The following is a 54818-nucleotide window of genomic DNA, read 5'->3' as shown; positions in this document are numbered from 1 at the left end:
TGCTCAAACGCGTTGGGCTGGGGCATCGCCTCAATCACAAGCCGGCCGAGCTGTCTGGCGGTGAGCGTCAGCGGGTGGCCATTGCGCGTGCGCTGGTCAACCGCCCGGGCCTTGTGATGCTGGACGAACCCACCGGGAACCTCGATCACCACACTGCCCAAGGCATCCAGGAATTGATGCAGGAACTGTCCAGTGCTTCGCGCACGGCGTTCCTGGTGGTGACCCACGACCTGAGCCTTGCGCGTCAGATGGACCGTGTACTGAAACTCGACAATGGCCACCTGGTGGCGATCTGACCGACCGAGCGGGATGACCCTTTCATCCCGCGACCTGTTTTGATTGGGTGTATTCGCACATGTTCAGACCCCTGCCCATCTTCATCGGCGCGCGCTATACCCGGGCCAAGCGTCGCAACCATTTCATCTCGTTCATCTCCATGACCTCGATGATCGGCCTGTCCCTGGGCGTGCTGGCCATGATCGTGGTGCTGTCGGTGATGAACGGCTTCCAGCGCGAAATGAGCTCGCGCATCCTGGGCTTGGTCCCCCACGCGGCCATTCTGGGCCAGCAGCCGCTGGACAACTGGCAGCAGGTGGCCGATGCGGCCATGAAAAACCCTGCCGTGGTTGCCGCGGCCCCGATCACCGAGATGGAAGGCATGTTGTCCTATAAGGGCGCCATGCAACCCATTCAGGTGGGCGGTATCGATCCGGCCGAGGAAAACAAGGTTTCGATCGTAGGGCGGCACATCGTTCAGGGCCGCTTGCAGGACTTGCAGCCCGGCGAGTTCGGCGTGGTGATTGGCGAGCTGACGGCCCGCCGTTTTCGCCTGAATACCGGGGACAAACTGACCTTGATCGTGCCAGAGATCAGCAGCGAGCCTGGCGGGATCACCCCACGCATGCAGCGCTTGACCGTGGTGGGCATTTTCAAGGTGGGCGCCGAGCTCGATGGCTCCCAGGCCTACATTCACATGGCCGATGCCGCGACCATGCAGCGTTGGGCACCCGGCCAGGTTCAAGGTGTGCGGCTGAAACTGCATGACCTGTATGCCGCCCCGCAAGTGTCCAAGGCCATCGCAGCGCAGCTAGGCGAAGGCTACCGGGCAGATGACTGGTCCCACACCCAAGGCAGCCTGTTCAGCGCCATGAAGATGGAAAAGACCATGATCGGCCTGTTGTTGCTGATGATCATCGCCGTGGCCGCGTTCAACATCATCGCCACCTTGGTCATGGTGGTGAACGACAAAGGGCCGGATATCGCCATCCTGCGCACCCTGGGGGCTACGCCTGCGCAGATCATGGGGACATTCATGGTCCAGGGCAGCTTGATCGGCGTCGTCGGCACGCTGATCGGTGGGGTGCTCGGGGTCATCGCCGCGCTCAACGTGAGCCAGATCGTGGGCTGGCTGGAGCGCATCAGCGGTCAGCATATCTTCACCTCCGACGTGTACTTCATCAGCAGCCTGCCCTCGGAGCTGCAAAGCGGAGATGTGGTGATGATCTGCGCGGCAGGGCTGGTGATGAGCTTCCTGGCTACCCTCTACCCAGCCTACCGGGCTTCCCAGGTACAACCGGCCATTGGCCTGGCGGTTTGACCAAGCCTTTACCGGCCTGAGAAATCGAGCGTGAAGCGGGTCCACCCCGCCTCGCACGCCACCTGAATCCGCCCGCCATGGGCCTGCACGATCGACCGCGTGATCGCCAGGCCCAGCCCGGCATGTTCGCCCCCGCCTTCATGCCTGGACGGGTCCACCCGGTAGAAACGATCGAACAGCCTAGGCAATGCCGTCGCCTCGATGGCGCTGCCGGTATTGCTCACGGTGATGCGCGGTCCTGTCGCCAGCGTGATCCGCACCTGTCCCCCCGTCGGCGTGAAACGCAGGGCGTTGTCGAGCAAGTTGGAGAGCGCCCGGCGCAGCATGGTCCTGTCGCCGGGCAGCCACGCCTGTCCCTCGCGTGTCAGCTGCACGGCCGCTTCTTCAGCAGCCAGGGCGTAAAACTCCAATAGAGAATCCACTTCATCATGCAGGGCAAGTGGGGTGTCACCTGGTGTCAGTAGTCCCTGGTCAGCCTTGGCGAGAAAGAGCATGTCATTGATCATCTGCGCCATCGCCTGCAATTCTTCGAGGTTGTCGTGCAAGGCCTCTCGGTAGGTGTCGAGGCTGCGTGGGCGAGTCAGGGTGACCTGGGTGTGGGTCAGCAGGTTGGACAGCGGCGTGCGCAGCTCATGGGCGATGTCGGCCGAAAACGCCGACAGGCGCTGAAACGCATCGTCCAGGCGCTGCAGCATGGCATTGAGGCTGTCAGCCAATTGAGCCAGTTCGGCGGGCATTTGCTCCACGGGTAGCCGGGTGGTGAGCGAACGGGCAGAGACGCGTGCGGTGATGCGGCCCATCTGCCTCAAGGGCCGCAGGCCGCTGCGCGCCGCCCAGGCGCCCAGCAGGGCGGTGACCAGCGCCGACAGTCCGACTGTCAGCCAGATCAGGCGCTGCATGCCTTGCAGAAAATGCTGGTGATGGGTGATGTCAAGGTATAACACAAGGTACGGTGAGTTCGCGCTATCGGGCATCAGCGCCACAGCAAGGCTGCGGTAGTCAGTGCCCTGCGCATGCAGCGTCTTCAACCCCGTGGAGGAGGGCGCCGGGGGGAGGCCGGCCTGGCTCTCGAACCAAGTGACGCCCCCGCCCGAGGTGACCCGCACGGACAGGTCGGCCTGATGGCTCAGCTCCTCGCGCAGGGCCGGCAGGCGGGTTTGCAGGTCGGCCTGCGTGCCGACGTCCGTCAGGTGACGGCGCAACAACGACAAGCGCGAGGCCAGCAACTGCTGGTCAAGTTCGATGAAATGCTGCTCGCTGGCCTGATTGAACACCAGGCCCGCCCCGAGCGAAACCGCAGCGGTGCAGGCAGCGAACAGCAGCGCCAGGCGACTGGTCAGCGAAATGCGGCGCCTCACGATGGGCGCACTTCCAGCACATAACCCATGCCGCGTACCGTATGGATCAGCTTGTCCTCGTAGGCATCGTCCACCTTGGCCCGCAGTCGGCGGATGGCCACTTCGATCACGTTGGTGTCGCTGGCAAAGTTCATGTCCCAAACCTGGGACGCAATGAGCGCCTTGGACAGCACCTCGCCCTGACGGCGCAGCAGCAGTTCGAGCAAACCGAACTCCTTGGCGGTCAGGTCGATGCGCTGGCCGCCGCGCTCGACACGTCGACGAATCAGGTCAAGGCGCAGGTCTGCTACCGTCAGCAAGGTATCGGCACTGGGCGTGGAGCCGCGCCTGAGCAGGCTGCGCACGCGCGCTAGCAGCTCCGAGAAGGCGAATGGCTTGATCAGGTAATCATCAGCGCCCAGTTCCAAGCCATGTACCCGGTCCTCGACGGCATCGCGGGCGGTCAGGAACAGCACGGGCGTATCGATACCGGCTTGCCGCACGGCCTTGAGGATCTGCCAGCCGTCGCGCCCTGGCAGCATCACATCCAGGATCAGCAGGTCATGATCGCCCGTCAGGGCCAGAAACTGGCCTGTTTCGCCGTCGGTGGCCAGCTCCACCGTGAAGCCGGCCTCGCTCAGGCCCTGATGCAGGTACTGGCCAGTACGGGCCTGGTCTTCGACGATCAACAGTTTCATTGAGGCAAGCTCCGGCGGTTGATGCGGCGCGCCGCAGTGAGGTCCAGCCGGCGCGTGGGTGCCAGGATCATACGTGACCTGTGCGGCATTGAACCAAACTGACACGCTTGTAATGCAGCGGTCAGCTTGATGGCAGTCGCGTGGGCTTAATCTGGCGCCGTTCAATCCAACGCATGGGAGCCTCGATGTCTCGCTTTATCATTGCCTGCGCACTGACGCTGGCCAGTAGTTTTGCCCAGGCAGGCACCGCACACCCGCTAGCTTTCGGTGAGCCTGCACCAGCCGAGGAGGCCACCCGTACGGTTGAAGTGCGGCTCAAGGATATCGCCTTCGAGCCCGCCAGCCTCACTGTCAAGGCAGGTGAGACGGTACGCTTCGTGTTGATCAACGAGGGGCAGTTGCCCCACGAGTTCAACCTGGGTGACAAAGCCATGCATGCCGAACATCAAAAACAGATGGTTGCCATGCAAGCCAAGCTGTTCAATGCAGCCGCAGATGAGCAGGGCATGGGGCATGGCGACATGAGCGGGCACGATCACGGTGCAGGTCATGGGCATGGCGGCGGTAACACGGTGCTGGTGATGCCTGGCCAGCGCGCTGAGTTGACCTGGACCTTCAAGGCCTCTGCACCCATCGAATTCGCCTGCAATGTGCCAGGCCATTACCAAGCGGGCATGGTTGGGCCGCTGACCATCGAGTGAGGGGCGCTGCAAGGCGGCAAGCAACAGGGTAGACTGGGCGCCCTACGCGTCATCCTGTACACGACAGGGTTACCCCAGCAATGGGGGCGCGCACCGTACGAACGCTAGCGTCCACTCCACACTTTCAGGTCAGTTCCAATGCACCCTGCCGCCGAACACTCCCCGCTGGGCAAGTCCAGTGAATACGTCGCCACCTATTCCCCGGAGCTGCTGTTCCCGATCCCACGCACCGCCAAATGGGCGGAGCTGGGTGTCACCGCGCAGACGCTGCCCTGGCAAGGTGTGGATTACTGGAACTGTTTCGAGCTGTCCTGGCTGCTGCCCTCGGGCAAGCCCGTGGTAGCCATAGGCGAGTTCGCCATCCCCGCCGATTCGCCCAACATCATCGAATCGAAGTCATTCAAGCTGTACCTGAACTCCTTGAACCAGACCGTTTTCGCAGGCATCGAGCCCTTGCAGGCGTGCCTTGAGAAAGACCTTTCGGCGGCCGCCGGCAAGGCGGTAGGGGTGAAGGTGAGGACGCTGGAAGAGGTCGAGGCCCAAGGCGTGGTCGCTTTGCCAGGCACCTGTATCGATGGGCTGGATGTGGCTATTTCCAACTATGCGCAGCCGCAACCGGAGCTGTTGCAATGCGACGCTCATCAGGTGGTCGAAGAGACGCTGCACAGTCACCTGCTCAAATCCAACTGCCCGGTTACCGGTCAGCCGGACTGGGGAAGCGTGGTAGTGACCTATAAGGGCAGGGCGCTCGATCACGCCAGCCTGCTGACCTATCTCATCAGCTTCCGCCAGCATGCGGATTTCCATGAACAATGCGTCGAGCGCATTTACCTGGACCTGAAGAATCTCTTGCAGCCTGAGCACTTGACCGTTTATGCCCGGTATGTGCGCCGGGGTGGCCTGGATATCAACCCCTACCGCAGCATGGGGGAAATCGTCGTGAGCAATGGGCGCCTGGCCAGGCAGTGACCGCCGCCGGGGTGCGCCTGCGTTGAACCGCACCCGACCCTGACAACAGGCCGCGTGCTGTTCGACCCTGGACGCAGTGCGGGTCATGGCAGGCCACTGCGCTGCGCTGTGTGCGCAGCAGCCCGAGCCGTATGCCTCAGATACCCATGCTGTGCAGCGAGTTGGCAATGCTGCGCAGGGTGGCCGTCAGGTCAGGGTGGTCGGCTTCAAATCGCTCCACGGCAAGGTTCACACCGTCGGCCAGGTTGTTGTCAGGCGTGGCGTTTTCCAGCTTCAGCTGCGCTTCGATTTGACGCGCTTCTTCATGGAGCGCAGCCAGCTCTTCGTCCGAAAGCGGCACGTTGCGATCCAGTTGCTCGCGCAGGCTGTTGAGGCGCTCTTGCAATTCGCGGGCAGGCATTGGCACTTCTCCATCATAGGTTTGGCAAGCCATGGACCTCAGCGAGGCGGCAAAGGTTCTGGCCTGTATTGAGCGTAAACCTTTCGCGTGGGATTTGCATGGCTGGCAGCCGCTGAGCTGTGTCCGTATTTTTCGCGCATTCGCTGGGAAGCGGTTCGTTTCATCCATGAGGTCGGCGAGCAACAGGTTCTCGTTAAATCTTGCTGCCATTGCGTAGCACCACTGACGTAACACTTGGTCACATTAAACTTCATGAATGCCGAAAGCTGTCTATCGGCCTGCAAAACTCTATACTGCCGCACTACAGCAGCGCGACCGTTGCGCTTGCGGCCGATAATCCTGATGGAGAAACACTATGCGTAGGATCGGTGCCAGTGTGATCGAACGAGTCACCCAGGCCTGTGTATGCGCCAGCATGCTGCTGGCGCCCGTGGCGGCTACTCAGGCCGCTACTGAAGAAGATCCCTGGGAAGCGGTCAATCGCCCGATCTTCCGCTTCAACGATACGCTCGATACCTACGCGCTCAAGCCGCTCGCCAAGGGTTACGACGCCGTGACGCCGCAGTTTCTCGAAGACGGCATCCACAATATGTTCCGCAACCTGGGCGATGTGACCAACCTGGCCAACAACGTCCTGCAGCTCAAGCCCCATGCGGCAGGGGTGGATACGGCGCGCTTGATCGTCAACACCACCTTCGGCGTGGCCGGGTTCTTCGATGTCGGCACCAAGATGGGGCTGCAGCGCAGCGATGAAGACTTCGGTCAGACCCTGGGCTACTGGGGTGTGCCCAGCGGCCCGTATGTGGTCATTCCGTTGCTGGGCCCAAGCACTGTGCGCGATGGCGTAGCCAAGTACCCGGACACGTTCACCCGGCCTTATCGCTACGTGGACCATGTGCCTACCCGCAATTCGGCCTTCGCCCTGGACGTGGTGGACACCCGTGCAAGCCTGCTGCCGGCCGAGAAGCTGATTCAGGGTGACAAGTACATCTTCATTCGCAACGCTTACCTGCAGAACCGCGAGTTCAAGGTGCGCGATGGCGAAGTCGAGGACGATTTCTAAGGCTACCGCATGGCCAGGATGCGCAGCCCGAACGTGTGCTGCCCATCCGCCTGGGCCGCGATCCACACGACTTCCGCCGTGGCGTGCAAGCCTTCGAGCGAAGGGTGATCCGACTCCAGGCGCACCTGCAGCCGATCCCCGACCTGGAACGGCTGAGGCGCCTGTACTTGCATCCCGCTGCTGGACAGGTCGAGACACACCGCAGCGATGACCTTACCCTCGTGCACCAGGGTAACCGGCGTGTCGATGCGCATGCGGATGAAATCGCGTTTCTCGCTGTGGCTGGTGGCGTTATCGGGCATGCTGCATCCTTCCTGTGAGGTTACATCGTGAGGGTTTCTTATAACTCTCGGTCATTTGCCCTGTAAAGCCGCTCAAGCGTACCGTTCGATGCTTGAAACCCCTGGCGGATGGGAGTACCGTCTGCGCCTTACACCGCATATCTCGCAGTTGCCGGGTAGGCTTTCTTGCCCTACAACTCGCAGAACGTGCGACCTGTTCAGAATTCCCGCAGCTGTTGGTCTGCCTTGCCGGCTCGCTGCACAAACCCCAATCGGCGCCGTTCGCCCACATGCAGAAAACCAGTGCAACGCTGCTGATCATCGATGACGACGACGTGGTCCGTGCAAGCCTCGCCGCGTATCTTGAAGACAGTGGCTTCAGCGTTCTCCAGGCTGGCAACGGCCAGCAGGGGCTTCAGGTCTTCGAAGAGCACCAGCCTGATCTTGTGATCTGCGATTTGCGCATGCCGCAAATGGGCGGACTTGAACTGATTCGTCAGATCAGCGCCCGTGCACCGCAGATACCCGTGATCGTGGTGTCGGGTGCCGGGGTCATGGCCGATGCGGTGGATGCATTGCGACTGGGCGCTGCGGATTACCTGATCAAGCCACTTGAAGACCTGGCGGTGCTGGAGCACTCGGTGCGCCGTGCGTTGGATCGAGCGCACCTTGTGCTGGAAAACCAGCGCTACCGCGAGAAGCTCGAGGCTGCCAACCGCGAACTGGAGGCCAGCCTGCACCTGTTGCAGGAAGACCAGACCGCTGGTCGGCAAGTGCAGATGAACATGTTGCCCCAAAGCCCTTGGCACGCCGGTGATTTTGCCTTCGAGCACCAGATCATCCCGTCGCTGTACCTGTCGGGTGATTTCGCCGACTACTTCCGTGTGGACGAGCGGCGTATCGCTTTCTACCTGGCCGACGTGTCCGGGCACGGTGCTTCTTCGGCTTTCGTCACCGTGCTGCTGAAGTTCATGACCACCCGCCTTCTGTTCGAATTCAAGCGTGGCGGCAACATGCGCGAGTTCCAGCCTTCTGAAGTGCTCAGCCACATCAACCGTGGGTTGATCAACTGCAAGCTGGGCAAGCATGTGACCATGGTGGGCGGGGTGATCGATGAAGACACCGGGTTGCTGACCTATGCCGTAGGCGGGCACCTGCCGCTGCCGGTGCTGCATACACCCGAGCACACCCGCTACCTCGAAGGCCGCGGTTTGCCCGTGGGGCTGTTCGAGGAGGCCCGCTACCAGGACCTGGTGGTTGAACTGCCACCACGTTTCAGCCTGAGCCTGATGTCCGATGGCATCCTGGACCTTTTGCCAGGTGATACGCTCAAAGATAAAGAAGCTGCGCTGCCTGAAATCGTCAGGGCGGCAGAGGGTAGCCTGGATGGGCTGCGTCAACGTTTTGGATTGGCTACGCTAGGGGAGATGCCGGATGATATCGCCCTATTGGTGTTGAGCAGGAACCTTCAATGAGTACCGGTAGAATCCAGTTCGCCGAGCAGGACGGTACCTTCGTACTGAAATTCGTCGGTGAAGTGCGCCTGACCTTGTGTTCGGCGCTCGATGCAACGATCGAGCGAATATTCACCGCGCTGAATTTCTCGACCATCGTGATCGACCTGACCGAAACCGAAAGCATCGACAGCACCACCCTTGGCTTGCTCGCCAAGCTGTCGATCCTGTCGCGACAGAAAGTGGGCCTGCTGCCTACCGTCGTGACCACCAACCCGGATATTTCCCGGCTGTTGCAATCGATGGGGTTCGATCAGGTATTCAACATCGTCGACCGCCCCATCCCGTGCCCCGAATGCCTGTCTGACCTGCCATCTCAGGACCAGAACGAGGAGGTGGTGCGTTCCAAGGTGCTGGAAGCACACCGGATTCTGATGGGCTTGAATGAGTCCAATCGCGAAGCCTTTCATGACTTGGTGAGTGCGCTGGAGCGCAGTTGATCGAGTCACCAGGTTCTGGGGTCAAGAGCAGCCTGCCTCCTTCCTGGTAGGCTTTCTGAGGCCTATGCTGCCCGGGCGAGCTGTATGAACCTGTCCGTCGGTGGGGCGCCAGCTGCCTCCAGAGGGTCATGCCTTCGGGATCGGGTTGTCTTGCCAAGCCATGCAAAGCTTTTGTGACTATGGACTTGGCGCATCTGAGACAGCATGCAGGCCGCACGACGGCACCACCTGTAAAAACAACACGGGCGGGAAATGTCGAACACTTCCCGCCCGCGAGACAACCTGAATTGGATCAGCCTTCTTCACCCATGACCTTCTCAAGCTTCTCCTGATCGCGCGCAAACTGGCGGATGCCCTCGGCCAGCTTCTCGGTAGCCATGGCGTCTTCGTTCATGTCCCAGCGGAACTCGCTCTCACTCAGATGACGCTTGGGCTCACCGGCATTGCCTGGCTTCAATACCTGCGGCAGGTCGCCTTGGTCTTCGCTCAACTGCTGCAGCAATTCCGGGCTGATGGTCAGGCGATCACAACCGGCGAGCTGTTCGATCTGGTTGGTATTGCGGAAGCTGGCGCCCATGACCACGGTGTCGTAGCCATTAGCCTTGTAGTAGTTGTAGATCCGCGTGACGGACTGTACGCCTGGATCATCGGCACCGGTGTACTCCTTGCCCGTGCTTTTCTTGTGCCAATCGTAAATCCGGCCCACGAACGGCGAAATCAGGAACACACCAGCGTCGGCGCAGGCCTGGGCTTGGGCGAAGGAGAACAGCAAGGTCAGGTTGGTCTGGATGCCTTCCTTCTCCAGCTTCTCGGCGGCGCGGATACCTTCCCAGGTGGACGCCAGCTTGATCAGCACACGGTCCCGGCCAACACCGGCCTTGTCGTACAGCTCGATCAGCGAGCGAGCCTTGGCCAGCAGGGCAGGTTCATCGAACGACAGCCGCGCATCCACTTCGGTCGAGATACGCCCGGGGATGGCTTTGAGAATGCCGGAACCCACCGCCACCGCGAACATGTCGCAGGCCTGGTCCAGATCACCGTTGGCCTCGCCCTTCACGCGCGTGAGCAACTCGGCATAGGCCGGGATGGCGGCAGCCTTGAGCAGCAGCGACGGGTTGGTGGTGGCGTCTACCGGTTTCAGGCGCGTGATGGCGTCCAGGTCACCGGTGTCGGCGACCACGGTAGTGAACTGCTTGAGTTGTTCCAGCTTGGAAGTCATGGGCGTGCTCTGTCCTGTGCAATGACTCGACATTACCCCAGCCCCCACGGTCGCTCAAGGGCCCGGCTGTACGAGAGGTGAATGTTCGAGTACCCACCGTCCCTCAGGTTCCCTTCAGGCCGGGCCTTGCATCGTGTCGCGCAACCGGCAGGCGCCTGCGTGACACGCCAGCGCCTCAACGCCCCTGCAACAGCTCAACGGCCTGGTCGAACACGGCCAGCGGCTCGGCTGCCTTGTGAATGTCTGCCGAAAGCAGCTGACGGAACCGACGAGCGCCCTTGAAGCCCTGGGCAAGGCCGAGAATATGCCGGGTCACGTGATGCATCGCGCCCCCTGCCTGCATATGGGCCACGATGTAAGGCCGTAACTGCGCCAGCACTTCGGTGCGGGTGACCACCGGTGCCGTGCTGCCGAACAGCTGTTGATCCACCTCGGCCAGCAGGTAAGGGTTGTGATAGGCCTCGCGGCCCAGCATCACGCCGTCGAAGGTCTGAAGGTGGGTATGGCAGTCGGCCAAGGTTTTGATGCCACCGTTGAGCACGATCTCAAGGTCCGGGAAATCAGCTTTCAGTTGCGCGGCCACGTCATAGCGCAGCGGCGGCACTTCGCGGTTTTCCTTGGGCGACAGCCCTTCGAGAATGGCGATGCGTGCGTGCACGGTGAAACTGCGGCAACCCGCCTCGCGCACTTGCCCGACGAAGTCACACAGTTCTGCATAGCTGTCGCGGCCATTGATGCCAATGCGGTGCTTGACTGTCACCGGTGTCGAGACAGCGTCGCGCATCGCCTTCACGCAATCGGCCACCAACGCCGGGTGCGCCATCAGGCAGGCGCCGATCATGTTGTTCTGCACCCGGTCACTGGGGCAGCCGACATTGAGGTTGACCTCATCATAGCCATCGGCCTCGGCCAGCCGCGCACACGCCGCCAGGTCCGCCGGCACGCTGCCGCCCAGTTGCAGGGCCAGCGGGTGCTCGGAGGCATCGTGGCGCAGGAAACGCTGGGCGTCGTTGTGCAGCAGGGCACCGGTGGTGACCATTTCGGTGTAGAGCAGGGTGTGTCTGGAGAGCAGGCGCAGGAAGAACCGGCAGTGGCGGTCGGTCCAGTCCATCATGGGGGCAACGCTGAAGCGGCGTGACGGCTCAGGGCGCGTGGTTTGTGGCTTGGAGCCTGATGTTGCAGTCATTTCGTTCAACGTGTTTTGTACCGATTTTCGGGGTTTTGGGGCGTTTTTATCAAGCGCTTGGTACAATGTACCAATCGACAGACGACGTGTACCAATCTCAGATGGCAACGATCAGAACGCGTAAAAAGGCCGATGGCAGCACTAGCTACCTCGTCCAGATCCGCATTAATCGCGACAAGGTGACAGTCTACCAAGAGAGCCAAACGTTCGCCCGCAAACAGGCTGCAGTGGCCTGGGCGAAGCGACGGGAAACTGAGTTGTCTGAGCCTGGTGCTATCGAGCGCGCCAACCGGGTAGGGCACACGGTCAAACAGATGATTGACCGTTACCTTGTAGAGGCAGAGAAAGCTCGGCCTCTGGGCGAGAGCAAGCGACGTACTTTAAACGCCATCAAGAACAGCTACCTGGGTGAGATGGTCGACTCCGACATCAGCCAGCAGGTGCTGGTGGACTATGCCCTATGGCGTATGAGCCCCGCAGGCGGTGGTATCAAACCGCAGACAGCCGGCAATGATCTGGCTCACCTGGGTTCAGTGTTGTCGCTTGCCAGGGCGGCGTGGGAGTACGAGATCAACCCCCAAGCTATGCCCGACGCACGCCTTGTCCTGAAACGCCTCGGCTACAACATGAAGAGCCGGGAGCGGGATCGCCGGCCAACGCTTGAAGAACTCGACAAGGTGCTTGAGCATTTCTTCGAGATGCTTGCACGGCGTCCGACAGTCATTCACATGCCGAAGGTGGTTGCGTTTGCCATCTTTTCCACGCGCCGTATGGACGAGATCGCTCGCATCATGTGGGAGGATCTGGATGAGCACCGCCAGGCGGTGAAAGTGCGGGACATGAAGAACCCCGGGCAGAAGATCGGTAACGATGTGTGGTGCCATCTGCCGGATGAGGCGTGGGCGATTGTGCAAAGCATGCCGCGTCAGTGCGCTGAGATCTTCCCTTACAACACCGACTCAATCGGCACGGCCTGGTCCAGAGCGTGCAAGATGGTTGGCGTGGAGGACCTGCATTTTCACGATCTGCGCCATGAAGGTGTGAGCCGGTTGTTCGAAATGGATTGGGATATCCCGAGGGTGTCGAGTGTTTCCGGTCATCGGGACTGGAACTCGCTGCGGCGTTACACCCATCTGAGGGGGCGTGGTGATCGATATATGGAGTGGAGTTGGTTAGAGCGGATTATCCAGGCCCCAGTCGCCCTAGGCGCCCGGGTTGAGTAGTTTGTTGGGGTACACGGAACGGCGGTGATTAGCCCTGCGCGTAGCAGCGCTTTGAGTCGATCCGGCTGGCAGGAGTGGCCGCTTTCGACCCATAGCGGCCACTCACAGCGGCCAGCATTGCCTCATTCTTTGCGGACAATACATTTGGCGCTTATGGAGCTTTGTGCGAAAGGCGCAGGGCGAGAGAATCTCCACTCCTCCAGCGCGGCAACAGGTTCGTTTCCAGCAAAAATAAAAGTGATCGGCACCTGTGCCCCCGAGACGGCCATTACCTGCCAGACTCAATGCTCTTTGTCTGATGCGATCTTAGCGCCGCAGAGGACGAGGATCAGTAACGCTGAGGTGAAGAGCAAAGAGAAGCTTAGGGACGTCGCATGAGCGATCAATCCAATCGCAGCCGGCCCCATCAGTATGCCTAGGTAGCCGATCGCATTGACTATCGCCAGCGCTTGAGCCACGGGCATTACAGTCTGATGCCCGGCCGTGGAGCAAAATATCGGAACGAGATTCGAGATTCCTAATCCGACGAGCACGAACCCCCAAACCGAAACAATCCAGTGGTCGATACCCACCGCCAACGCCATGCCGCCCATAGCCAACAAACTTCCTATCAGTAGCACTGTTCGCGACCCTACCCTGCTGACGATCCAATCACCTGACAGCCTCCCTACTGCCATGGTCACCGAAAAAGCGGCATACCCGATGCCCGCAATATCAGAATCCACGTCCCGGTTTGAAGTCAAATAGACAGCACTCCAGTCGAGCATAGAACCTTCAACCAGAAAAGCGATGAAGCACAGCCCCGCCAGTAACAACACTAGCCTGGTTGGCTTCATCTTAGCCGGCGCTCCCTCTAGCTCCGCGAACGGGAGCATGTGACGACCAAGAGATAAGAGCACCACGCCTAATCCAAGAGCTAATGTAAGTATTGACTGTACAGGATTGAGGCCTAACCAGAGCAGGAGGCTTACCGTACCGGCGCCGAAAATGTTGCCGACGCTGGCCAGGCCATGAAAGCCAGACATCATCTGCTTGCCGTGGTGACGCTCGACAAGCGAGCCTTGAAGATTCATGTTTACATCGGCTGTACCGATGGCGGCCCCAAAAATAAACAAAAAAGACAAGAGTGCCCAATATGAAGTGGCAGTTGCCAGACCAACAAGGGCAACAGCGGTAACAGCGCTTGCAAGATAGACAGTTGTCCTGCAGCCAATTCGATTCGCTAAACTGGCCACAAACGGCATCATGCACATTGATCCGGTACCAAGGCCCAAGAGGAGCAGACCTAGTGCCGCCTCACCTATCTGCGCCCTTTCCTTAGCAAATGGAACCAAAGGTGCCCATGCGCCCATACAAGATCCCGCTAGGAAGAAAGCATATCTGGAGGCGGAAAGCGTATTAGAGGTAAAAAAAGTTCGTTCCGTACTATTCATCTAATAAAGCCTGTAGTTGGCAAGCGGACACTAAGCCCGTAACTTATGGTTCAGACCGGTAATAAAATTTTTGCTGGCGCGTGCGACCTAGAAAGCTAGAGCCTTTCCCATGTAGAGCTAGCTAGTAAGGACACCAGGTGAATAGCCGAATTTTTCGCCGACATCTTAGCCCATACCGTTCAGCGCGCAGCCATAAAAAATAGCATTGATGAGTTGTGATCAGAGAAGGTCTTCATAGGGCGTTGTGGCGTTGAACTGACTGTAAAGTGTCTTCGTCTACTTCCTCAAGCCAATAATCGATTCGTCGAACTTCTCGTCATACAAACACTCATCAATAACACTGGTCAATGTGTTCATCCAAAAAATTTCCTGACCCACTAGCTATTTGTTTCGGGCTCTTGCCCAGCGCAAGAAACCGTACAGGTGTACGATTTCTATCCTACTGCGAGCGCTGATCGAGGTCAATGAAATCGTACGGTTGTACGGTTTCTTGCCCTATGCTAATGTCAGCTGGCAGAGATAGGAGCATGCATGACGAACGAGAAACGGAAGACTTGGCAGCAAGACCCTCATCGTAGGGAGAATATCCTCAAGGCAACCCTAGACTGCATCGAACTGCACGGGGTTGTATGCACAACGTACCGAAAGATTTCCGAACTGTCGGGCGTGCCTCTCGGTTCACTTACACACTACTTCCCGAGCATGCAGGAGCTGCTGCTGGAGGCATTCCAGCTGTTGGCTCAATGCGTATCTACTCGATTTGCAGCAGCAATTCGAAAAGCAAAGACTAAAGAAGACGCTTGCAATGCGATCGTGGATGTTATCTTTGAAAGATTCACATTCGGCACTAGAACGATCCAGCTGACTTGCGAGCTCTATATTTTCGCGGGTCGTAACTCTGTGATGAAGAATGTTATGAAAGACTGGATGCTTGAAATCAGAGGATCACTCGAACTCTTTTTCTCCCCCTTGTCAGCAGTCGCGCTAGATGCTCTGATTGAAGGGGTCATTCTTCATCGGTCAGTAATCCCCATTGCTCGTGAAGACGCTTACAAAATGATAGCCAGGCTATCCGATTTGTAATAGTCATTGTTTGGCAGACAAAAAAATAAAGCGTTATCTGGCCAGCATATCCAAACTACGTAGGTATAAGCGGCACGGTAACGTCCTGTCTGATGATTGAAAGAGGTTGCCGCTCTCGCTGCGGGATGTAAACCGACGCCGTTGCTGCGTTTCTTGTAAGGGTATGAACGTCCGCTCTGGGTCGAAAGCGGTCACTATCACATAATGGATTTGGGCATTTTCAGCCGTTCTGATCCAGCCGATTTAGGGGGCGGGTCGATAGCCGCCATCGCAGGCGGCCATCGACGCAAGGTAGCTAAGCCGTATTCGAATGGGTGAAGAGTCGGATGCAGCCAGATGTTCCGTGCGGCCGGTTGACACTGATCAAGTGGGGTGAAATCTCCGTATCAGCGTACCCGTCACCTCTTATTCAATTGCGCACACTCTTTTCGCGCAGCATCCCGCTGCTGGTCCAGGTAGAGAGCCAGATCAGCAATGTGTATGCCTCGGGCGCTCTTCTGGCTCGGTTCAAGCCGGGTGATCGGTAGCTTGATCTCTCCGGCCAGCACCTTGCGTTGGAATACAAGCGGCGTTAGGTGCGTGAAGTAGTCAGCGCATACCTGTTCGAGCGAGATAATCGCCGTGCCGTTGTACTGCGCCATCAAAAGAAAGGCTGTGTTCACGCATGGCCCTCCTGTTCCAGCGAATTCGTCTCTGCGTTGCTGGGCCGAGCGGATTGCCTACCCTCACTGAGCTGGGTTAGCACCTGCTTGCTGGCAAGGTTAAACAACTCGTCGGCGCTAACTGGCGCTATGGACTGCTCGAAGTTGCGCACGGCCTCAAACCGAGTTCGATACAGCCCGGCCTGGCCGAGCCAAGCGGCTGCGTTGGGGGTCGCGGTCGGTGCGGGATCGTCGTGCTGGCTCATGCTGCCTCCTCCGCGCTTGTGGCACCGGCAGGGGTTTCGCGCAATTGGGTGTGAATCCGTTTAGCCAGGCCTCCCAGTTGGGTGGCTTGCAAGCTCGCGCGTGATGCCTGCTGAGTTGCCTTCATTGCGATTAGCGTCCGCTCAGTCAGATTCAATGTTTCGATGGCGCTGATAAGCAGCTCGTAATCTGTTCTGGCCACTGCTAACCCGGTGTAAGACATGATCCGGGCTTCCAGCTCGCGGATGCTGCCTTTTAGTTGTGCGACAGCAAGGTGATGCCTGCGATGGTCCGCTTCGGTCTGAACTTGGGCTTTGTCCAGGTCGTCTTGAAGGCCTTTGATCTGCAATTTCAGATCGGCTTTCAGGCGCTGTTTGCCGGTGTCCAGGCCTCGGTTGAAGGCGCGATGGCGAGCTTTCGCAAACAGTAAGGGCAGAACAATCAGGGTAGCCAGCCACAGGATACCTAGGGCGAGTACTTGTTGATGCGGTTGCATGTGCTGTGCTCCGAAGTGTCCAGCACCGGCCGGAAGTGTGGTGGTGGCCTGGTGCTGAAGCGTTGCCCCTGATGGCCGGGGCCGCCTCTGTTACGCCGTCTTATTCGCTTGGGTGTCTAGGTAGTCGGCGAGTTCGTGCAGGTAGATCACGTACTGCGCTCGGGCTGAGTGATGCAGCTTTGTAGGCTTCAGCCCAATCTTTCCGGCGTTGATCAACTCCTTGAACCGGCGATCTGTCTTTATGTGCGGGAAGTAGCGCTCTCGCACGGCAGTCAGTGTCGGGCAGGGTGTTGTCCACTCATTGCGCAATTGGCGAAGCGTGTCGGTCATGGGTGCTCCCCGTGACTCACTGGGAGTCGGCCGAGCTTGGCGCGCACCGCTTCGGCAAGCGTGTGCTTACAGCTGCCGTACGCCGTCGCGCGAATCTCGCCTTGGTCGTTGGTGACAACGGTCCCAAACGGTTGCTCTTGGTCGGTGGTGGGGGTGATGAAGGCGCGTAGGCCTTCCGGGAGAACATCGCTCACGCAGTCCAGCGCTTCCATCAAGGCGATAGCGCGTTGGGTCTGTAAGCCCGACTCTGTTCGGCCATTGGCTACGTCCTGCAGGAAATCGCGCAGGGACATGTACTTAGTGGAGTCACCACGGCGCAGGGTTATCGAGCCCGTATAGGGGCCGAACCGCACTTGCAGGTGGTGATCGCGGCTGTCGTTCTCCACCTGAATGTGAGCGTCGACAGTTGTTTCGGGACGCCGTAGCGGGCAGGTGGTGTTCCCGCCATTCTCCAGCGTGCGCTCCAGCAGCATCACGCGGCGTAGATTGATAGTGAATTCGTTCATACCGCACCCCCGTTAGGGACAGCGCGGACGTTGCCCCCAGGGGAGACGATCACTTGCAGACCGGTCGAGCGTTGAAACGCTTCAACGATGGCGGGGTGGGTGCAGGTGGTGGGGTGCAAGTAGATCTTGCACCCGTTCCTGTGCTGTGCAGTTGGCATATCTGGACCTCGGTGGTGAGAGGGTAGAGGTCCAGACAATACTTAAACGAATTTATACGGTCAATACTAATTCGTATTGACCGTATGGGCGGTGTGGTCAGAAGATTTCCAGCTTGGAAACCACTACACCACAGATCGAAGCGTCTTCGGGCAGCTCAATAATTGGGTCAGGCCAAGATGGGTTCAATGGCTTGAGAAATCTGCGCTCCCCCTCCAGTACCAACTGCTTAAACGTGGCTTCCTTGCTGTCTGCGAGCTTGGCGATTACCAGAGAGCCGTTCTCATAATCCTTGTTCGGGTCGACAAAGATGATGTCGCCGTCCATGAACGAGCGCCGCTCATGTGGGTTGAACATTGATAAGCCTCGGACTCTCAGGGCGAACGTCGCGTTGCTATGAGATACAGCGCAAGGCAACCAATTTTCTACATCCTGCAGTTCGAGGACATCCTGCATTTCACACCACGTTCCCGCCTGTACCCATGAGATCAGCGGTACAAATCCGCGAATACGTGGTCCTGGTTCGATGTTGGAGTTGGGGCCGATAACTAGTTCAGGCGCTTCCCCTCCTTTCCAAAGCCACTCGCTGGTGACGCCCAAGGCTTTCGCCAGCTTTTCGACGTTCGCCTGGCGTGGGCTTGCAGAGGTGCCGGTGAGGATTCGGTGGATGGTCGGCTGCGGTACCCCTGACCGTCTTCCCAATTCCCCTTCAGACCACTGCAGTTCATGCATTCGCTGTGCTACGCGCTTTCCTATCACGGCCTATGCTCTGATTCGTTTGCGTATCGGAATTGTATTGCTCGCATCAATTCGTTTGGGTATTATCATGCCAATTCGATAACGCATCGGTGGGTGCAATGACCATTCAAGAGATGCTTCAAAAACTGACTGATCTGGGGTTTTCGCAGCGTGCGATCGCAGATCGAGTTGGCGTCACACAGCCAACGATCTATCGAGCAACCAAAGGCGCGGCCGTCCGCTATGAGATCGGCAAGGCTATTGAGCAGTTCTATGAAGAGCAAAAAAAGGTCGCTGAAAAGCAGCCTAAGTAAGGACTGCTGAGCTAGGGCCTCTCACCACAAGAATTCCTAGCTCAGCAAGCACGGCGCAGAGCGCCGTTGTACCCGCCATCCGGTTGCCTCTCACCACAAGATTCGCCGGATGACTAGAACCGCGTGAAATGCCCGCACAGCACGCAAAGCACAGCACACCGGTTGTATTCACAGGATAGGGCGTACTTACCTCTGTGACTACACCGTTAATCGAGGTTTAACGGTTTATGAGTCGTATCGACACTCTGCCGGGAGTAGGGCCGGCACTATCCCTCAAGCAGGCGCTCTACCGCGCCGGTCGCGATTACAAGGGTGGGATCACCCGCCTGGCGTTTGAGATGGGTATGGATCTCGACGCTCTCCAGAAAAAGCTTAAGCACGACGAAGAGCGCCGCTGGCTCACCCCGGACGAGCTGGAAGAGGTGCTGCAGTGGACCGCAGACCGGCGTGTCCTCGACGCTTTGGGGCGTGCGGCCGGCGTAGTTTGGTACCGACCGTGCCCGATCCCTGCAACCAACGAGCAGTTGAAAGCGGTTGGCCTTTTGCTGAAGGAAGCTGCTGAGTTCGTGAGCAGCATGCACGAAGGTGCTGCTGACAACGTGTGGGAGCTGCACGAAGTGCAGAAGCTTGAGGCGTGTGGCCTGGATGTTATCCGCCAGGTACTGGCGATTACGTCAGGTGCGCGTCAGGCTATGGAGGACCAGGTCAATGGCTGATGCAGTCGATTTCGCGAATGATCAGGTCGAGTACTTTCTCCAGCTGTCGTTGCAGCGCCTTGCGCGTCTGCCTGGCAAGCCGAGCGCACAGTTTTGCGACGACTGCGGCGAGCCGATTCCGTTGGCTCGACAGCAGACCGTCGAGGGCTGCGATACCTGCGTCGACTGCCAGGAGCTGCGGGAGCGCCGTCGATGAGTGAGCGCCCAGTAGCAACTACGGCCGGATGGGCGCGCCGTTACATCGAAACCTTTGGCCTCGCCCTGGTGCCCATTGAACCGGGCGAAAAAGGCCCAAAAGGTAAGGCTTGGAATACCCCTGAGGGCTATATCACCGATGCAAACGCTGCGGAGGCGTTCTGGTTGGAGCATCCCGATCACAACCTTGGTGTTGTGCTCGGCCCTAGTCGTGTTTGTTCGCTTGATGTGGATGATGTCGCGCTGTCCCGTATTGCTTTGCGCGACGCCTTTGGGCTGGATCTGGAGGCGCTCGCAGCTGCATACCCAACCGCTGTGGGTAACCCTGCGCGTTTCCGTGTAATGTTTCGGGTGCCGGATGAGGTTGAGCTGAGCCGGCGCTCTTTGGCGTGGCCAAACCAGGCCGACCCGGATGGTTCGATCTTGAAAGCGCTCACTGCTCAAATGGTGGCGGCGAAGGATGCTGGTGACGCGACACGCGAGGCGGCTCTTAAGATAGCGGCTGAGCCTTTTAAGAAAATCACCGTTTTCGAGTTACGTGGTGGCGCTGTGCAAGACGTTCTGCCGCCCTCCATTCACCCAGGCACCGGTCAGCCGTACACATGGCGTATACCACCATCTGCCGCCGGCCTTCCTGATCTGCCCGCCGAGCTGTTGAACATCTGGCTAAATTGGGACCAGCTCAAGCCCCAGGCGCTCGCAGTGTGCCCGTGGGCTATTAAGTCGGCTCCGGCGGTCTCTCAACCAACCCCGCGCCCTCGTCCAGCCACTGCGCCGTCAGGTAGTTCATTGCCTGAAGTCATTCCTGAGTTCAACCGAACCTACGATATCGCCACTTTGATTGAGGGGCACGGCTACAAGCGCATTGGTGGCAAGTGGCTCTGCCCTCACAGCAGCAGTGGTGACCCTGGTGTGACGATCTCGGAGGGCAAGCTGTATTCGCACCACAGCTCAGATCCGCTGGCTAACGGTCACAAGAATGATGCCTTCGATGTGTACTGCATCCTTGTGCACGACGGCAACCAACGAGAGGCAACCAAAGCGGCGGCGCGAATGTTAGGGCTGGATGCGAAGTCGAGACCGCCGGCCCCTCCGCCCATTGGAGAGCTTACCCAAGCCCCATCGGCTAATGAGCCTGTTGGCCACCTTGAGGATGGGCTGACAAGTGAGGAGGTGCACCGCCATGCAACGCCCACGACAAGCGAGCCCGGCGCGGCCGCCTTCGCGGCCAACGGGGGGGAGGGGGGAAGTACTATGGACATTGCCACCGCAATGCGCCGCTTCGCCCTAGTCGAGGGGACCACAAACGTCTGGGACATGGACAAAGCGAAGCCAATGAAGCGTGGCGGCTTCGAGGCTCTTATAGGCAAGCCGCTTGCGAAGGAGTGGATGGAGCGTACCGACAAGAAGTTGATCGCGCCCGAGCAAGCACAGGAGCTTGATCAGGCTCGGCGTCTCTCAGCCAAGAAAGGCGGTGCACTGAAGCTCGACCCCATCGAGCGATACGTGTACATCGATGGTACCAAGGACGTTTGGGACAGAGAGAAGAAACGCCGTATCGCCGAAGGCGCCGTGAAAATGGCAATGGGGGAAGAGTACAAGTGGTGGCTCAACAGCCAGGATCGCCGCGTGGTGGACGTCGACCATATCGTGTTCGATCCCACCATGACCAAGGATCCCAACATCTACATCAACACCTTCGAAGGGCTGCCTCTGGAGCCGGTGCGTGATGATGCAGCCTGCGAGAATCTGCGCTGGTTGATCTCGTTCCTCTGCAACCATGACGAGGAAGCGCTGGGCTGGCTGACGAAGTGGTTGGCGTATCCGCTCCAGAATATGGGGGCCAAGATGGATACAGCAGTGCTAATGCACTCCATCATGGAGGGATCGGGCAAGAGCCTGCTGTTTGCGGATGTTTTCGGCCAGTTGTACGGCCAGTACTCTGCGACTGTTGGGCAAACGCAGTTGGAAGGTAGCTTCAACGCCTGGCAGAGCCGCAAACTGTGGGCCGTATTCGAGGAGGTCGTCAGCCGCGACCAGCGTTACAACCAAGTGGGTAAGATCAAGCACATGATCACTGGCAAGACCGTGCGGATGGAGTCTAAGTTCATCAATGGATGGGAAGAAGCCAACCACATGAATGCGGTCTTCCTGAGCAACGAGATCATGCCTTGGCCTATCAGTGATGATGATCGTCGTATGCTGGTGATGTGGCCGTTGCAAACGCTGCCGGTAGAGCGCCAAAAGGCCATTGGCCGGGAGTTGGCCAACGGCGGTGTAGCGGCGCTTTACGGCTGGCTGCTCGCGCTCGACCTCGGCGATTTCAATCAGCGTACTCGCCCTCCGAAGACGGAGGCGAGACAACGCCTGGTCGCGCTAAGCCGAACGGCATGGCAAACTTTCCTGAGTCTCTGGCAAACTGGAGAGCTTGGACGAGGTCTTTGGGGTTGCTGCCTCGCTACAGATTTGTACGCGTTGTTCATTGAATGGTGTTCGCGTAACAAAGAGCACTCAATGAGTCAGACGAAGTTCTCACTGATGCTCAGCGCAACGGTCGAGAAGACGCGTTCGATTCCGTGGACGGACGGAAACAACCGTCGATTTGCCGCGTTCTTCTTCCCCTCTGATTCCGATGCTTCCCTACCCCCATCGTTCAATGCGGCCGAGCTGGGGCAAGCCGTTATCACCTGGCGCAGCAAGGCGAAACTTGCAGGGTGGAACGTAGATGCTTGGGAGCACGTGAAGGGGGTGGCTGCATGAAGCCAAATGCCCCTGTGTTGGGTGTGTTGGGTTTGTGTTGGGTAGGTTTGTGTAACCCAACACACGTTGAACCCCCGAATTTCAAGGCTTCCCGTACCTCTGTGTTGGGTGTGTTGGGTTTGCGCACGCGCACGCGTGCGCGGGAAATATTTCTCTCGGCGCAACGGCTCTACAAAAAAACCTATGCGAGGACAAAAAAACCCAACAAACCCAACACACTCAACACACCTATTGATAAGGCACTGAATTTATTGAGTTTTAACTGTGTTGAGTTTGTGTTGGGTTGCGGTTTTTTGTGTTGGGTTGGGGATCTTGGGAGAGCAGACTCATGAATGACGAAGCCGAGCGCCTACAAATGGTTGAGGGGCTGATGCAGCACTGGGGGGAGCAGCGGGCACTCCTCGGGCATCAGGCCGGATTGGGTAGTCAGATGGGCAGCATCATGGAGTGGAAGGGCGCAGCTCCTCGTGGCGGAGTTGCCGGGGCGAGGGTACTTATTAGTGGAGCGGGTTTGGATCATTCAGCAGCGGAGATTGATGCAGCAGTTGCGGAGTTAAACCGCCGTGACAAGCGCGGGGCAATCCTGGCGAAACTGGCCACTTACAGGTATCTGCATGGGGCAACCATCCGTGAGCAAATGCGCGAGGTCGGGCTGGCGGAGGGTGCCGACCGGACCTATCGGAACTGGATCAAGTCACTGCACCTACAGGTGCTGGCCATCCTGATGGCTCGATCTGGGCCAAACAGACGACATACCGTTCGTCGGTTCACAATGCGCCGAGTGTGCGCTGAGGATGCGTCGAAGTAGCGTCAAGACGGAGTACCGAAAATGACCTCTTTTCGGTTTTTCCGATGGCATGTAAAAAGACGCCACGATATGAAAAGTGCGCTTAGGCGCTTCCCCACAAGCACTGTGCTGTGCGACCCGCTCCGATATGTCGGCGCATTGAGAACCCTGCCAACTGGCGGGGTTTTCTTTTTCCGGCGCCGTGCTTTGCCAATGAGGCTTACATGAACAGCGAGCAACAAACGTTAGCCGAACTGCCGATCTGGATGGTGATCGTGCTGTCCTTGGTCGGCGGTGTTTCGGGAGAGATGTGGCGGGCGGATATGGCGGGCGCTCGCGGTTGGGGGCTGATTCGCCGGTTGGCGTTGCGCTCTGGTGCCTGCGTGACCTGCGGTCTTTCGACCAACATGCTGCTGTACGCCCTCGGCGTTTCGGTATGGGCGGCAGCAGCGGTTGGTTGCTTGGCTGCGATGGCTGGCGCCGATGTCGCGATCAACCTCTACATGCGCTGGGCCGCCAAGCGGCTGGGGCTGGAGCAGGCGCCGCCCCAGGCCGGCGAGCCGGGGCAATGACCCGGCCGGCAGCCCCGGCGGGGCGGGGGACCCTGGCGATATGGCCGGGGTACGGGGCAGGAAACCCGCGCGGACTAGCCACTCGGCAGGTGCGGGCGTTGGTGAATTTTGGTTCCTCCCCCCGGGCCGCCCCCTACACGGGTGCGCAGACTCGCGGTTTCCCTGCAGCTGGAGTTTTAACAGGGATGTCCGTCTTTTCAAGGACTTAGCGATGGGCAAGACAGTCACCAAACTCGAATTAAGTGAGATCGTTGGCCGTGATGAGCGCACCCTCAGCCGCTGGCAAAAAGACGGCATGCCGGTGATCGAGTTTGGCGTAGGGCGCGGCAACGAAAACCAGTACGACACGCAGCTGGTGATCGACTGGCTGATGCGCCAAGCCGCGCTCAACGGCAAGAAGGAATCCACCCGCGACCGCCTGGACCGAATCAGGGGCGACCGCGAAGAACTGGCGCTGGCCAAAGACCTGGGCGAGGTCGTGATCGAAGCCGACCTGGTGCAGCGCTTCGAGGCGGTGATCACCGCCGCCAAGATCGAGCTGCTCAACACGCTGCCCGACGAACTGGCCGAGACGTTGTCGGCGCGGTACGGCGTGCAGATCGACGACCAGCTAATTCGCCAACCCATCGAATCGATACTTAGGAGACTGTCCGCGTATGACGAGGACGACGATCTCGCTGGGGATTCTGACGAGCCGGACGATGCGGAGGGCTCTGAAGAAGACGGCGAGTAAGGCAATGGGGCGGGTGTGCCGCAAGTGGGCGCCACCGCCACGCATGACCATCATCGAGTGGGCCGACAAGTACCGTTGGCTGGCCCCCGAGGAGTCCGCCACCCCAGGCAAATACCGCTTCGACAAAACGCCGCACCTGATCTGGCCAGGCGGCCCGCTGGAAGCGCTCGACGATCCGAATGTCGGTGAGATCGTCGGCCGCAAGTCGGCCCAGGTGGCCTGGACGTCGGGCGTGCTGGGCAACGCACTGGGCAAGTGGATCGACCTTGACCCCTCGCCAATCCTGATCCTGTTCCCCAAAGCTGAGGCCGCTAAGCAGTATGTGGCTGAAAAGCTGGAACCGATGATCGAGGCGACCAGACGGCTCGGCAAGAAGGTCGATCTGCGCAGCCGTAAGCTGCAGCAGCGCCAGGACTTCAAGCGCTTCCCAGGCGGGTTTCTGAAAATGGTCGGCTCCAACAGCCCGGCCAGTGTGAAGTCCACGCCGGTACCACGCGTAGCCATCGAAGAGCCCGACGACTGCAACCTTAACCTGCGTGGGCAAGGCGACAGCATCAAGCTGGCGAAAGAGCGTCTGAAAACCTTCCGGCGCTCGAAGATCATCATCGGTGGGACGCCGACCATTAAAGGGCTGTCGGCCATCGACGCAGAGCTTGAGCTGTCGGACAAGCGCGTTGGCCTAGTGCCGTGCCATGGCTGCGGTCAATCGCATGCCCTGAGCTTCGACCATCTGCACTGCGATGAAGACCCGCACTATAACCATGAGGTCTACCGCAAGCGTCGCCCGGAGACGGCCTATTACGCCTGTCCGCACTGCGGCGAGATATGGGACGACCACCAAAAAAACGCCAACCTGCGGCACGGGCGCTGGGAGGCTACCGCCGAGTTTCGCGGGATCGCCGGCTACATCCTCAACGAGCTGTATGCCACGTTCCACGGCTCGCGGTTCGAAGTCCTGATGGAAAAGAAGCTGCAGGCCGAGCATGCCGCCTCGATGGGCAACATCGGACCGATGATCGCCTTCACCAACAGCTCGATGGGTGAAAGCTACGAGTACAAGAGCAACGCACCCAAGACCGACGAGCTGGAGAAGCGCGCCGAACCCTACGCCGAGCTGACGGCGCCGAAAGGCGTCTTGCTGGTCACGGTAGGCGTGGACGTGCAGGGCGACCGCCTGGCGCTGGTGATCATCGGCTGGGGCAGGGGAGAAGAGTCGTGGCGGTTGTACTGGGGCGAGCTGCCCGGTAACCCCATTGATCCGAACGACGCCGTGTGGGGAGAGCTGGACCGCATCATCGCCACGCCTATCCCGACCGAGGGCGGCGCACAGATTGCGGTCTCGGCCGTCAGCATCGACAGTTCGGACGGCAACACCAGTGATGCGGTGTACACCTACGTGCGCGACCGTCAGCGCTTCAACATCATGGCGATCAAGGGCGCGTCGATTGACAGCCGCGACCGGGAGATATTCACCAAACCGGCGCAGTCGACCGATACCACTCAGGACAACACCAAGGCGGCCAAGTACGGCTTACGTGTTTTCATCGTTGGGACGCACAAAGCCAAGACGCTGATCGATGGCCGCATGCGGCTCAAGGGCAGCGGGCCAGGGCGCATGCACTGGTACAGCGAGATCCGCGCGGACTACTACGAGCAGTTGACCAACGAAGTGCTGGCCCCGCATCCGCGCATCCCCAGCCGCATGGTCTGGCAGAAGAAGGCCGGCCGGCGCAACGAGGCGCTCGACTGCGAGGTATATGCGCTGCACGCCGCGCGCAGCCTGAAAACGCACCTGCTGCGCGACCACGAATGGGACCAGCTGGAGCAACAACAGCTGCAGCCCACCCTTTTCAATACCGAGCAGGCGGTGGCGCCGGTTCCACGTCGCGCGGTCGCTCGCGGTCGTGGCACGCGGAGCCGCGTCGGCTAATCGAGGTTCACCATGACAGAAGCAGAACAACGCTTGGCGGAAGTCAGGGCGGCGATCTCGGCCGTTCTGAAGAACGGTCAGCGGCTGCGCCGTGCCGACCGGGAGATCCAGTTGGCCGAACTCAACAGCCTGCGGCTGCTGGAAAAGCAGTACGCCGATCAGGTCGCGCTGGAGCAGGCCGCGCGTGCGCGCCGTGGGCGCAACCGCATCTCGTACGTGGGGCTTTGAGCATGTGGCCATTTCGTAAACGAGAATCGGCAGCCGAGCAACTGATGGGCGAAGCGATCCGGGTGGCTAGGGCTTCGGTCGAAGGCCAGCAGATCGTCGCCCAAGGCGGCGGTGGCGGTGTGGAAACCCGCTGGCGTGGTGCCTCGCGGGTACTGCGCAGCGTGGCCAGTTGGATACCTGGCCTGGGCAGTCCACGGCGTGACTTCAATCAAAGCGAGCGGCGCATGCTGGTCGCGCGCTCACGCGATGCGATGCGCAACCATCTAGTGGCTCGCGCTGCGATCACCCGGCTGCGTACCAACGTAGTGGGCACCGGCCTGGTCTGCCGTGCGCAGGTCGACTATGAGGCTTTGGGCATCACCGAGGAACGGGCCGAGCAGCTCAACAGCCAACTCGACCGGCTCTGGTCGTTGTATGCCGACGACCCGCGCGAGTGCGATGCTGAAGCCACGCTCAACCACTACCAGCTGCAGGCTTTGGTGCTGGTGTCTTCGATGGTGGCTGGCGACGTGTTTGTAGCCAGCCCCGATCAGGAGCGCGCTGGCTGCCTGTTCAGCACGCGCTTGCAACTGATCGAATCGGATCGGGTGGGGAACCCTAGCAGCGGCATGGACCGGCCGGATCTGGTTGAGGGGATCGAGTTCGACGGCCTGGGCGCGCCAGTGGCCTACCACGTGTGCACCGGTTATCCCGGTGAGCATCTGGCAGGTAATCCCTTGCGCTGGGAGCGTCTGCAAGTGTTTGGTGAGGCGACAGGCCGGCGGCGAGTGCTTCACGTCATGTCGGATAAAGAGCGGCCCGGCCAGAAGCGCGGCGCACCGTACCTGTCGCCTGTGCTAGAACCTTTGCAGAAGCTGGAGCGCTACAGCAGCGCCGAGCTGATGGCCGCTGTGATCTCGGCGATGTTCACCGTGTTTATCAAGAAGGGCGACAACTTCCAGTCGGGCAACCTGCCGATGTCGGCGCTGGCAGAAGAGCAGCCAGGCGGTGATGACACGTCGGACGGCGAGCTGGCGCTGGGCGAGGGGGCCATCGTGGACCTAGGCGTGGGCGAAGAGCCGATGGTGGCCAACCCCAGCCGGCCGAACGCGCAGTTCGATCCGTTTTTCACCGCAGTAGTGAAGGAAATCGGCGCAGCGCTGGAGCTGCCGATGGAAGAATTGCTGTTGCACTACAGCAGCAGCTACAGCGCCGCGCGTGCCGCCATGCTGCAGGCGTGGCGCTTCTATAGCCTGCGCCGTTGGTGGCTGGCGTGCGACTTCTGCCAGCCGAGCCGTGAGCTGATCATTGATGAAGCGGTGGCCCGTGGCTTGATCAACTTGCCCGGCTACAGCGACACCGCTAAGCGCAAAGCCTATTGCCAAGCAATCTGGATTGGCCCGGCACGTGGTGCCATTGATGAACTCAAGGAAGCCAACGCGGCCGGCAAACGCATCGAGATTGGCGTCAGCAACGAGACGTTAGAAACCGCTGCGATGACCGGTGAGCCCTGGCAGCAAGTGATCCGGCAACGGACCCGCGAAGTCGGCTACCGACGTGAACACAACATCCAAGCCCTGCCCAAAGGCGGCCTGGAAGACCCGCCCGAATCTAAAGAGAACTGATCATGCCAAGAGCACTGGAGCTGGCTGCCTCGCAGCCCTGGCTGATGCTGCCTGACGCCCTGGATAACCTGCTGACGATCTCGGACCGCATGGGTGACCCGCTGGCGCTGGCCACTAAGCGCGGCGAACAACTGGAAGAGACCCGCCGCGTCACGCTACGGGGCAACGTCGCATTGGTGCCGGTCATTGGCCCCATCTTTCGCTACGCCAACCTGTTCACCGAGATCAGCGGCGCGACAAGCACCCAGGTGTTGGGCAGCGATATCCAGCGCGCGCTGGACGATCCCAAGGTTAAGTCCATCGTGCTCAACATCGACAGCCCAGGCGGTGTGGCATCGGGCATCAACGAGCTGGCCGAGCTGATCTACCAGGGTCGGTCGCGCAAACGCATCGTCGCCTACATCGGCGGCATCGGCGCGAGCGCGGCCTACTGGATCGCATCGGCGGCCCACGAAATTGTCATCGACGAAGCGAGTCTCGCCGGCAGCATTGGCGTGGTCGTGGAAGCCGTTGTCGATGACGAAAAAGCCAGCGGCCGCACCCGGTACCAGATCGTCAGCCGCAACGCGCCCAACAAGCGGCCGGATCTCGGTACCGAAGAGGGGCGCGCCAAGCTCGGCGAAACCATCGACGCCCTGGGCGATGTCTTCGTCGGCAAGGTGGCCCGCAACCTTGATGTAGCAGCAGAGCATGTCCCCGAGATGGGCGACCACGGCGGTATCCGCGTCGGTGCTGATGCCGTCAAGCACGGCCTGGCCCATCGGGTTGGTTCTCTGGAATCGCTGATCACCGAACTGGCCAAACCGGCCTTCAACTCAACAAGGAACAACACCATGACCATTGTTAAGACCACAGCAGATCTGCGCGCGGCGCTCGCAGCCGGCACCGATCCGACCACCATCGAGATCGCCCAGGCGGAGCAGCCAGACCTCTCGGAAATTCGTACCGAGGCTGCTACCGCCGAACGTGAGCGCATCAAGGGCATCAACGCGCTGGCCAGTAAAGGCTTTGAAAAGGAAGTCGAGGCGGCCATCGAGGACGGCAGCAGCGTCGAGGCCACCGCCATGGTGATGTTCAAGGCGGCTCAAGACCGCGGCATTTCCCTCTCTGGCATCAAGGCCGATGCCCAGGGCGTGAGCAGCGCCACCCCACCCGCAGGCGGCAAGGAAGGCGAGCGCAAAGCCGCCGTCAGCGCAATCGTTGCAGGCGCCTCGCGCCGTTGATAGGAGCCCGATATGTCCAATCCTGAACGCAAGACCTTCCTGCCAAGCCAGCTTTCGGCAGGGGATTTCCCCATTGTGATCGACTCGGGCGTGATTGCGGCCGGGCAGGTGCTCAAGCGCGGCGCTGTCCTGGGGCAGGTCACCGACAGCCGTGAATACGTGCTGTGTAAGACCGCCGCTTCGGACGGCTCGAAAACCCCGACCGCCATCCTCGATCAGGACGTCGACACCACTGATGGCGCCAAGGCTGCGCCGATCCGGCTCACCGGCCAAGTGCTCGGCAACCGGCTCACCCTTGGCGAGGGCCTGACGCTGGCCGCTGCCAAGGCCGCGCTGCGACCTCTCTGCCTCTTCATTCGTTAACGGAGCCCCCATGACCGATATCTTCGACACCCTGACCATGCTGGAAGCCGTCGAGCAGATGAGCACGCCGCGCCGCTTCTTGCTTAACACCTTCTTCAACGGCGGCATGCCTGAGACGTTTGGCACCGAGGCGGTGACCATCGACATCATCAAAGGCCAGCGCAAGATGGCGCCGTTCGTTCATCCGACGCTGCCCGGTAGCGTCTCGCAGCGCACAGGCTTCACGTCCTCGACCTACAAGCCGCCCTACATCCAGCCCAAGCGTTCGACGCGTGCAGAGCTGATCCTGAAGCGCTCGGCCGGCGACAACCCGTTTTCCACACGTACCGCGCTGGAGCGGGCGGGTGAGCGGCTTGGCCGTGATCTGCTGGAGCTGGATGAAGAAATCATCCGTCGCGAAGAATGGATGTGCGCCCAGGCGCTGACCACCGGCAAGATTCGTGTGGTGGGCGATGGCGTGGATGACACCATCGACTTTCTGATGGAGGAGACCCATAAAGTCACGCTGGCTAGCGGCCGCTGGGACACCGACGCATCAGACCCTATCGGTAACCTGCGTCAGTGGCGGCGTCTGATTGCCAAGGATTCGGGGCGCTCCGCCAACGTCGCAGTGCTGAGCAGCGGCGCTCAGGACGCGTTTCAAAGCAACAAGAAAGTGCTGGAACAGCTCAACAGCCGCCGAGTCGATCTGGGTCTCATCAAGCCCGAAGAGTTGCCGGATGGGGTGACCTACATCGGCTACCTCAACGATCCTGGCGTCGACCTGTACGCCTACGACGAATGGTACGCGGATGACGATGGCAAGGATCAACCCGTGATCCCCGAAGGCGGTTTGATCCTCGGTTCCACCTCGACCCGTAACGCGATGCTGTACGCGGCCATTCAGGACATGGAAGCCATTGAGAGCGGCCTGGTCGAAGCAGCCCGCTTCCCGAAGAGCTGGGTAACCCAAGAGCCAAGCCTGCGCTGGTTGAAGCTGCAGTCGGCGCCGTTGGCCGGCCTGCTCGAGCCAAACGCTTTCCTCTTTGCAAAGGTGGTGTGACATGGCTGGCAAAGTCGAATACGTGGTTGTCGATGGCTGCATTCAGGACGGCAAGCAGATCATCAAGAAGGGTGAGGTCTACACGCCGTCGAGCAAAGAGCTGACCCAGTTGCTGCTTCAGGAGGGCAAGATCGCCGGCCGTGGCCAGCTGCCCGTAGCGGCGGCCGGCGATGACGACGAGACCTGATCATGGCCTTCCGCGAGAACGTGGCGTTCATGGACTCCGCGCTTCTGGACGTGCTGGGCGATGAGGCCGAGATCGACGGATTAGCCGAGCCGGTGCCTGGTTTTTTCTCGGCACCATGGCTGCAGCCCAAGCTCGGCCAGATCAACACCGGCCTGCGCGAGCCTACGTTTGCCGTGCGGATCATGCACGCGAACGGTATCAAGGAAGGCATGCACCTGGCTATCAAGCTAGCGCTGGAGGATGGCGGCGGGCGGTACGTCATTGCCGCTCGCAAGCCTGACGGCACCGGTTGGATCAACCTGACCCTGCGGGAGATTCGATGAGCATTGGTTCTTTCTACAAGACCTCGGCCGACGCCGGTCTGCTGACACTGCAGCTCGATCCTAAAAGCCTTAGCGGTTATGAAGAGTTCGCCAGGCTGGCCCCCAAAGCCATCACGGCTGCTCAGCGTCGAGCCATCAACAAGACGCTGCGCTGGCTGCGCACGCATATCGCGCGTGATGTGGGCAGCCAAGAGCGTATTGCTGTCACCGCTGTGAGGCAGCGGCTCAAGGCGTACATGTCGGGTAACAACGGCCAGGGCAAGCTCTGGTTCGGTATCCGTCCGCTCGAAGCCAGCCGAGCGGGCCGCGCGCGGCAAAGCCGTACCGGGGTGTCGGTGGCATGCCGGCGCTATCAGGGCGCGTTCTTCAAGACCGTTTACGGCGGGCGGCCTGACATCTGGATACGCACGGCCAGCAAGCACTTCGATGCCAGCCTGTTTCCAGATGTCGAGGCTGCGCGCGGTGGCCATCGCTCCGGCTGGATCGCGGAAAACGGTAGTCGCTTCCCGCTGGCTAAGGCCAAGATCTCGCTGGACGACGTGCGGCCACACTTTGAGGCCTGGACTCGCAAGGCGCACGTGCGCTTGCAGGTGGTTCTGGAGCAGGAGCTGAACTTCGAGCTGCTCAAACACTTGAGGAAAACTGGCAATGGATGAGGAATCGATCCCGCTGGCCGGCGTGTATGCAGCCATAGAGCGGCACATCAGTGAAGCTATTCCGGGCCTGGCTTATGTCGGCACGATGCCAGAAGGTTTAGAGGTCGTGCCGCCGCCTGCAGTTGTGCTGGAGTTGGCCGGCTTTGAGGCGGCAGAGGATGACCCTGGTACTGGGGAAACGGCGGTTGACGCTCGATTCGAGGCGCGGGTGATCGTCCCGGCAGAAGAGGGCAGGTGCCTGCACATCGCGGCCTTCGTCGCAGCGCAACTCGCGGTGCTGCTGCGGATGCAGTCGTGGGGACTGCCGTGCGGCCTTGCCGAGTTCATCCGCGCCGAGCGTGACTGGAGCCGTCCCGAGCTGGACAGCTTTGCCGTCTGGGTCGTTGAGTGGAGCCAAGTGCTCTATCTAGGCAAGGAAGAATGGCCCTGGCCCCGAGAGCCCGGCCCGCTGGTCGTCGCGTTCGATCCAGACACCGGCCCAGGCAATGAGCATCACTACGTCGCGCCGGAGGCCTTGGTTTGACGTACGCAACCGCGCAGCATGACCGCATGTTGTCATGCATGGTGATCCCCTGCCGGGTAGTGGCCGTCGACCTGGCGGCCGCCATGGTGCGCGTTTCCGATGGCAGCGGCTGGACCAGTGCCTGGGTCCGCTGGCATGCCCTGGCTGCCGGCAAGGCTCGCCATTGGCGTGCGCCCAGTCTGAACGAGCAGGGCGCGCTAATCAGCCCGAGCGGTGAGCCCGCCCAGGGCACATTTATCCCCGGGCTCTACGGCAACGCCGGTGCCCAGCCGGACAACCGTGAGCACGTAGAGGTATGGCGTTTCGATGATGGCGGCTCGCTGGTCTACGACTGGAAGGCAAAGAGCTACACCATCACGCTTCCGAGCGGCACGGTCGCTGTAAAGGTGGCCGGCAGTGAAGTGGTGGTGACCGATAACGCTATTACAGCCAAGGCCGCAGCCATCACTCTGACCGGACCTGTGACAATCAACGGGGAGTTGAGCGTAACGGGGGACATTTTAGGCGGTGCGCGAATCATCGACACCGCTGGCAACACGCCAAATCACAAACACTAACAGCCCGCTTTAGCGGGCTTTTTCATCTCTGGAGCATCCCATGGGGACCAAGAAAGCTCCCGCTGCGCCCAGTGCGCCGGCGGCGCTGATCTATTGCGACAAAATCTACGCGCAGCGCTCGCTATTCATGCCCAACGGCCGCGAGCTGAAAGTGCAGCGCGGCCGCCTGGTTGTCCAGCCCGACGACGACGAGGCGCGCCAGTATCTGGACGCGCGGCGAGACTTCGAGGCGTTGAGCCAGGAGGGGTAACCCATGATCGGAATGGACCGCCGAACGGGTAAGCCGCTGTCGGGCCTGGCCCATTTGCGGCAGTCCATTGAGGACATTCTGACCACGCCCCTGGGCTCTAGGCGCATGCGCCCAGACTACGGGAGCACCATTCGCCGTTACGTCGACCTGCCGGTGAATGAAGGCTGGAAAAGCGCCGTACAGGCCGAAGTGGCACGCGCCCTGGGGCGATGGGAACCCCGCCTGAAGCTGGAGCGGGTCAAGGTGGTTTCAGTCGTGGGCGGGCAAATAACCCTGCAGCTGACCGGCAAGTACCTGGGCGACGACGCGGTACTGGAGATAAGTGCATGACCATTGACTTAACGGCGCTGCCGGCGCCGGCAGTGCTTGAGGCGCTGGACTTCGAGGAAACGTATCAAGCCGAGCTGGCGACCTACCGCCAGTTGATGGAGGACGACGGGCAAGAGTGGTCCGCGCCGCTGGAAAGCGACCCGGTCACCAAGCTGATCGAGCTTGGCAGCTATCGGCGCTTGCTTAACCGGGCGCGGGTCAACGATGCCAGCAAGGCGCTGCTGCTGGCCTACGCCAAAGGCACGGACCTTGACCAGCTGGCGGCAAACGTCAACCTCAAACGTCTGGTCATCCAGGCCGAGGATTTAGCCGCGGTGCCGCCGGTGCCGGCGGTGATGGAGGAAGACGACGCGCTTCGCGAGCGCGTGCAGTTGGTGTATGAGGGCCTGACTACGGCCGGGCCACGTAACAGCTACATTTTGCACGCCCGTAACGCCTCGGGCCTGGTGGCCGATGCGACAGCCGAAAGCCCGTCGCCGGCGGTGGTGGTTGTCACCGTGCTGTCGCTGGAAGGTAACGGCGCGGCCCCCGCCGATCTGCTCGCAACCGTTGCAGCGCAGCTCAATGACGACGACGTGCGGCCGGTGGCAGATCGAGTCACGGTGCAAAGCGCGCAGATACTGCCGTACAAGGTCGAGGCCAAGGTCTACATGGTCAGCAATGGCCCTGAGAATGAGGCGATCTTGGCGACGTGCCGCGAGCGCCTGCAGGCTTGGATTAACCCCCGGCGCCGCCTGGGGGTTGAGGTGGCCAGGTCTGGGGTTGACGCCCAGTTGCACATCAACGGGGTTTCACGGGTTGAACTGACCGCCTGGACGGATATCAAGCCCACCAAGGCGCAGGCAGCGTGGTGTACAGGTATCAACGTACTGCGGGGTACGTGATGATCAGCCTACTCCCCAACAACGCTACGCCGCTTGAGCGGGCCGTGGAGGGCGCCGGGACCGAAACCACGGCCATTACGCTGCGCACGCTGTACAACCCGGACACGTGCCCAGCGCACCTGCTGTACCAGCTGGCATGGGCCTGGTCTGTCGACCGCTGGGACGATGGGTGGTCGGAAGCGGTTAAACGCTCGGTCATCAAGTCCTCGTTTTACATCCACAAGCACAAGGGGACCATCGGCGCGCTGCGCCGCGTGGTGGAGCCGTTCGGCTACCTGATTGAGGTGGTCGAGTGGTGGAACATGGCCCCGGCGGGCGTGCCAGGCACCTTCGCGCTCAAGGTCGGGGTATCTGATTCGGGTATCAGCGATGACACCTACCGGGAGTTGTCGGCGCTGCTCGATGACGCCCGGCCCGTGAGCCGGCACATGGTCGGCCTGGAAATCAGCCTTGAAACCAATGGCCGGTTCTACCTCGGTGCAAGCCTTAGCGAAGGCGACATTCTTAGCGTTTACCCGCCCATGCAGCGTGACATTGAAGTCATCGGCGTGATTGGGCGCGGGGGTCGCGAAACCACAATTGACACTCTGGAAATCGGATATGGCGGATAAGAACACGCAGTTCTACGCGATCCTGACGAACGTTGGCGCGGCCAAGCAGGCCAACGCCGACGCGCTGGGCATCCCGTGGAAAATCACGCAAATGGGGGTTGGTGATGCCAATGGCGCCGAGCCCACCCCGAACGCAACGCAAAAGTCACTGATCAACGAGTGGCGCCGTGCACCGCTGAATCAGTTGAAGGTCGACGACAACGACCCGTCAATCATCGTGGCCGAGCAAGTCATACCGGCCGACATTGGCGGTAAGTGGATTCGGGAAATCGGTCTGTACGACGAGGCCGGCGACCTGGTAGCTGTGGCCAACTGCGCGCCGACCTACAAGCCGTTACTGTCACAGGGCTCGGGACGCACGCAGATCCTGCGCATGAGCCTGGTGGTGAGCAGTGCGGCAAATGTGCAACTCAAGATCGACCCGAGTGTTGTGCTGGCTACCCGTGAATGGGTCACCGAGGAGCTGAGCCGTCAGGACTTCAAGCACTCGGTGCTTGCAGCTACCACCGGGAACATTACCCTGAGCGGCCAGCAAACAATCGACGGTGTAGCGCTGCCGGTCGGCGCTCGAGTGCTGGTCAAAGACCAGAACGCCGCAAAGGACAATGGTTTGTATGTGGTTGCGTCGGGGGCGTGGGCTCGCAGTGCTGATGCCAACACTAGCGCCAAGGTGACACCAAATCTTCTGGTCTTGGTTGAGCGCGGCACGGCCAACGGCGACAGCGCATGGCAGCTGGTTACTGATCCGACGATCAGCCTCGGCGTGACGGCCCTTGGGTTTGAAATGGCCTTCGGGCGAACCGGTATCGTCCCTGGGACGTATCGCAGCGTGCAAGTGGACAAGTATGGCCGAGTGGTCGCCGGCACAAGTCCAACCACGGTTGCTGGCTATGGCTTGACTGACGTTTACACCAAGACGCAGGTTGATAACGCGCTGGACAAGAAAGCCGACTTGGAATCGCCCAAGTTCACAGGTCTGCCCGAGGCGCCTACGGCCGAGGTGGGGACCAGTTCCAGCCAAATCGCGACCATGCGCGCCCTTATCCAAGGGCTGTCAGCGTTCGGCTTGACGACTGACAAGACTTCACGTCCGGCGGATTTGGATACGCTGCGCGGCACGCGGTTTTTTGGATTCACGCACTGGACGGTCGGCGCGCCTGTCGAGGCGGGGCCATATGACGCTGTCGGGTTTCAGATTGAGTCCTTTGGCCAGCGTACCCAGTTCGCTGTTTCTGGTGGTGCCAAGCTGCAGATCCGCACCGACGATAGTGAGGACTACAGCGGGTTTGATGCCTGGACCGAACTGTCATCAGTCAATGCTCTGAATGCCCTGGCCGCTACGCTGACAGCGCAACTTGAGCTTAAGGCGCCTTTGGCCAGCCCGGACTTGACCGGAAAACCAACCGCGCCGACCCCGGCCAAGGGCAACAAGTCTAAGCTCATTGCCAACACCGAATACGTGCAGACAGAAATCGCCGCATTGGTGGACTCGTCGCCTGGTTCGCTGGACACCCTGAGAGAGCTGGCGGCAGCGTTGGGAAACGACCCAAATTTTGCCACCACGATCGTTAACGAGCTGGCCAAAAAAGCCAACTTGGCATCACCCAAGTTCACCGGTACGCCCGAGGCGCCAACCGCGCCAGTTGGCACGAATACCGACCAGCTGGCAACCATGAAGGCTTTGCTGCAAGCGCTGGCGTCGTTTGGACTGGCATCCGGTCGGTCAACGTTCGTCGATGACCTGAACTCCTTGCGGGGCACTTGTTTTTTCGGCTTCGGTGAAAAGTCTATTGGTTCGGTTGAGTTTGGGGGCGGCTATGACGCTGTCGGATTCCAGATTGAGTCGATAGGGCAGCGCACGCAGTTTGCGGTGCCTGGCGGACCAAGACTATTCGTGCGGACCGACGACAGTAGCGACGCCAGCGGCTTTGAGCCATGGACTGAAATGGCCTCTCTAACCGCCCTGAATCTGTTGGCCGATATCGTGGCAGGCAAAGCCCCTATTGCTTCGCCAAAGTTCACCGGCGTCCCGGAAGTGCCGAAAGCCGCCAGAGGCACAAACAACGGTCAGGCAGCTAGCACGGCATTTGTTCAAGAGGTCGCCGGTGACCTGGTGGACTCTGCGCCTAGTGTGCTGAACACCTTGAAGAAGTTGGCCGCTGCGATTGGCAATGATGCGAGTTTCAGCAGCACTATTACCAGTCTTCTCGCTCTTAAGGCACCGTTGGCAGGTCCGGCATTTACCGGCAATGTCACGGTGCCGACTGCCGCTAAGGGCAACAAGTCCAAGCTCGCCGCAAGTACCGAATACGTGCAAGGCGAAATTGCCGCATTGGTCGATTCGTCGCCAAGCGCGCTGGATACCTTGAAAGAGCTGGCAGCGGCGCTTGGTAATGACCCGAACTTTGCCACAACCATGCTCAACGAGCTGGCCAAGAAAGCTACCATTGCTTCGCCCAAGTTTACGGGCACACCGGAGGCCCCTACGGCGCCCGTGGGCACCAATACTGACCAGCTCGCCACGACAAAGGGGCTTTTGCAGGCACTGGCAGCTTTTGGGCTGACCTCTGGTCGCTCTGCAAACGTTTCGGACCTGGACAACCTCCGGGGCACGTCGTTCTTCGGTTACAGCAACGTTAGCGTAGGCGCTGAGGATACGGGCGGGGGCTATGACGCGGTCGGCTTCCAGATCGAGGCGCTTGGGCAGCGCACCCAGTTTGGCATCACCACTGCGTCGAAGGTGGCCGTCAGAACCGACGACAGCAACGACTACAGCGGTTTCTCGCCATGGCTTGAATTGGCCACGGTGGAAGCGCTCAAAGCTCTGGAAGCCCAAAGCGTAGGTATGTCGGCCCACTTTGCGATGGCCACGCCGCCCCCTGGATGGTTAAAGCGCAACGGTGCGGCAGTATCGCGCACCACCTATGCGGCGCTGTTTGCCAAGATCGGCACGACCTGGGGCGCTGGTGATGGCTCGACTACGTTCAACCTGCCTGATGGTCGAGGCAGCTTTGACCGTGGTTGGGACGATGGGCGCAACTTGGACAAGGGGCGCGCGTTTGGCTCCGAGCAAGAGTCAGCCAACCTTAGCCACTACCACCCGGCGGCGGTTTCCACCGACGGCGCGCATACGCACTCAACCAGTTTCGTTCGAGAGCGTATTACATCGGGTTATGTGCCGGAAGGCGGCAACGCAGTGTTCGGTGACCAAGAGAGTGATGGTTATCAAACGCTTACCACGACCTCTAACGGCGCTCACAAACACTCGGTAGTCATCGGTTCATCCGGTGAGAGTGAATCGCGCCCTCACAACGGCGCCTATCTGGCGTGCATCAAGTATTGAAGGATTAAACCGTGGAAGACCAATTCCCCAGCACAAGCGTCGCGGAAGCCCCTTGGTGGCAGTTACCGGGTGTGATGGCTCCGATCATCTGCAACCTCGCGCCTGGTACCGGCGAATTTCTATCGAGCAGCCCCGCCGATCCAAGTCCGCTGGAGCCCGATGTGTGGCTGTATCCGGCTCATAGCTGCCAACTCGAACCGCCAGTGGTGCCCGAGGGCTTCGCCGCTGTTGCCGTGGAGGACGGCAAGGCCTGGCAAATTGTGGCCGACCATCGTGGCGCCACGGTCTATAGCACCGAGACGGGCGAGCCCCGCCAGTGGCAGGCCTTGGGCAATCTGCCCGAGGGTTACACGCTGCAGGCGCCGGAATCGGAGTTCGACACCTGGCAGGGTGACAAGTGGGCGCCCGATGAAGGGGCTATTGCTGAGGCGGCGCGTCAAGCGGCCTACCTCAAGCAGCAGCTGGCCAACCAGTACGCCACGGCGCGCATCAGCACGCTGCAGGATGCCGTATCCATGGACATGGCCACCGAGGCCGAGGCCGAAGCGCTCAAGGCGTGGAAGGTCTACCGCGTTGAGCTGAACCGCCTGGATATCACCACCACAGCGCCGGCCGATGACGATTGGCCAGGCAGTCCCAACGACGAAGCGCTGGCCGTGTGGCTGGCTTCGCAAACCCACTAAGCGCCCCGCACTGACGGGGCGTTTTCTTTTCCGCTGTACCTCAAAGCCCCGCACGCGGGGCTTTCTCATATCTGGAGAATGGATTTATGAGTGGTTTTTTCCACGGCGTTACCGTAACGAACGTCGATACCGGCGCCCGCAGCATTGCCCTGCCGTCGTCCTCGATCATCGGCCTGGTCGACACCTTCACCCCAGGGCCTGGCGCGGTCGCTACCCCGACCGCCAAGGAAAACGACCTGGTGCTGATCACCAGCGAGCGCGAAGCGGTAGCCGCGTTCGGCGCTGATGCGGCCATTACCAAGGCCTGCCGTGCGATCTACCAGCGCGCCAAAGCCGTCATTGTCGCCTGCGGCGTGACCAAGCTGAGCGACCCTGCCGAGCAAACATCGGCCATCATCGGCGGCGAGCTGGCCAACGGCAGCCGTACTGGCCTGCAGGCGCTGCGCGACGGTAAAAGCCGGTTCAACGCCCAGCCCCGTCTGTTGGTAGCGCCCAAGCACAGTGCTACCCAAGCGGTAGGAACGGCGCTGGTAGGGCTGGCTGACAAGTTGCGCGGGCTGGCCATCATCGACGGCCCAGGCACAACCGACGAGGCAGCCATTGCCTACGCGGCCAGCTTCGGCTCGAAACGCGCATTCATGGTCGACCCCGGTGTGCAGTATTGGGATACCAACGAAAGCGCCACGGTCGATGCGCCTGGCTCGGCCTGGGTGGCCGGTCTGTTCGCCTGGACCGACAGCGAATACGGCTTCTGGGCCTCGCCGTCGAACAAGGAGTTGGTAGGCATCACCGGCACGACCCGTCCTATCGAGTTCCTCGACGGCGACGAAACCTGCCGGGCCAACCTGCTCAACAACGCCAATATCGCGACCATCATTCGCGACGATGGTTACCGCCTGTGGGGTAACCGCACCTTGTCGAGCGATCCGAAATGGGCGTTTGTCACCCGCGTGCGAACGCTCGATATCGTCATGGACGCTATCCAGGCAGGGCACAAATGGGCGGTAGACCGCTCGATCACGGCCACCTACGTCAAGGACGTAACCGAGGGCCTGCAGAACTTCATGCGCGACCTGAAAGCCCAGGGCGCAATCATCGATTTTGAAGTGTACGCCGACCCTGAGCTGAACACGGCCAGCCAGCTGGGGCAGGGCAAGGTGTATTGGAACATCCGCTTTACCGATGTGCCGCCCGCCGAAAACCCCAATTTCCGCGTTGAAGTCACTGACCAGTGGCTGACCGAAGTCCTCGACACCGCCGCTTAAGGAGCAACACCACCATGGCAATGATTCCCGAAACCCTGGCCAACCTGAACTTGTTCGTGGACGGCATCAGCTTCCAGGGCGATGTACCCAGTCTGACCCTGCCGAAACTCACGCTCAAGATGGAAGAACACCGCCCCGGCGGCATGGATATGCCCGTTGAGCTGGACATGGGCATGGAGAAACAAGAAGCCAGCTTCACCACCACCGGCGTGCGCCGTGAGGCGTTGAACCACTTCGGCCTGGCCGATGGCACCGCGTTCAACGGCACGTTCCGTGGCGCCTTCAAGGGCCTGAAAGGCGCCATCAAGCCGGTTGCCGTCACCCTGCGGGGCTCACTGAAAGAAATCGACATGGGCGACTGGAAGGCCGGCGACAAGGCCGAAATCAAGCACGCCGTGGCGCTGACCTTCTACAAGCTCGAAGTAGACGGCCGTGTCGTATACGAAATCGACGCGCTTGGCATGCGCCGCGTTATCAACGGCGTTGACCAGCTGGCTGCCCAGCGCCAGGCCCTAGGCCTGTAATTCCCCTCACGAACTCAAGGAAACCGAACAATGACCAAGCCACTGCCGAAATACCTGACCCTGACCGACGCCGGTATCACCGTGCGCCTGAGCCGTCCCACGGACATGAACGGGGTGCAAATTGACTCTATCCACCTGCGTGCGCCGACTGTGCGTGACGTGCGTTCGGCGTCGACCACGGCCGCCGGCGATGAGGAGCAAGCCGAACTGAACCTGTTCGCCAGCCTCGCGGAGGTCGGCGCCAAGGACTTGGAAGGCCTGGCACTCAAGGATTACACCCGCTTGCAGGCTGGTTACTTTCGCTTGGTGCAAGACGACGAGGTTTGACCCAAAGGTGCAAAAGGGGCTGGCCAAGCGGCTGGCCACTGAGTTGGGTTTTTCGTCCGGTGAAATCATGACCATGCCATGGTCCGACATGGTCTGGTGGCTCACGGACTGAGCCGCTAAGGGGGTTACCGATGGCAAGCAAACTGGCGTTATCGCTGGTGATTGGCGGCGCGGTGGCGTCGTCAGTCGGTGCAGCTTTCCGCACGGTCGAAAGCGGCATCGACAAGCTCAAGAAAAAGGGCGACAAGGCCAAGGTGCTGCAAAGCACCATTGGCGAAACCATGAAGCTGCAGGCCGAGTGGAAGCGGGCGCACGAAACCGGCGCGGCCAGTGCTGACAAGCTGCTGCGCAAGCTCAATGGCAACCTTGATGCCCTGCGCAAGCAAGGCGTGGAGGTTGGCCGCCTGGGCCGGGAGTATCAACGCCTGGGCCGGGACGCCAGAGCCGCCGACCTGCTGGTTAAAGGGCGCGAGCAAATCGCCGCCGGCCGGGCTTCACTCAAGTCCACCGTAGGGGCTGCTGCAGTGGGCATCGGTCTGACCGCTGTGCCCACCAAGATCAGTGCGGACTATCAAGCGATCATCCGTGACATTGCGATCAAGGCAGACGCGGCCAACCAGCCCGAAGAAGTGCAGCTAAGCCGTAATGTCATTCAAACCTCGAATGACACCGGCATGGCCCGCAATGACGTGGCCGACCTGATCAACCAGCTGGTCGGCGCCGGCATGGAGCTGGACAAGGCCATGGCCTTCTCCAAGACGGCGGCCAAGTTCGCGGTAGGGCAGGGTGCATCGGGCGTCGACACGGCGAGCATGATCATGGCGCTGCAGCAAAACGCCAAGATCACCGACCCCAAGGTGATGCAGCAGGCCCTTGAGGCTATCGCCTATCAGGGCCAGGCAGGGAGCTTCGAAGCCAGCGACATGGCCAAGTGGTTCCCGCAGCTGCTGGCGGGCATGGAAAAGAACGGCATTACCGGGCTTGATGCTGTGTCGTCGCTGGGCTCGATGCTGCAAGTGCAGATGAAGACTGCAGGCAGTTCGGACGAGGCGGCCAACAACTTCAAGAACTGGATGGAGAGGATCGGCGCCGGCGACGTGGTCAAGGCGTACAAAGACGCCGGGATTGATTATCAGGCCTCGCTCAATACCGGCCTGCAGAAGGGCATGAACGTCATTGAGGCGTCCATGGGCCTGGCCATGCAGTATGTGGAGGCGACCGACCCGGCCAAGGCCAAAAAGATCAAGGATGCTCAAGCCAAGATCGACAAGCAGGTCGACCCGGAAAAGGCCAAGGCAGCGCTTGAGGCTCTGGAAAAGACCCTGCGCACCGGCGACCTGTTTGCCGATATGCAGGTGAAAGCGGCGCTGACTGCCTACGGTCAGAACCGAGGGCTATACAACGAGCTGAAAGCCGATTCCATGAAGGCAACCGGCATCCTCGACAAGAACCTGGCCGAGCGGCGCGAAACGTCGGCACAGCGCTGGTCTGAGCTGGTGCAGTCCACTGATGACGCCATGCGCAGCATCGGTGATGCCATCCGGCCGGCGACCGATGCGTTCGCTACCGGTGCGACAACCGTTGCCCGCTGGGTCACCAAGTTGTCGGACGATGTACCCCAGTTGGCCATGGGCCTGGCAGGCCTGGCCACGGCTGTAGGGGCGGTCATTGCAGCGCGCAGTGCGGCCAAGGTAGGCCGGGGCGTGTTCAACGTCGCACGCGGCCGCGCCTGGGGATATCGTCGTGCAAGCAAAATCCCAGGCGCGCCGGAGCAAGCGGCAGCGCCAAGGACCGGTAAGCGGGTGGTCGACGCAGGTTTAGGTGCGCTGGGCAAGGTGCTTGGAGTGCCCGCCAGTAATGACCCTGCGCAGGGGGCCGGCAACGAGCCTATGCGCGTATTTGTGGTCAATGCTGATGCCTTTGGCGGGTTGAGCCCTTCCGGGCCTAATTCAGGCCCTGGAGGCGCTACACGGGGGCGTCGGGTGCGTCGCCGGCGCCGGACAGTTGCGCCGGCACCTGTACGCTCGCCGCTGGGCGTGCATCGGCCGGTGCCAGCTGCAGTTAAGGCGCCAGTACGGCTAACCCCCATCGTGCCCCCGCCGGCGGCCATCAAACCACCGGCCGCTGCGCCAACGGTGCCCGCACCACGGCCGCCTGTTGCTACGCCATCGCCCGTTGCGCCCAAGGTATCCGCCCCGCCGGCGCCGATGGTCCAGCGCTTTGCGCCGGCGCTCCCCGCTGCAGGCGTCTCTAAGCTGGTCGCCGCCCCGGCGGTGCCTGAACTGAGTCGTCTGGGACGGATGGTGCGCAGTGTGCGTGGCGTCACCAAGGTGGCAGGCAAGTTGCCTGGTGGCCAGGTCGCAGATGCTATTCCCGGCGTGCTCGATACGGCGCTGAACGCCCGGACCCGCGACGAGAAAGCCGAGGGTTATGGCGGTGTGGCGGGGGGCATGGCTGGGGCGTGGGCGGGCGGCATCGCTGGTGCCGCTATCGGGTCAGTTGTGCCTGTGATTGGCACCGCCGTTGGCGGTGCTATCGGCATGGCCCTGGGCGGCCTGGGTGGCGAGTCCCTGGGCGGATGGTTGGGCAAAACCTGGTTCGGTGATGACAAGGACAAGCCCCAGCAGGAGCAGGAGCCAGTCAACGACCAAGCCGCGCCAGCGCCCCAGGCGCCGGCAGTAGCCACGCCGGTGTTGGCAATGCCCGCGCCGGTGGTCGAAGCGCCCAAGCCTTTGCCGCCTGTGCTATCGCCGCCGGTAGTGGTCACCTCCGTGCCGGCGCCGAAAGCGCCTGACCCGGTGCCGGCCGCGCCGGCGCCTGTGGCAAGCCCGCCGGCGCCGGTCAAACTGGCGCATGAGCCAGTGGCCAGGCCGCCAGCGCCTGTTGTCCAGGGCATGGCACCGCCGGCGGCACCGGTGTCAGTTCAACCGCCTGTCGTTACAGTAACGGCACCTGGCGCGAAAGCGTCTGCGCCTACGCCTGCTGTGAAGATCGAGGCGGGCCCCGCACCGGCTTCAGCACCTGCAGTGCCGAGCAAGCCCAAAGTGCTCGAGCGCTTCCGACCTGAGCCTGCACGCGGTCTACGCCGTAATGCCGCCCAGCGAGCCGAGTCGATGGGCGATGTGGTGCGCTCGCTGGTTGAGGTGGCGGCGCCTGTTGCTGCAGCACCAGCATCACCGCCGCCCAAGCCTGCAGAGCAGGCCAGGTCGGAGCCGCCCAAGGTTGAACAGACCTTTTCAATTGCGCTGAGTATGCCGGTCACTATCGAGGGGGATGTGAAAGACCCCTATCAGACGGTGGCCGCCATGGAAACGCCGTTGCGTGGCCTGTTTGAGCGCCTGCAGCGCGAGTTTGCAGGCAAACGCTTTAGCGCCCAGCTGTACGACGAGGCGCACGTCTAAGGAAACGCGATGGCTTATATGGAACTGATGAAATCAACGCTATCGTCGTTGGTGGCGGCCGGTGAGGCCGGCCGTACCAGTGTCGACGGCATGTTAGGGCCGCTCAACGGCGCCGTCAGTGACATGACCGGTGCCGCGTCCGAGCTGGATAGTTTGCCGATCGTCGGCCCTGCAGTCGGTGCTAAGCTGCAACGAACCCTGCGAGCCATCAACGCTGCCCAGTCCACGGTGGGCTCGGTGGCGTCGAAATACAGCCAGGTCACAAGCGCCGCGACCCAGGTGCGCGAGCGCTTGGGTACGCTGAGTGAGCAGGCCGGCAAAGCGGGCTCGGCCATCAACCGCATGGCCGGTAAGGTCAGTCCGTCGCTAACGGGCATATTGCCGACCAGCACGTTTGGCGCCAGTGCCGCGCCGGCAGCGGCCGCCGTGACCCCGTTCCCGCATCTGCTGATACTGCAGCCGCTCAAGGCAGGCTCGCAGCCCTATTACTTCAACCTCGACACGGCCGCGTTCGACGAGCTGCAGCGGCGTACTGCGTTCCGCTGGGCTGGCCAAGAACGACTGTCCCGCGATATCGCCCAGCAAGGGGTGGGGCAGGGTGAGGATACGCTGACGATCAAGGGGGCTGTGTTCCCGTTGTTCAAGGGCGGCATTAACCAGCTGGACGCGCTGCGCACGATTGGCCGGCAGATGATGCCGGTCAGCTTGACCACCGGCTATGGCGCAGTGCTGGGCAACTGGTGCTTGCGTAAGGTCGATGAAGATCAATCGTCCTTGCTCGCCGGGGGTATCCCGCGCAAGCAAGGCTTTACCTTGGAGTTCATCAAATATGGCGATGACCTGCAGAACGTCTGACGGTGACGTGTTGGACACGCTTTGCCAGGCCTATTACGGGCATTTGAATGGCACCGTTGAAGCAGTCATGGAGGCTAATCAAGGCCTTGCCGAGCAGCGGCAACCCTTCCAGGCAGGGCTGTTGATCATGTTCCCTGATATGCCCGCGATCACGCCTGATGCGGAGCACATCACCTTGTGGGATTAGATCCCGGATCCTCCAGCCAACCCCGCCACGTGCGGGGTTTTTCATTTTCGGAGTGCACATGAAACCTTCGTTTCGAATAGTCGCTGACGGCCGGGACATCACCGCGCTGATCAACGACCGCTTGCTGCTGCTTCGCACCTTGGACAAACCCGGTATGGACTCAGACGAGTTCGAACTGCGTGTTGACGACCGCGACCAGGCCGTCACGCTGCCTAAGCGGGGCGCCAACATTGAGGCATTCATGGGGTACGAAGGCCAGGTGCTGGCCCGCCTCGGTAGCTACCGGGTGGACCAGGTCGAAGTAACTGGCCCGCCTGACACCATTACCCTGCGCGGCAAGGCCAGCGACATGCGCGGCAGCGGCAAAACTACCCGGAGCGGCAGCTGGGAGAACGTGCCGCTCGCGCAGATCGTCAGTGACTTAGCTGCGCGCAACGGGTGGAAACCTGGCTGCACCGTGCAGACCAAGGTGACCCGCGTCGACCAGCGCAACGAGTCCGATTTCAACTTCATCACCCGCCTGGCCAGGCAGTACGACTGCACGGCCAAGGTGGGCGACGGGCAGCTGCTGGTCATGCCGCGCCAAGGTGGCAGCACCCCCGGTGGCAAGGTCTTTGGTGCGGTCACCATCCAGCGCAGTGATGTGAACCGCTACAGCTTCCGCCTAGGCGACCGCACCACGCAGAAGGCCGTGAAGACGCAGCATCAAGACAAGAAAACCGGCGCGCTCAAGGTCGTGGAGCTGGGCAACGACGAAGCGCCCGAAGGCCTGCCCGCCGTGCACACCGACCGCCATATCTACCCGGACAAGGGCGCTGCCGAGCAGGCGGCCAAGGCCCGCTTGGCGGCGTTCAACCGCAGCACCGCTGGCGTGCGCCTGGAAATGCTCGGACGCACCGACCTCTTTGCAGAACGCTCGATCAACGCCCAGGGCTTCAAAAGCGGGCTCGACGGCGAGTACCTGGTGGACAGCGTGGAGCAGGTGTTCATGCCCTCGGGCTGGTCGACCACGGTTGAGTGCAACGGCGGCAAGAAGGGCAAGGCGAAAGCCAAGGGCAAGAAAAAGAAGCAGACCAAACCACTACGCACCGTGGACGTGTCTGCGGCGTAACCCATCACTCTGGAGACAAGCGATGCCAATCAGCGAGAAGCAGTTGTTACAGATCCTCCCGAACGCCGGCCGCAAAGCCGGCGTTTTTGTTCCCGGCCTCAACGCCACCATGGGCAAATACGCCATCGTAACGCGACTGCGCATGGCTGCGTTCCTGGCTCAGATCGGCCATGAGTCGGGCCAGCTGCAGTACGTGCGCGAACTGGGCAATGACAAGTACCTGTCGAAGTACGACACCGGCCGCCTGGCTCAGCGGCTTGGTAACACGCCTGAGCCGGATGGGGATGGCCAGCTCTATCGCGGCCGAGGGCTGATTCAGTTGACGGGGCGCTCCAACTATGAAGCCTGCAGCGAAGCCCTATTCGGGGATAGCCGGCTGCTGAATACGCCAGAGCTGCTCGAGCATCCGGTGTACGCATCCATGTCGGCAGGCTGGTTCTGGCAGAAGGAGGGCTTGAACAGCCTGGCCGACAAGGGTGACCTCCTGGCCATCACCAAGCGCATCAATGGCGGGACCAATGGCCTGGAGGATCGAAAGGCCATCTACGCTCGAGCGCTTGAGGTGCTGCAGTGAGCGGGTGGGTCTCCCGCCTATTGGCTGTCGCGGCGCTGCTGCTCGCCTGTGCGGTTGGCGCCCGAGCAGCTTGGGTTTGGCAGGCTAACGCATACAACGCGCAGCTCGCTGACCAGGCCGACGACTACGGCAAGCAGCTAGCAGAGAAAGATCGTATCAACAGCCTGGGGCGGGAGAGGGCGGCAGCCACCGCGCTCGGTCAACTGGCTGAACAACAGCAAGCCCGCAGCGCCCTTGAAGTCCGTCTGCGGTCCCAGGCACAAAACCACTGGCAGGAGATGCAAGATGCTCAACAAACTCAAGCTCGCCTGCGTGACCGGCTTGCTACCACTGATATGCGGCTGTCAGTCCTTGTCGACTCAGGAGCCGTTGCCCGCTCGGGTTGTGACGGTGGGGTGCGAGAAACCGCCGGCACCGGAGGCGTGGTACCTGGCGCCGTACGCGCCCAACTTGACCCAGCGCATGCTCAACGAATTATCGCCATCACCGATGAAGGCGACCGAGGACTGATCGCCTTGCAGGCCTGCCAGGCCTACGTTCGCGAAATCACCAAGCAGTAAAAGAGGCGAGCCGGGAAGGATGCGTCAACATCCAGCCCGGCCCACCGAACCCGCAGACCCTTCCTGCAAGTCCAGCCGTGGCCCCTGCCTTGTGCACAAAGCGCGGCGAGCCTATCACCTGTTTATCTATACAGTAAAGACTTGCATACCTATGACCTCTCCAATCATCCCCTGGATGGGTGGCAAACGCCGCCTGGCCGACCGCTTGATCCCTCTCTTTCCCCCTCATGAATGCTATGTCGAAGTCTTCGCCGGCGGCGCCGCGTTGTTCTTCATGCGTCCCCAGCCCGCCCCCGTGGAAGTGCTGAACGATGTGAACGGTGACCTAGTTACCCTCTACCGCGTGGTGCAGAACCACTTGGAGGAATTTGTGCGCCAGTTCAAATGGGCGCTCAGTTCCCGCCAGATCTTCGAGTGGCAAAAGATGACGCGCCCTGAAACCCTTACCGATATTCAGCGAGCCGCCCGGTTCTTCTATCTCCAGCAGCATGCCTTCGGCGGCAAGGTCACCGGGCAAACGTTCGGTACCGCCACCACTGGGCCCGCCATTAACCTGCTGCGTATTGAGGAAAACCTTTCCGCCGCCTGGCAGCGTCTCGCCGGTACCTATGTTGAAAACCTACCTTGGCTCGGCTGTGCCGAACGCTACGATAGAGCCCACACTTTTTTCTACATGGATCCCCCCTACTGGCAGACAGCCGGATATGGCAAGGACTTCGCCTTCGAGGAGTACGAGCGCATGGCCGACTTCATGCGCCGATGTAAGGGCAGAGTAATGGTCAGCATCAATGACCACCCGGACATCCGGCGTGCCTTCGATGGCTTCCACTTCGAGTGCCTGGATATCCGCTATTGCAACACGAACCAGCGCCAAGGTAGGGCGGAGGTGACCGGTGAGCTGGTGATCATGAACTGGCAGCCCGCAGGCCTTGAGCGGCTGCTCTGATACAGGGAGGGGTGTCTACCCACTACGAGGGCAAGGACTGGGAGGTATGCTTGAAATGTCCGGCTGCACAGTGGCAAAGTGCTCCTCTAACGCATGTCGCGAATCGGATCCTACCCCGTCGCTTTTGAGCAGCTAGCAATAGCTACCTCCTAGTAAGGATATTTCCGTTTACGTCGATGCCGACCCTTAACTCCCAAAGCGACATTAGGGGCATCTCGAACAACCGCACATTTAATAGCGGATGAGGAGCGCAACCAGCAAGCGCCCGCAGTCCAATTTTGGCCAGTGAGCTAGCCTTCGTGCCTTTCGATAGCAACCGGCGGTCGGGTTAGGGCAAATTTAGGGCGTTTGTCGGGCCGTTTACGGCCGAAACAAACCTATGCAGGATGAGCGAGCGCCTCGTTTTGTTAGCCGAGTGCGGACTAGAGAGTTATTCGGGCGGGTTCAAATTCTTATCCTCCAATGAGTCTTCAGTTGGCTGCGGACGCACATTCCGACTATATTAGCTTGTGCGATGGCTGTATGACGTTATCGGCGAGCTGTTCAGTCTGTATACAGGATAGCCTCGATGAGGTTTGAAAACACACGTGTTTTGAAAGGAATAAAATGAGCCATGAGTGTATTGGGTGATATTTTTAACAAAATAGCTGTGTCGGAAGATGAAAAGATTGCCCGGGAAAAAACATGGCATTCGTTCAAGCTATTTCTTGGTCTTTGTGTTTGTGCTTTAGGTTTAGTGACGGGGGCTGCAACAATTCAGTATCCCGGCTGGTTGACATCGCAGCTAGATAATCCGACAGGCCCGTTATTAATTTTGATAGGCTTATTAAGCTATTTTTGGGTGCTCTACAATATGGCTTTCAGAAGAAATTTAAAGCGTCTGAAAGTGACTGAAGATGTTTATGTGAGCCCGGCTAAAACAATAGCTGACGAGATAGCAGCTTTTAATAAGGTGACAGATGCTAGCGCTAGAGGAGAGTTGCAGGCTATTCCCCACTTGGATACTCCATTTGAAGATTACGTAGGGAAAGTTGTTTACGCACTTGATGCGCGCATCAATCTTTCCGAAAATAAAGCCAAAGAGCTATTAAGTAGCGGTAAGGCTTATCTTTTTTGGGGAATTGCTTGTTACGCGATAGCGATCGTGCTGTGGCAAATTGCTGAGCATGTTTGGGGTTATAGCCATTTCCTTCTTTTGGGTATGATCTCAACCTCGGTAACGTTTTTTGTTGTTGAGTTTCTCGCGGCCTGGTTTCTGAAGCAGTATAGAAGCTATGTTGATTCCTCAATAGTGTATTTAAGTGTTCGATCTGCATTTAACAGGTATCTGTTGATGTACTATACCGTTAATCAGTTCAGTGGTAATCCTGAGTCGTTAAAGGTGCTGGTGGATATGCTTGGTGAGGAAATCAAGTGGCCCACCCACAAGGATATATCGAGTAATGATTTTAACTACATGATGGAGTCCATGGGGACGGTGGTCAACTTGGTTGATAAGTTGAAAAATGGTGCCCGAGGCCAGGGGAAGGCTAGCGGTGAGTAGAGAGTGGTTGAAGCTTTTGTGCGTTTGAGGTTTGGTGGTTTATCAACATATTCCGCTTGTAGGAACTAATCGATGAATTTGAGAGATTGCACAAAGAACCAGCATTTTGTCTCTCAGTACGAGCAAAGGCTAAACGCCATTAATCCAGATGCGCCAAAGAAAAAACAGCGAATTTATGAGTATGGTGTAATTGATCGAGAATCCTATAGTGTCCAACTAAATTCTGCTAAGGGTAAGTTGATTCAAAATGCACTGAGTCTCCATGACTTGTTTAGCTTCGATATTTTGGGTGATGGTGGGGAGCGTTACAATTTCGAGCTGCTGTTTAATCAGTACGAGGCTCAGGCTGATGGTATTACCAAGTTGCTGCGCGCCAAAATAATGCAGCATGGTTGTGATGTAAGAGGGGAGTTGATTGGTTTTTTTAGATGTAAATTCCTAAATTTTATTCGCAACCCTTATTCGCTCAGAAAGATGCTAAATAGCTTTCCGAATTTAGCTCTCTATAAGCCAACAAATTCCGTCCATTTGGAAAATTTCGAGCGCGTGCTTAATGGCCGAAGACCGCATCAGCGTTATTTGTGTGAACTGCTTGGAATCTCGGATGCAGAATACTGCGAATGGCTCTCAGCCATATTTTTATTGCTGACCCCATTAGGTCGGCAAGGAAAATGTTTTTTTGATGAGCTTGTCGATCAATTTTTTGAAAGTTCTGACTATTACAGGATAATATTTGTTTATACCTATACGAATCACCAATGCCTGTTGTCTGATCGGGGTTTCTCTATACCCGCCATTTCTGATGATTTGATGGCATTCGACTTTAATTTTTTTTCTAATGGCTTTATAAGGTACGCGTTTCAGAGCCTAAGCTCAACCATTGCAGGCGCGACGTCTGCTCGGGCAGTGGAGCAGATTAAGTCTGGATTGTGTACTGAGGCTCATCATTATGTTGATAATCTTGAAGTGCTGAAACACTATAATAGGCAGGTTATTTATCAATGCCATGGAGCAGTGTTCAGTTCTAGCACTAAATGGTACAACGGTTGATTTGGGTTCTAGCTAATTTACCCGTTCTAGATAAGTCGAAATCAATGCCGAAAGTCCAGGCGCCAGTTGCCAATGAGGCCGGAATGCAGAAATTTATTTTTGGCCTTTGTGTCCTAAGATTGGTAAAAATTGGCACAAGAGCTTTCGGCGAACTCTGAAGGTAGGGCAAAACAATCGCCTCCAGGAAGAATTATCCCGATCCATCGTCGCTTGGGCGCAGGCGCGCTGGCTCGGCTCCATCCTGGGCTTGCTCAGAATGCCTTGGTGTGGGGCAAAAATGGGGCAAGCCGAGCGCCATTCTATGCCCATCTACGCCTTTGACGTGAATTCAAACCGCCGCTAAAAAGCGCTAGGGCCCTGAATATGAGGGGTTTGGGCGGCTTCTCTCTGGATACTCAAGCACAATTGGGGTGTGATCACGAGGTCTCTGGGTAAGCAGAGTTAAATGCCCATTCGCTTCCTGATCGTTGTAGCCAATCCGGTGAACTCTGCGGCGGCCTCTTTGATCTGAGCGTTGTAGCCAGAATTCACATGTCCGCGCAGATCGCCGATAGCGAGCCCGTACTCCTGAGCTTGCGGTGCGAGACTATGGAAGTCCTTGATCGACGCCAATTTGCTGCCGGGGAATGGAGCGAGTAAAGGGTCGATTGCGCGAAGCGCGTCCACCACTCGGCTTTTCACGCGAGGGGCAATTTTGCCTTCCCAGTACTCGTGTGGTTTGGTCGAGGTTCTGCCGGAGGAAACTTTGTAGGCGGAGGTTGCATAGCCCAGATAAACGGGGTGCCCGTGGAGCAGCTGTTGCCTGTCCGCGTCGTTCGCAAGGCCGCGCACGGTTTTCCAGTCATTGATCCAACGGCTAACCGCTCTGCCTACCGTTGTAAGTGCTCGGAGCGAGAAGAGATCGGCAGCGACTGGTGTGCAAAAGTAGTCTGAGTCGAGTAGCACGGCTCTGTTCAGCGGGCCGACGTTCGGGCCAATATCATAAATCACCACGTCAGCTTGGTAGTGCTCCCCCATCCCTCTGGCTGCTTTGGATAACGCGCACATCACATCATAATCGCGAGATTTTCTAGCGAACGACCCCGTCCAGGCGGCTGGAAGCTCCTCTTCGTAGTCTGCGAGCAAAACATCTCCGGGGCACAGCCACAGATTTTTTCTGACGCTGATCGCATCAACATGCTTAATCGCGCCCTTACCGTCGACGACTGGCTTGATTGCAGACCAGATGGTGCTGCCTGCATCCTCGTCGTCGGATTCACCCAGCAGTTCATCAAGGTCCTTCTCTCTTAGGTAAAAAGCTGTCAGGTTGCATTGAGGGTCTGCATCGATCATCAGAACTCTCAAGCCTTGATCCGCCAATGCTTCAGCGACGTTGATGGTGAGGGTCGTCTTTCCGACTCCGCCTTTGTGGTTAAAGAAGGTCAGCGTTATCACGATGCAGCTCCCTGCAGGAATGATGTCTGGAGGCTATCACTAGTCACATGGCTGGTATAGGCGACATCGGCGTGGCATCGGCCGAGAAATTAAATCACTGGCATATGCAGACCCGATGCCTGATTCAGGAGCGAGTGGTACAAAAATGGTACTGTCGCTGATGGCGTGGTCTGTACGCCTTTGATTGGAAGGCTTTTAGGAAAAGTGGCCCCAATCCATCATGGGGGCAACAGAAAACCGTCTCACTACCGTATCCATGGGGCTGGCCGCGTTTTCTGGCGTTTCGGGGGGCATTCGGAAATCTCTCGGTTACTACTGATGTAGAGCGCTTTTTGCTGACCGGTCACCGCCATCGTCCTCAGAGAGGAGGTCTATTAGCCGTGTCTTGTGCTCAGTCCACGATCAAGCGCAAAAGCGAGAATTCTATCAGGTCTGCTGATCAAGAAGTTCCCGTTGACTACACCTCTCGGCCGTTAAACCTCTTGATCTGTTACGCCCGTCTCCCTCTTGCCAAGCCGCGATGACCTCGACTGAACGCCGTCCCCCCAGCCAGCTCTGACTCTAAACACCCCACAAGCTCAACAAGGTCAAGCGATGACGATCACCATCAACAGCTACACCACGGTCAAAAGACGCGAGCGCGTCCCACACGCCATCTTCGCCCACTACTGGCGCGACGTGCACGGGCCGTTGTGCTCCCGGTTGCCAGGCCTGGGCTTGTACATCCAGCATCACTTCTCGCGTAATCAGGACGCACACCTCTGGCCATTGGCCGAGGGTGTGGCAGAGATCGCAGACTACGAACTTGATGGCGGTGTGGAGATCGGCTTCAAGTCCGCCGACCAGCAGGAGCGCTTCAAGCAAGCCAGCCCTCTGCTGTTCTCGGACGAGCAGAACATGTTCGAGGAAACGCTGGCGTACGACCTGCCGCACGGATCAATGAGGGTGGTGAATCGACTGGCAGACGAGCGCCTCAATGGGCTCGATCATGCCGATCGGATTCACGTGCACATGAGTCCACGACAAAGCCTTGAAGATCTGCAAGCGTATGTGCGCGACAAACTCGCGCCGACGCTGGCGCAGGATGCATCGGTATTGAAAGTGCAACTGCACCTGTGCGCCCCTTTCCAGAACGATGGGAGCCATCCACCGGCGCCAGACGTGGCACACACGGCCACGCCGGCGCGCGCCGAACTGGTGATCATGGAAGTCGCCTTCGGAAACCCTGTGGCACGGCGCCGGTTTTTCGAGGGGCAGGCGTTCAAGAAGACGCTGGCGGATCAGGCGCGGCATATCGGAAGTTTGAAGGCGTTTGCGGTAAGTGGTGTGTACAGCTATGTGGTCGATGGAGAAATGACCACGGCCGGGCTGCGTGGTAGCCGGGCGGCGGAGTTGATCGAGTATCTCGGCGCGATCAATCAACTGGAACCTGAAGTAGAGGCGGTGTTCAAGCGCGTCGATGCAACGGGTTAAGCTGCCCCGGCCTACAACACGCGCGGGGCATGCTCGCGGTGGATGCGCGGCTCGGCTCTACCGTCGACAGCAAGAGCAGGTTGTCGCTCAGGTGCCTGTTAGTGGTTCAGTTGGCGCCCAAGGGGCACTCCCTGCTCAATGCAACACCTGACTCAAGAACAACCGCCCCCGCTCACTGTCAGGTCGCTCGAAGAACACCGCTGGCGCAGCCTGCTCGACCACCTCGCCCTGGTCCATGAACACCACCCGGTGCGCCACGGTCCGGGCGAAGCCCATTTCATGGGTCACGCACACCATGGTCATGCCGTCCTCGGCCAGGCTGACCATGGTGTCGAGCACCTCCTTGACCATTTCCGGGTCCAGTGCCGAGGTGGGTTCGTCAAACAGCATGATCTTGGGTTTCATGCACAACGCCCGGGCAATCGCCACGCGCTGCTGCTGGCCGCCGGACAATTGGCCAGGGTACTTGTGCGCCTGTT

General features: G+C 59.8%; 61 protein-coding genes and 1 pseudogene (2 of these 62 running past the window's edge). 47 read left to right on the top strand and 15 right to left on the bottom strand.

Translation table 11 applies throughout. The features are described 5' to 3' along the window. On the top strand, window positions 1-296 hold the 3' end of the coding sequence (gene lolD / locus FH041_RS09990) for a lipoprotein-releasing ABC transporter ATP-binding protein LolD (RefSeq protein ID WP_174435400.1). Its footprint begins 388 nt before the window's first position; 296 of the gene's 684 nt are visible here — the last part of the coding sequence; the start codon falls outside the window, past its left edge; the stop codon is at window positions 294-296. Between the two features lie 59 nt (window positions 297-355). Further along, window positions 356-1597 (top strand): lipoprotein-releasing ABC transporter permease subunit, encoded by a 1242-nt coding sequence (locus FH041_RS09985; RefSeq protein WP_023534194.1) that lies wholly within the window; start codon window positions 356-358, stop codon window positions 1595-1597. An 8-nt stretch (window positions 1598-1605) separates the two neighbouring features. Here FH041_RS09985 and FH041_RS09980 read toward each other — a convergent pair whose 3' ends face one another. Both FH041_RS09980 and FH041_RS09975 read right to left on the bottom strand, forming a co-directional pair. Beyond that, window positions 1606-2955, bottom strand: coding sequence for a heavy metal sensor histidine kinase (locus FH041_RS09980; protein ID WP_028687359.1), 1350 nt, complete (start codon window positions 2953-2955; stop codon window positions 1606-1608). Then, a complete protein-coding gene (locus FH041_RS09975) occupies window positions 2952-3632 on the bottom strand; it encodes a heavy metal response regulator transcription factor (RefSeq protein ID WP_027915076.1) in 681 nt (226 codons plus the stop codon). Before FH041_RS09975 ends, FH041_RS09980 begins: the two co-directional genes overlap by 4 nt. Window positions 3633-3817: 185 nt before the next feature. Here FH041_RS09975 and FH041_RS09970 point away from each other — a divergent pair, with 185 nt between their 5' ends. After that, window positions 3818-4333, top strand: a complete 516-nt coding sequence (locus FH041_RS09970; RefSeq protein ID WP_049696301.1) for a plastocyanin/azurin family copper-binding protein — start codon at window positions 3818-3820, stop codon at window positions 4331-4333. A 138-nt stretch (window positions 4334-4471) separates the two neighbouring features. After that, window positions 4472-5302, top strand: a complete 831-nt coding sequence (gene queF / locus FH041_RS09965) for an NADPH-dependent 7-cyano-7-deazaguanine reductase QueF (RefSeq protein ID WP_049696300.1) — start codon at window positions 4472-4474, stop codon at window positions 5300-5302. A gap of 136 nt (window positions 5303-5438) precedes the next feature. On the opposite strand, the gene FH041_RS09960 is transcribed toward queF, so the two are convergent. Beyond that, window positions 5439-5702 (bottom strand): DUF4404 family protein, encoded by a 264-nt coding sequence (locus FH041_RS09960; protein WP_023534264.1) that lies wholly within the window; start codon window positions 5700-5702, stop codon window positions 5439-5441. A 355-nt stretch (window positions 5703-6057) separates the two neighbouring features. Here FH041_RS09960 and FH041_RS09955 point away from each other — a divergent pair, with 355 nt between their 5' ends. Further along, window positions 6058-6765 carry a VacJ family lipoprotein gene (locus FH041_RS09955; RefSeq protein WP_027915073.1) on the top strand — a complete coding sequence of 236 codons (708 nt, stop codon included), beginning with the start codon at window positions 6058-6060 and terminating at the stop codon, window positions 6763-6765. Between the two features lie 2 nt (window positions 6766-6767). On the opposite strand, the gene FH041_RS09950 is transcribed toward FH041_RS09955, so the two are convergent. Further along, a complete protein-coding gene (locus FH041_RS09950; RefSeq protein WP_088523567.1) occupies window positions 6768-7067 on the bottom strand; it encodes a PilZ domain-containing protein in 300 nt (99 codons plus the stop codon). A 269-nt stretch (window positions 7068-7336) separates the two neighbouring features. Between FH041_RS09950 and rssB the strand changes: the two genes are divergently transcribed. Together rssB and rssC are read left to right on the top strand one after the other, a co-directional pair. Next, a complete protein-coding gene (rssB, locus tag FH041_RS09945; RefSeq protein WP_027915071.1) occupies window positions 7337-8521 on the top strand; it encodes a two-component system response regulator RssB in 1185 nt (394 codons plus the stop codon). Then, on the top strand, window positions 8518-9000 hold the full coding sequence (gene rssC, locus FH041_RS09940) for an anti-sigma factor antagonist RssC (protein ID WP_027915070.1): 483 nt from the start codon (window positions 8518-8520) through the stop codon (window positions 8998-9000). Before rssB ends, rssC begins: the two co-directional genes overlap by 4 nt. A gap of 292 nt (window positions 9001-9292) precedes the next feature. Here the strand turns inward: rssC and tal are convergent, their stop codons facing one another. Together tal and dusA are read right to left on the bottom strand one after the other, a co-directional pair. Next, entirely contained in the window at window positions 9293-10219 is a 927-nt protein-coding gene (gene tal / locus FH041_RS09935) for a transaldolase (RefSeq protein ID WP_027915069.1), read from the bottom strand. Between the two features lie 175 nt (window positions 10220-10394). Next, a complete protein-coding gene (gene dusA / locus FH041_RS09930; RefSeq protein WP_140174532.1) occupies window positions 10395-11405 on the bottom strand; it encodes a tRNA dihydrouridine(20/20a) synthase DusA in 1011 nt (336 codons plus the stop codon). A 101-nt stretch (window positions 11406-11506) separates the two neighbouring features. On the opposite strand from dusA, the gene FH041_RS09925 reads away from it, so the two are divergent. Next, the gene (locus FH041_RS09925; RefSeq protein WP_140175119.1) at window positions 11507-12628 is read left to right on the top strand and encodes a site-specific integrase; all 1122 of its coding nucleotides are present in this window, start codon (window positions 11507-11509) and stop codon (window positions 12626-12628) included. Window positions 12629-12909: 281 nt separating this feature from the next. Here FH041_RS09925 and FH041_RS09920 read toward each other — a convergent pair whose 3' ends face one another. Beyond that, on the bottom strand, window positions 12910-13980 hold the full coding sequence (locus FH041_RS09920) for an MFS transporter (protein ID WP_373682148.1): 1071 nt from the start codon (window positions 13978-13980) through the stop codon (window positions 12910-12912). 612 nt (window positions 13981-14592) lie between these two features. Between FH041_RS09920 and FH041_RS09915 the strand changes: the two genes are divergently transcribed. Beyond that, entirely contained in the window at window positions 14593-15144 is a 552-nt protein-coding gene (locus FH041_RS09915; protein WP_104926637.1) for a TetR/AcrR family transcriptional regulator, read from the top strand. Window positions 15145-15542: 398 nt separating this feature from the next. On the opposite strand, the gene FH041_RS09910 is transcribed toward FH041_RS09915, so the two are convergent. The 6 genes from FH041_RS09910 to FH041_RS09885 form a co-directional block, all read right to left on the bottom strand. Continuing rightward, the gene (locus FH041_RS09910) at window positions 15543-15806 is read right to left on the bottom strand and encodes a pyocin activator PrtN family protein (protein WP_140174528.1); all 264 of its coding nucleotides are present in this window, start codon (window positions 15804-15806) and stop codon (window positions 15543-15545) included. Next, entirely contained in the window at window positions 15803-16051 is a 249-nt protein-coding gene (locus FH041_RS09905) for a hypothetical protein (protein WP_140174526.1), read from the bottom strand. The genes FH041_RS09910 and FH041_RS09905 overlap by 4 nt, the downstream gene beginning before the upstream one ends. After that, a complete protein-coding gene (locus FH041_RS09900) occupies window positions 16048-16545 on the bottom strand; it encodes a hypothetical protein (RefSeq protein WP_140174524.1) in 498 nt (165 codons plus the stop codon). Before FH041_RS09900 ends, FH041_RS09905 begins: the two co-directional genes overlap by 4 nt. 90 nt (window positions 16546-16635) lie before the next feature. After that, window positions 16636-16875 carry a pyocin activator PrtN family protein gene (locus FH041_RS09895; RefSeq protein WP_140174522.1) on the bottom strand — a complete coding sequence of 80 codons (240 nt, stop codon included), beginning with the start codon at window positions 16873-16875 and terminating at the stop codon, window positions 16636-16638. Further along, the gene (locus FH041_RS09890; RefSeq protein WP_140174520.1) at window positions 16872-17381 is read right to left on the bottom strand and encodes a hypothetical protein; all 510 of its coding nucleotides are present in this window, start codon (window positions 17379-17381) and stop codon (window positions 16872-16874) included. The genes FH041_RS09895 and FH041_RS09890 overlap by 4 nt, the downstream gene beginning before the upstream one ends. A gap of 255 nt (window positions 17382-17636) precedes the next feature. Continuing rightward, complete coding sequence (locus tag FH041_RS09885; RefSeq protein WP_232097763.1) at window positions 17637-18269, bottom strand: S24 family peptidase; 633 nt, start codon at window positions 18267-18269, stop codon at window positions 17637-17639. A 125-nt stretch (window positions 18270-18394) separates the two neighbouring features. Here FH041_RS09885 and FH041_RS09880 point away from each other — a divergent pair, with 125 nt between their 5' ends. The 37 genes and pseudogenes from FH041_RS09880 to FH041_RS09705 all read left to right on the top strand — a co-directional run bounded on the left by FH041_RS09880 (window position 18395) and on the right by FH041_RS09705 (window position 51432). After that, a complete protein-coding gene (locus FH041_RS09880; protein WP_140174516.1) occupies window positions 18395-18589 on the top strand; it encodes a helix-turn-helix domain-containing protein in 195 nt (64 codons plus the stop codon). Between the two features lie 227 nt (window positions 18590-18816). Continuing rightward, a complete protein-coding gene (locus tag FH041_RS09875) occupies window positions 18817-19305 on the top strand; it encodes a phage regulatory CII family protein (protein ID WP_085625550.1) in 489 nt (162 codons plus the stop codon). Further along, entirely contained in the window at window positions 19298-19501 is a 204-nt protein-coding gene (locus tag FH041_RS09870; RefSeq protein WP_140174514.1) for a TraR/DksA C4-type zinc finger protein, read from the top strand. The genes FH041_RS09875 and FH041_RS09870 overlap by 8 nt, the downstream gene beginning before the upstream one ends. Continuing rightward, on the top strand, window positions 19498-22260 hold the full coding sequence (locus FH041_RS09865) for a bifunctional DNA primase/polymerase (protein WP_140174512.1): 2763 nt from the start codon (window positions 19498-19500) through the stop codon (window positions 22258-22260). Before FH041_RS09870 ends, FH041_RS09865 begins: the two co-directional genes overlap by 4 nt. A gap of 328 nt (window positions 22261-22588) precedes the next feature. After that, window positions 22589-23068, top strand: coding sequence for a hypothetical protein (locus FH041_RS09860; protein WP_232097762.1), 480 nt, complete (start codon window positions 22589-22591; stop codon window positions 23066-23068). A gap of 203 nt (window positions 23069-23271) precedes the next feature. Beyond that, window positions 23272-23619 carry a phage holin family protein gene (locus FH041_RS09855; RefSeq protein WP_125854740.1) on the top strand — a complete coding sequence of 116 codons (348 nt, stop codon included), beginning with the start codon at window positions 23272-23274 and terminating at the stop codon, window positions 23617-23619. Between the two features lie 211 nt (window positions 23620-23830). Next, the gene (locus FH041_RS09850; protein WP_140174510.1) at window positions 23831-24352 is read left to right on the top strand and encodes a terminase small subunit; all 522 of its coding nucleotides are present in this window, start codon (window positions 23831-23833) and stop codon (window positions 24350-24352) included. A 43-nt stretch (window positions 24353-24395) separates the two neighbouring features. Next, window positions 24396-26282, top strand: coding sequence for a phage terminase large subunit family protein (locus FH041_RS09845; protein WP_177438150.1), 1887 nt, complete (start codon window positions 24396-24398; stop codon window positions 26280-26282). Window positions 26283-26294: 12 nt separating this feature from the next. Further along, window positions 26295-26510, top strand: a complete 216-nt coding sequence (locus tag FH041_RS09840) for a hypothetical protein (protein WP_028694349.1) — start codon at window positions 26295-26297, stop codon at window positions 26508-26510. A gap of 2 nt (window positions 26511-26512) precedes the next feature. Next, window positions 26513-28114 carry a phage portal protein gene (locus FH041_RS09835; protein WP_140174508.1) on the top strand — a complete coding sequence of 534 codons (1602 nt, stop codon included), beginning with the start codon at window positions 26513-26515 and terminating at the stop codon, window positions 28112-28114. Between the two features lie 2 nt (window positions 28115-28116). Then, a complete protein-coding gene (locus FH041_RS09830) occupies window positions 28117-29337 on the top strand; it encodes a S49 family peptidase (protein WP_140174506.1) in 1221 nt (406 codons plus the stop codon). Window positions 29338-29349: 12 nt separating this feature from the next. After that, window positions 29350-29700, top strand: coding sequence for a head decoration protein (locus tag FH041_RS09825; RefSeq protein WP_140174504.1), 351 nt, complete (start codon window positions 29350-29352; stop codon window positions 29698-29700). A 10-nt stretch (window positions 29701-29710) separates the two neighbouring features. Next, the gene (locus FH041_RS09820) at window positions 29711-30742 is read left to right on the top strand and encodes a major capsid protein (RefSeq protein ID WP_140174502.1); all 1032 of its coding nucleotides are present in this window, start codon (window positions 29711-29713) and stop codon (window positions 30740-30742) included. A gap of 1 nt (window position 30743) precedes the next feature. Then, window positions 30744-30929 carry a hypothetical protein gene (locus FH041_RS09815; RefSeq protein WP_060482043.1) on the top strand — a complete coding sequence of 62 codons (186 nt, stop codon included), beginning with the start codon at window positions 30744-30746 and terminating at the stop codon, window positions 30927-30929. A gap of 2 nt (window positions 30930-30931) precedes the next feature. Next, window positions 30932-31252, top strand: coding sequence for a hypothetical protein (locus FH041_RS09810; protein WP_140174500.1), 321 nt, complete (start codon window positions 30932-30934; stop codon window positions 31250-31252). Further along, entirely contained in the window at window positions 31249-31908 is a 660-nt protein-coding gene (locus FH041_RS09805) for a hypothetical protein (protein ID WP_140174498.1), read from the top strand. The genes FH041_RS09810 and FH041_RS09805 overlap by 4 nt, the downstream gene beginning before the upstream one ends. After that, on the top strand, window positions 31901-32431 hold the full coding sequence (locus FH041_RS09800) for a hypothetical protein (RefSeq protein WP_140174496.1): 531 nt from the start codon (window positions 31901-31903) through the stop codon (window positions 32429-32431). Before FH041_RS09805 ends, FH041_RS09800 begins: the two co-directional genes overlap by 8 nt. Then, on the top strand, window positions 32428-32988 hold the full coding sequence (locus tag FH041_RS09795) for a phage baseplate assembly protein V (protein ID WP_140174494.1): 561 nt from the start codon (window positions 32428-32430) through the stop codon (window positions 32986-32988). The genes FH041_RS09800 and FH041_RS09795 overlap by 4 nt, the downstream gene beginning before the upstream one ends. A gap of 40 nt (window positions 32989-33028) precedes the next feature. Then, complete coding sequence (locus FH041_RS09790) at window positions 33029-33238, top strand: hypothetical protein (RefSeq protein ID WP_140174492.1); 210 nt, start codon at window positions 33029-33031, stop codon at window positions 33236-33238. A 3-nt stretch (window positions 33239-33241) separates the two neighbouring features. Then, window positions 33242-33568, top strand: coding sequence for a GPW/gp25 family protein (locus FH041_RS09785; RefSeq protein WP_140174490.1), 327 nt, complete (start codon window positions 33242-33244; stop codon window positions 33566-33568). Then, entirely contained in the window at window positions 33565-34452 is an 888-nt protein-coding gene (locus FH041_RS09780) for a baseplate J/gp47 family protein (protein ID WP_140174488.1), read from the top strand. The genes FH041_RS09785 and FH041_RS09780 overlap by 4 nt, the downstream gene beginning before the upstream one ends. Further along, complete coding sequence (locus FH041_RS09775) at window positions 34452-35063, top strand: phage tail protein I (RefSeq protein WP_140174486.1); 612 nt, start codon at window positions 34452-34454, stop codon at window positions 35061-35063. The genes FH041_RS09780 and FH041_RS09775 overlap by 1 nt, the downstream gene beginning before the upstream one ends. Then, window positions 35053-35847 (top strand): annotated as a pseudogene (locus tag FH041_RS23230) (phage tail protein); the annotation flags it as partial. The gene FH041_RS09775 and the pseudogene FH041_RS23230, both read left to right, overlap by 11 nt. Beyond that, a complete protein-coding gene (locus tag FH041_RS23120) occupies window positions 35848-38406 on the top strand; it encodes a phage tail protein (RefSeq protein WP_373682147.1) in 2559 nt (852 codons plus the stop codon). An 11-nt stretch (window positions 38407-38417) separates the two neighbouring features. After that, entirely contained in the window at window positions 38418-39089 is a 672-nt protein-coding gene (locus tag FH041_RS09765; protein WP_257225426.1) for a tail fiber assembly protein, read from the top strand. A gap of 86 nt (window positions 39090-39175) precedes the next feature. Beyond that, complete coding sequence (locus FH041_RS09760; protein ID WP_140174484.1) at window positions 39176-40354, top strand: phage tail sheath family protein; 1179 nt, start codon at window positions 39176-39178, stop codon at window positions 40352-40354. Between the two features lie 14 nt (window positions 40355-40368). Then, window positions 40369-40878: a phage major tail tube protein gene (locus FH041_RS09755; RefSeq protein ID WP_033736936.1), complete on the top strand. Its 510-nt coding sequence runs from the start codon at window positions 40369-40371 to the stop codon at window positions 40876-40878. Between the two features lie 30 nt (window positions 40879-40908). Next, window positions 40909-41205: a phage tail assembly protein gene (locus FH041_RS09750; RefSeq protein WP_140174482.1), complete on the top strand. Its 297-nt coding sequence runs from the start codon at window positions 40909-40911 to the stop codon at window positions 41203-41205. A 131-nt stretch (window positions 41206-41336) separates the two neighbouring features. Beyond that, on the top strand, window positions 41337-44606 hold the full coding sequence (locus FH041_RS09745) for a phage tail tape measure protein (protein WP_140174480.1): 3270 nt from the start codon (window positions 41337-41339) through the stop codon (window positions 44604-44606). Between the two features lie 9 nt (window positions 44607-44615). Next, window positions 44616-45461 carry a phage tail protein gene (locus tag FH041_RS09740; RefSeq protein ID WP_140174478.1) on the top strand — a complete coding sequence of 282 codons (846 nt, stop codon included), beginning with the start codon at window positions 44616-44618 and terminating at the stop codon, window positions 45459-45461. Further along, window positions 45436-45648, top strand: coding sequence for a tail protein X (locus FH041_RS09735; RefSeq protein WP_140174477.1), 213 nt, complete (start codon window positions 45436-45438; stop codon window positions 45646-45648). Before FH041_RS09740 ends, FH041_RS09735 begins: the two co-directional genes overlap by 26 nt. Window positions 45649-45706: 58 nt before the next feature. After that, complete coding sequence (locus FH041_RS09730) at window positions 45707-46759, top strand: phage late control D family protein (protein WP_140174475.1); 1053 nt, start codon at window positions 45707-45709, stop codon at window positions 46757-46759. 22 nt (window positions 46760-46781) lie between these two features. Then, window positions 46782-47333 (top strand): glycoside hydrolase family 19 protein, encoded by a 552-nt coding sequence (locus FH041_RS09725; RefSeq protein WP_140174473.1) that lies wholly within the window; start codon window positions 46782-46784, stop codon window positions 47331-47333. Then, window positions 47330-47893 (top strand): lysis protein, encoded by a 564-nt coding sequence (locus FH041_RS22995; RefSeq protein ID WP_140174471.1) that lies wholly within the window; start codon window positions 47330-47332, stop codon window positions 47891-47893. Before FH041_RS09725 ends, FH041_RS22995 begins: the two co-directional genes overlap by 4 nt. A 151-nt stretch (window positions 47894-48044) precedes the next feature. Further along, on the top strand, window positions 48045-48839 hold the full coding sequence (locus FH041_RS09715) for a DNA adenine methylase (RefSeq protein ID WP_140174469.1): 795 nt from the start codon (window positions 48045-48047) through the stop codon (window positions 48837-48839). Window positions 48840-49452: 613 nt separating this feature from the next. Then, window positions 49453-50382 carry a hypothetical protein gene (locus FH041_RS09710; RefSeq protein WP_140174467.1) on the top strand — a complete coding sequence of 310 codons (930 nt, stop codon included), beginning with the start codon at window positions 49453-49455 and terminating at the stop codon, window positions 50380-50382. 72 nt (window positions 50383-50454) lie between these two features. Then, window positions 50455-51432, top strand: coding sequence for a hypothetical protein (locus tag FH041_RS09705; RefSeq protein WP_140174465.1), 978 nt, complete (start codon window positions 50455-50457; stop codon window positions 51430-51432). Window positions 51433-51873: 441 nt separating this feature from the next. Here FH041_RS09705 and FH041_RS09700 read toward each other — a convergent pair whose 3' ends face one another. Next, window positions 51874-52866 (bottom strand): ParA family protein, encoded by a 993-nt coding sequence (locus FH041_RS09700; RefSeq protein ID WP_168199532.1) that lies wholly within the window; start codon window positions 52864-52866, stop codon window positions 51874-51876. 594 nt (window positions 52867-53460) lie between these two features. On the opposite strand from FH041_RS09700, the gene FH041_RS09695 reads away from it, so the two are divergent. Continuing rightward, on the top strand, window positions 53461-54339 hold the full coding sequence (locus tag FH041_RS09695) for a hypothetical protein (protein WP_111475693.1): 879 nt from the start codon (window positions 53461-53463) through the stop codon (window positions 54337-54339). Between the two features lie 135 nt (window positions 54340-54474). Here FH041_RS09695 and FH041_RS09690 read toward each other — a convergent pair whose 3' ends face one another. After that, window positions 54475-54818, bottom strand: partial view of an amino acid ABC transporter ATP-binding protein gene (locus FH041_RS09690; RefSeq protein ID WP_049696297.1) — the 3' portion only. The gene runs 427 nt beyond the window's last position; the window shows 344 of its 771 coding nt (coding positions 428-771); its start codon lies off the right edge, out of view; it ends in the stop codon at window positions 54475-54477.

It is taken from the genome of Pseudomonas sp. SWI7 (assembly GCF_006351945.1).
GTDB classification, from domain to species: Bacteria; Pseudomonadota; Gammaproteobacteria; order Pseudomonadales; family Pseudomonadaceae; genus Aquipseudomonas; species Aquipseudomonas fulva.
The sequence above is the reverse complement of the archived record's forward strand: the minus strand, read 5'-3'. Positions and strand labels throughout refer to the sequence as shown.

Bases quoted from the DNA above. Each gene is read 5' to 3' on its own strand.
- FH041_RS09985 (WP_023534194.1), top strand. From the start codon at position 356: ATGTTCAGACCCCTGCCCATCTTCATCGGCGCGCGCTATACCCGGGCC.
- FH041_RS09975 (WP_027915076.1), bottom strand. From the start codon at position 3,632: ATGAAACTGTTGATCGTCGAAGACCAGGCCCGTACTGGCCAGTACCTG.
- FH041_RS09970 (WP_049696301.1), top strand. From the start codon at position 3,818: ATGTCTCGCTTTATCATTGCCTGCGCACTGACGCTGGCCAGTAGTTTT.
- queF (WP_049696300.1), top strand. From the start codon at position 4,472: ATGCACCCTGCCGCCGAACACTCCCCGCTGGGCAAGTCCAGTGAATAC.
- FH041_RS09960 (WP_023534264.1), bottom strand. From the start codon at position 5,702: ATGCCTGCCCGCGAATTGCAAGAGCGCCTCAACAGCCTGCGCGAGCAA.
- FH041_RS09955 (WP_027915073.1), top strand. From the start codon at position 6,058: ATGCGTAGGATCGGTGCCAGTGTGATCGAACGAGTCACCCAGGCCTGT.
- FH041_RS09950 (WP_088523567.1), bottom strand. From the start codon at position 7,067: ATGCCCGATAACGCCACCAGCCACAGCGAGAAACGCGATTTCATCCGC.
- rssB (WP_027915071.1), top strand. From the start codon at position 7,337: ATGCAGAAAACCAGTGCAACGCTGCTGATCATCGATGACGACGACGTG.
- rssC (WP_027915070.1), top strand. From the start codon at position 8,518: ATGAGTACCGGTAGAATCCAGTTCGCCGAGCAGGACGGTACCTTCGTA.
- tal (WP_027915069.1), bottom strand. From the start codon at position 10,219: ATGACTTCCAAGCTGGAACAACTCAAGCAGTTCACTACCGTGGTCGCC.
- dusA (WP_140174532.1), bottom strand. From the start codon at position 11,405: ATGACTGCAACATCAGGCTCCAAGCCACAAACCACGCGCCCTGAGCCG.
- FH041_RS09925 (WP_140175119.1), top strand. From the start codon at position 11,507: ATGGCAACGATCAGAACGCGTAAAAAGGCCGATGGCAGCACTAGCTAC.
- FH041_RS09920 (WP_373682148.1), bottom strand. From the start codon at position 13,980: ATGGGCGCATGGGCACCTTTGGTTCCATTTGCTAAGGAAAGGGCGCAG.
- FH041_RS09915 (WP_104926637.1), top strand. From the start codon at position 14,593: ATGACGAACGAGAAACGGAAGACTTGGCAGCAAGACCCTCATCGTAGG.
- FH041_RS09905 (WP_140174526.1), bottom strand. From the start codon at position 16,051: ATGAGCCAGCACGACGATCCCGCACCGACCGCGACCCCCAACGCAGCC.
- FH041_RS09900 (WP_140174524.1), bottom strand. From the start codon at position 16,545: ATGCAACCGCATCAACAAGTACTCGCCCTAGGTATCCTGTGGCTGGCT.
- FH041_RS09895 (WP_140174522.1), bottom strand. From the start codon at position 16,875: ATGACCGACACGCTTCGCCAATTGCGCAATGAGTGGACAACACCCTGC.
- FH041_RS09890 (WP_140174520.1), bottom strand. From the start codon at position 17,381: ATGAACGAATTCACTATCAATCTACGCCGCGTGATGCTGCTGGAGCGC.
- FH041_RS09885 (WP_232097763.1), bottom strand. From the start codon at position 18,269: ATGCATGAACTGCAGTGGTCTGAAGGGGAATTGGGAAGACGGTCAGGG.
- FH041_RS09880 (WP_140174516.1), top strand. From the start codon at position 18,395: ATGACCATTCAAGAGATGCTTCAAAAACTGACTGATCTGGGGTTTTCG.
- FH041_RS09875 (WP_085625550.1), top strand. From the start codon at position 18,817: ATGAGTCGTATCGACACTCTGCCGGGAGTAGGGCCGGCACTATCCCTC.
- FH041_RS09870 (WP_140174514.1), top strand. From the start codon at position 19,298: ATGGCTGATGCAGTCGATTTCGCGAATGATCAGGTCGAGTACTTTCTC.
- FH041_RS09865 (WP_140174512.1), top strand. From the start codon at position 19,498: ATGAGTGAGCGCCCAGTAGCAACTACGGCCGGATGGGCGCGCCGTTAC.
- FH041_RS09860 (WP_232097762.1), top strand. From the start codon at position 22,589: ATGAATGACGAAGCCGAGCGCCTACAAATGGTTGAGGGGCTGATGCAG.
- FH041_RS09855 (WP_125854740.1), top strand. From the start codon at position 23,272: ATGAACAGCGAGCAACAAACGTTAGCCGAACTGCCGATCTGGATGGTG.
- FH041_RS09850 (WP_140174510.1), top strand. From the start codon at position 23,831: ATGGGCAAGACAGTCACCAAACTCGAATTAAGTGAGATCGTTGGCCGT.
- FH041_RS09845 (WP_177438150.1), top strand. From the start codon at position 24,396: ATGACCATCATCGAGTGGGCCGACAAGTACCGTTGGCTGGCCCCCGAG.
- FH041_RS09840 (WP_028694349.1), top strand. From the start codon at position 26,295: ATGACAGAAGCAGAACAACGCTTGGCGGAAGTCAGGGCGGCGATCTCG.
- FH041_RS09835 (WP_140174508.1), top strand. From the start codon at position 26,513: ATGTGGCCATTTCGTAAACGAGAATCGGCAGCCGAGCAACTGATGGGC.
- FH041_RS09830 (WP_140174506.1), top strand. From the start codon at position 28,117: ATGCCAAGAGCACTGGAGCTGGCTGCCTCGCAGCCCTGGCTGATGCTG.
- FH041_RS09825 (WP_140174504.1), top strand. From the start codon at position 29,350: ATGTCCAATCCTGAACGCAAGACCTTCCTGCCAAGCCAGCTTTCGGCA.
- FH041_RS09820 (WP_140174502.1), top strand. From the start codon at position 29,711: ATGACCGATATCTTCGACACCCTGACCATGCTGGAAGCCGTCGAGCAG.
- FH041_RS09815 (WP_060482043.1), top strand. From the start codon at position 30,744: ATGGCTGGCAAAGTCGAATACGTGGTTGTCGATGGCTGCATTCAGGAC.
- FH041_RS09810 (WP_140174500.1), top strand. From the start codon at position 30,932: ATGGCCTTCCGCGAGAACGTGGCGTTCATGGACTCCGCGCTTCTGGAC.
- FH041_RS09805 (WP_140174498.1), top strand. From the start codon at position 31,249: ATGAGCATTGGTTCTTTCTACAAGACCTCGGCCGACGCCGGTCTGCTG.
- FH041_RS09800 (WP_140174496.1), top strand. From the start codon at position 31,901: ATGGATGAGGAATCGATCCCGCTGGCCGGCGTGTATGCAGCCATAGAG.
- FH041_RS09790 (WP_140174492.1), top strand. From the start codon at position 33,029: ATGGGGACCAAGAAAGCTCCCGCTGCGCCCAGTGCGCCGGCGGCGCTG.
- FH041_RS09785 (WP_140174490.1), top strand. From the start codon at position 33,242: ATGATCGGAATGGACCGCCGAACGGGTAAGCCGCTGTCGGGCCTGGCC.
- FH041_RS09780 (WP_140174488.1), top strand. From the start codon at position 33,565: ATGACCATTGACTTAACGGCGCTGCCGGCGCCGGCAGTGCTTGAGGCG.
- FH041_RS09775 (WP_140174486.1), top strand. From the start codon at position 34,452: ATGATCAGCCTACTCCCCAACAACGCTACGCCGCTTGAGCGGGCCGTG.
- FH041_RS23120 (WP_373682147.1), top strand. From the start codon at position 35,848: ATGGCCTTCGGGCGAACCGGTATCGTCCCTGGGACGTATCGCAGCGTG.
- FH041_RS09760 (WP_140174484.1), top strand. From the start codon at position 39,176: ATGAGTGGTTTTTTCCACGGCGTTACCGTAACGAACGTCGATACCGGC.
- FH041_RS09755 (WP_033736936.1), top strand. From the start codon at position 40,369: ATGGCAATGATTCCCGAAACCCTGGCCAACCTGAACTTGTTCGTGGAC.
- FH041_RS09750 (WP_140174482.1), top strand. From the start codon at position 40,909: ATGACCAAGCCACTGCCGAAATACCTGACCCTGACCGACGCCGGTATC.
- FH041_RS09745 (WP_140174480.1), top strand. From the start codon at position 41,337: ATGGCAAGCAAACTGGCGTTATCGCTGGTGATTGGCGGCGCGGTGGCG.
- FH041_RS09740 (WP_140174478.1), top strand. From the start codon at position 44,616: ATGGCTTATATGGAACTGATGAAATCAACGCTATCGTCGTTGGTGGCG.
- FH041_RS09735 (WP_140174477.1), top strand. From the start codon at position 45,436: ATGGCGATGACCTGCAGAACGTCTGACGGTGACGTGTTGGACACGCTT.
- FH041_RS09730 (WP_140174475.1), top strand. From the start codon at position 45,707: ATGAAACCTTCGTTTCGAATAGTCGCTGACGGCCGGGACATCACCGCG.
- FH041_RS09725 (WP_140174473.1), top strand. From the start codon at position 46,782: ATGCCAATCAGCGAGAAGCAGTTGTTACAGATCCTCCCGAACGCCGGC.
- FH041_RS09715 (WP_140174469.1), top strand. From the start codon at position 48,045: ATGACCTCTCCAATCATCCCCTGGATGGGTGGCAAACGCCGCCTGGCC.
- FH041_RS09710 (WP_140174467.1), top strand. From the start codon at position 49,453: ATGAGTGTATTGGGTGATATTTTTAACAAAATAGCTGTGTCGGAAGAT.
- FH041_RS09705 (WP_140174465.1), top strand. From the start codon at position 50,455: ATGAATTTGAGAGATTGCACAAAGAACCAGCATTTTGTCTCTCAGTAC.
- FH041_RS09695 (WP_111475693.1), top strand. From the start codon at position 53,461: ATGACGATCACCATCAACAGCTACACCACGGTCAAAAGACGCGAGCGC.